We start from the raw sequence: 57,671 nt of genomic DNA on the forward strand, positions 1-57,671 counted from the left end.
ATTCCAACAACTTTTGGTAAGTGGATATAGGAAAATTGAGATTATATACAAGAAGGTTATTTCGTTGTTAAACGTTAATATATATAGGACTGACCATTATTATCCTAAAATATTCGGGTAATGTCAGGGGTTTAAGGGGACAGTACAGAGTCCTTCCCCTTTCTATCTTTCCCTTATTATTTTTCGTATTTTTTCACAATTATATCGGTTAGTTTTCTTTTTGGCACATAGTGGACTGAGTTTTCATCGCGCCAGTACTGTATGCCAGCGCCATCTGCTAACTCAGTGACTATTATTTGCTCTTTTGGTTTTCCTATGGGTATTACCATTAGAATTTCCAGTGTGTCCGGGATTTCAAGGATTTTCCGTAGCTCTTCCTTCTTTATGGAAATGACAATACAGCCGCCCAGTCCTTTTTCTCTGAGAGCCAGAAGGATGGTCTGTGCCGCTATGCCGTGGTCACAGATTATATTTTTACTGATACTTGTATCTCCAAGCATAACAATGTATGCGGCAGGGCGCTCACCAATTGCAGGCCCCGGCCAGTCCTTTAAGTACCCGGCCCAGGCAAGTGTGCTGAAAATGAGCTCGTTTGTCTCTGTATTGTTTGACATTATGTATTTAAGCGGCTGAAGGTTTGCTGCCGACGCGGTATATCTTGATATATCAACAGCCCACGAAAGCGTCTCCATAGTAACCGGAACATCCTGATAAAATCTCCTTACTGAACGGTTTCCCTTAACCAGTTCCTCTATCACTCTAAACCTCCTTTGTAATTACAACTTAGCATTTTTTAAAGCGTTTTTACACGTACAGCCATGAAGCTCGTCAATCTCTGACACAACCTGAAACAACAGATTGTTCAGTTTTTGAGAAACCTTTCTGACAGCATCAATCACCTCAGAGGTTGTGAGTTTTTCTTTGCTGATTCCTGCTGCATTATTTGTAACGGTGGCAATGGTGGCATAACAGAGTTCAAGCTCTCTTGCCAAAATTGCCTCCGGCATCTGAGTCATTCCAACCATGTCTGAGCCAAGCTGCCCGTAGAGTTTAATCTCAGCTCTGGTTTCAAAACGGGGGCCCTCGGTGCAGACATAGGTTCCTCTTGGCAGAACCGGAATATTACATTCTGCGGCACTTTTTAAAATAAACTCTCTAAGCGCCGGACAGTAGGGCTCGGTAAAATCCACGTGATACACGGCATCCGAGTCAAAAAACGTGGTAGGACGATTTTTAGTCATATCTATAATTTGGTCTGGGAGCACAAGATCACCGGGCGTCAGCAGTGAGCTTATAGAGCCCACAGAGCCTGTGGCTATTATGGTTTTAACCCCAAGCTTTCTCATTCCCCAGATGTTTGCCCGGTAGTTAATCATATGCGGAGGAATGTTGTGTGAGGAGTTATGTCTGGGTAAGAAAACTACGTCTTTGCCGCCTATTTTTACTATCTTAAAATTATCCGAGGGCTTGCCAAAAGGCGTCTCAAGTGGAAGATCTTTGACCTTTTGAAGTCCTTTCATTTCGTAGATGCCGCTTCCCCCTATAATCCCTATGTTTGCCATCTTATAAGCCTCCTATTATTTCTAATAAGCTTTGTTTATAGTATAATGTATCAGTACCATATATATAGCAGTGTATAATATAGTCTAAAAGACAGAAAAAAAGCCAAAGGAGGCTTATATTAATGTTAAAAGAAGAGCTTTGCCATGATCTGATAAGGGCGGCATTAAGCCGTGGAGGGGATTACTGCGATGTTTTTTTTGAATCTAAAACCCCCCTTTCTATCTCCCTTGAGGATGGCAATATAGAGAGATTTCTTACAGGCAACGATACCGGAGCAGGGATAAGAGTGATAAGCCGTGACAGGAGTTGCTATGCTTACACAAACGAATTGACCTCCGGCGCTCTTTTAGAGGCAGCAAAGGGGTTAAGTCTTGCAGTGAAAGGGAGAGAGCCACAGGATATTACAATTAAGCTTATGCACTCAAAACCGGCTATAGATTTTAAAATACTAAAACCTCCCGCTTCAGTCAAAGCTGAGGAAAAAACGGACTTAGTAAAACGAGCCGATAGTGCGGCAAGAGCACAGGGAGATAAAATCAGGCAGGTCTCGGTTAGCTACAACGACTACATTCAGCGTGTGATGATAGTTAACTCAGAGGGGATTTTGTGTGAGGATGAGCGTGTGCAGAGTTTTTTTACGGTAACAGTGGTAGCTTCTGATGGTGGTGTAATACAGAGCGCTTATGAGTCAGCGGGAGGATTCACCGGTTTTGAGCTTTTTGATTCCATTGATGTTGAAGATGTTGCAGTAAAGGCCGCAAAACGGGCGCTCTCTATGCTTAAAGCCAGCCGGATACAAGGCGGGCGGATGCCTGTGGTAATATCCTCAGAGGCCGGAGGGACTATGATTCACGAGGCGGTAGGGCACGGGCTTGAGGCAGACTTAACCGGCCAGGGACTTTCTGTCTATGCCGGTAAACTCGGCCAACGTGTTGCTTCAGACGCTATCACTGTGATTGATGACGGAACAATACCTTATAAACGCGGCTCCTTCCGGTTTGATGATGAGGGAACACACTCAGGCAGAAATGTGCTGGTAGAAAACGGCATTTTGGTCAAGTACATGAACGACCGACTTTGGGCGATGAAAGACGGCGTAGCTCCAACTGGAAACGGGAGGCGGGAATCCTACAAGTACAGACCAATTCCGAGAATGACAAACACCTATCTTGCCGCTGGAACGGATAAGGCTGAGGTTGCCGTCAAGGGAATCAAAGAGGGGCTGTTTGTTAAGAAAATGGGAGGCGGTCAGGTTAATACAGTAAACGGTGATTTTGTGTTTGACGTTCAGGAGGGATACTTAATTAAAGACGGATGTGTTGAAGAGCTTGTAAGAGGGGCAACTCTTTGTGGAAACGGCCCGGAGGTGCTGAAGTCAATTGATTTTATATCATCGGATTTAGAGTTTGCCATTGGCACGTGCGGAAAGGATGGTCAGGGAGTGCCAGTTACAGATGCCCTGCCGACGATACGAATACCGGAGATTGTGGTCGGAGGCGCCTCACGGTGATTGATAATACCAGGAGGAATTAACCACAGATGAACACAGATAAGCACGGATGAAGAAAAAATAACCATTTAAAATACACAAATTGCAGATGTTTGGTTACAAAAGTAATAATAAATTTTTACAATAAGTAATTTTCACTTGACAATTGTTTTTATCTGTGGTAGTCTGTCGGCAAGAGCGTGGGAGGGGGCAATATAAGTAATGTTAGATACAAATAGTTCTCTGAAAAAGAGTACAATTAATAAGCGCAACATCTATCTATCTATCTATCTATCTATCGCACGAAAAAGCCAAAAGTAACACCACCCATAATAACATCACAACTTCCTTACAAAATACTTATGCCTTATATCTGTTTAAATCTCGCTATAAACCCAAGCGAAATATCCTATTTTTGTTTGGGTTTCTGGGGTTTCTGTAATATAGAGTTCAAGGGTAGCGTGTCTGCCAATGATTTTTAGGGGGGGAATATGGGGTCTGTTTTTAAATCAAATAAGTTTTTAAAAGGGTTATTAATAGTTCTTATAATTATGTTCTCTATATCATTATTTACCATTGTTGGTTTAGCGTTAGCAGATAATTACAACTGGACAGCACGAACAAGCTCTGGCAGCAGAAATTGGTCAGCAATAACTTCATCACCTGATGGGACAAAACTTGCCGCTGTTGTTGGTGATGGTGGATATATTTACACATCAACAGATTCAGGCTCTACATGGACTGAACGAACTGGTGCTGGTGGCAGAAATTGGATATCAATCGCATCTTCATCAGATGGTACAAAACTTGCTGCTGCCGTTTATGTTGGTGGATATATTTACACATCAACAGATTCAGGTGCCACATGGACCGCGCGAACAAATGCAGGTAGCCATTATTGGAGACAAATAGCATCTTCATCAGATGGTTCAAAACTTGCAGCTGCAAATGAAGATTATGCTGCACTTAGTTCTTCTAGTGGTTATATCTATACATCAACTGATTCAGGCGCCACATGGACAGCTCAAACGAGTTCAGGTAGCAGGTATTGGACTGGGATAGCATCTTCATCAGATGGAACAAAACTCGCTGCTATAGTAGAAGCTGGTGGGTATATTTATACATCAACAGATTCAGGCGCTACATGGACTGAGCGCTCTGGTACTTACATCAACAGTTGGAGCTATATATCATCATCACCAGATGGGTCTAAACTTGCAGCAGCAGCTTCTCAAGGCTATATTTATACATCAACAGATTCAGGTGCCACATGGACAACTCAAACGAGCTCTGGTAATAGATATTGGCAATCAGTAGCGTTATCATCAGATGGTTCCAAACTCGTAGCTTATGCTGCTACAACCGGCGTTACACCAAGTATGTACACATCAACAAATTCCGGAACCTCATGGACTTATGAAAATAGTATTGGCGGCATATATTGTTATTCTCTCGCAATCTCAACAGATGGCTCTAAGGTTGCTTGTGCAGGTCATGATGGATCTACTTCAGAATATATCTACACCGGAGTATTATCATCAAGCGGTAGCTCCTCAACAACCACAACCGCTGTATCTTCATCAAGCACAACTACAACCGCCGTATCATCATCCTCATCAACCACTACCACAGGCATCGGTTCATCAACCACTACAACGGGAATTGGTTCAACTACCACGACATCATCAAGAGTTGGTTCAACCACAACGACTACGGGAGTAGTTACATCTACAACAGCAACGACCACAGCAATACCAACGGATTTTTCAAAAACTATAACTTATTTTTTGCCGTATCTTCACACAAACACAAATAATGTGGTATATTGTGTGGTATCTAACAATAGCACATCAAAGGATGCTCTTGGAGTCTTAACTGTGCTTTCAAATAGTGGTACTAATAAGCCGTCTCAAACAAATGAACCCACCGGATTCCCGATTACAGCCAAACAAACATCAATGATTATTTTTAGCGGCGCTAGTGTTACATCCGGTACAACTACTGTGGATATAACCACAAATACCGACAACACAGGCAATAATTCATCGCTAATATATTATTCTGCAAAAATTGGTTATGGAACCTATGATGCTGATGCAACGTGTGATACGATAGGAATGACTTGTTTCCAGGGCACTACAAGTCCTAAACGGAATATAAGGGGATTTTTTTGCTATGACGGAACTGCATACTTGCCACACTGAGACAGCAATAATTTATAGTGTTCTTAAATGAATAAATTAAGGAGTGAAAAATGGGAGATAACAAAATTAGTATAATAAAGTCTATTGTGTTTCTATTAATTTTTGGGATTATTCTGCTGTTATCAAAACACATAGAATTAAATGCAGAGACAAATCCAAGAGATTTTATAAATACTACAACGACAACAGCGTTTGGCATAAGCCCAGGAGATAGTACGACAACAACAGCAATCGCGCTATCAACAACGACGACAACAACAGCAATCGCACTGTCAACAACGACGACAACAGCAATCGCACTATCAACAACAACAGCAACAACGACCACATCGATACCAACAGATTTTTCAAAAACTATAACTTATTTCCTGCCGTATCTTCACACAAACACAAATAATGTGGTATATTGCGAGGTATCCAACAATAGCACATCAAATGGTGCACTTGGAGTTCTAACCGTACTCTCAAATAGTGGTACGAATAAGCCGTCTCAAACAAATGAACCTACCGGCTTTCCGATTACAGCCAAACAAACAGCAATGATTACATTTAGCGGAGCCAGTGTTACGTTGGGAGGAACCACCGTGGATATAACCACGAACACAGACAATACAGGTGCTAATTCATCGCAAGTATATTATTCTGCAAAAATTGCGTTTGGCACTTATGATTCCACTGCAACTTGTGACACGATAGGAATGACGTGTTTTCAGGGGACTACAAGTCCTAAACGTAACTTAATCGGTTATCTTTGTTTTGATACTATTTATTATGCTCATTAGTGGTTCACATATAAAATGAAAAAAGGAGAAAAGAATGGAAAATAAGTATTCAATGAAAATAGTAGCTTTAGTAGTGTTGATGATGTTTGGGTTTTGCGGGAATTTATGGGCAACAGCATACTATTACCTACCATATTTCCATACTAATGCTGGCAATGTTATCTACTGTGTTGCGTCAAATACTACAAACGGTACTGTAACTCCAACGATTACTGTAACAGCAGCTTCTAACGCATCCCCTACATCAAATACTTATACGCTATCTGATATTGCGGCCAAAACAAGTCAAATGATAACATTCTCAGGAACATCTGTTTTAGAAGGAACATCTGTTACAAGTATTTTAGGTGCATTCAGTGGAAGTGTTACAGACACTATCAGCTATGGAGGAACATTAGCGTTTATTGGATCAGGGGATTGCAGCACCATAATAATGTCATGTTTTCAGGGTAATACAACCCCTAAGCGTAACGTTACCGGTTACAACTGTTATGACGGGACAAATCACTTTGCATATTGATTAGTTTTCAAAAACCCCACTGCTCTGTAGTGGGGTGTGTTTTTCATCTGTGTATTAGAATATCCCGGTGTAATTCCAAATGTAATTCCAAATAGAGACCGTTGCAAAAATATTATAACACCAAAGTTGAGTTCAAAAATATAACAAAATGTTATAGAAAAAGGATGAGATTGCCACACCCCCTGCGGGGGTTCGCAATGACGGCGTGGGCTGTGCGTGGGCGTACCTATCCGTCATTACGAGGAGCGATAGCGACGTGGTAATCTCATCATTATTATATTTTAGGCTGCTACTCGGTATTAATTGGGAAATACTTTTCCCCCATTTTGGGAATTTTGCAACGGTCTCAAATTGACAAAAACCGGAAATTATTGTTAGCATTTTCTTGTACAAAAGTCAATTGATTTTATATCAGGGGATTTAGGGTTTGCCATCGGCACGTGAGGAAAAGACGGTCAGGGAGTGCCTGTTACAGATGCTCTGCCGACAATACGAATACCGGAGATTGTGGTCGGCGGCGCCTCGTAATAACTTTAGTGGAACTATGGCTAAAGCAGCTACCGGAGTGTTTAAACTTTTTATAACATAGTATTGTTAAGAAGTGAACGGCAGGTTGTCTCCAATATATCGAGTTTGGTTTGCACAATGTCCCAAATAATTGGAAGACTAACGCCAAAATATTCATGAATGAGAATGTTACGAATACCTACGATTTTTCGCCATTGTATTTCAGGTGCAGCTTGAAGATATAATTCTGGCAATTGTGCTGCCGCCTCACCTATAATTTCAAGGTTTCGGACTACTGCATCCTGAGTTTTTCTATCTTTAATGAAACTATCATAATCCATTCCTCTAAGATACTTCCGGATACGCTCAATAGCTCCCAGAATATCCTCTAAATATAAACTACCGTCCCTAAACATAAACAGTTTCCCGTTCGATAACCGCTTTAATTCGCTGCTTAACGGTATCAGCCATCACCAAATCCACGGGGTGGCCAAATAATTCCTCGAGGCGGAACTTCAGATCCATGTAATTGTCAAAAGTCGGACTCTCAAATTCCACAATTACATCCACGTCACTGTCAGACCGTTGCTCTCCTCTGACGCTGGAACCGAAAACACCAATCCGTCTTACCGTGTAACGCTCTGATAACTCTACACGTATTGCTGATATTGCAGTTAATATTTCGTTGAGTTTTGTCATAACTATGCCTTAAAAACTTATTTGTCCTAAATTACAACCACAAATCAGGGTATTGAACATAAAGTCAGGGTTTGTTCTTTCTACGATAGCTTTAATATTGCCTTCTTAAAATATAGATTAATATTCGCTTTTTGTCAAGTTACAATGCGTCACATGGTAATCAGTATAAATTGACAAATATCGGGGAAAATTGTTAGCATTCTCTTGCACAAACGGAACCATTTTTAACTTATTGCTGCTTAGTGCATAAAATATCGTTTCTGAGGAGTTTGAAAACTAAAATGGAACATTTACTCTTCATTACAAAAATAAAATCATATTTTACTAAAGCACTCTTTGCTGCATTTGTAATGGTTTTGATGCACACCCCGCTCTTATATGCCGACTCAGACACAATAGCTCCCGGCTCTGTGCTTACAGTGGAGTCTTCTGTGGAGACGGCCATTAAACACCATCCTGAACTTCTCACTTACTATTACGCAATAAAAGCAAAAGAGGCACAGGCAGGACAGGCGCGTGCCGGGTTTTTTCCACGCCTTGATTTCACATATTCATACACAAGAACTCAGTTGCTACACGATTTCCCTGCCGTATCGCAAAAGGTTTATAATAACTCAGATTTTTACACTGCCCTGGGAGTTACTCAAACCATCTACGATTTTGGAAAAATCAACACAAACCTTGAAATCTCTAACCTTAAACTTGAAGCCTCCAATTTCGATTACATCTCAAAGCTTAACTCTATAACCTATGATGTTAAAAAAGCATACTTTGACGTGCTTAAGGCGCTAAAATCTTATGATGTTGATAATGAAACCGTTACTCAGTTCACTCAGCACCTTGAGCAGGCTAAAGACTTCTACAAGGCCGGCACTAAGTCCAGATATGACGTGACTAAGGCTGAGGTGGATTTAAGTAATGCAAAACTCACACTCTTAAAAGGTGAAAATGCACTTAAACAGGCCTGGGTATCTCTTAATAACGCTATGGGTATCTATTCAGCATCAGAATATAAACTTACCGACGCTCTTTATGTGCCGTTTGATATAACACTTGAAGAGGCCATGGAGCGTGCCATGAAAAATCGTCCTGATTTGAAATCACTTATATCTCTGAGAGATGCGGCGAAAAAATCCATCAAATACGCTAAGACTGACTATTATCCTACAGTGTCCGGTTCTGCCTCCTACATGTTTGACGGCAGCAATTATCCTGTAGATAACGGCTGGAGTGCCGGAATTATACTCAGCTGGAACATTTTTAAGGGGCTTGAAACAAAGCAGAAGGTGGCTGAGGCTGCGGCTGATTTGGATTCGGCTGACTCTAAAATTAATGCTCTTAAGCTTGATATTCAAAGCGCAATCCAAAAAGCATACCTTGACCTTAAGCTTGCTAAAGAGAGTATCGCCAATGCAAAAATACAGTTACAGCAGGCTTTGGAAAACCTTGAAATTGTTAAACTCAGGTATGAATCTGGTCTCAGCGGCCCTGTTGAGTTAACCGATGCCATTGTGACAAGCCAAAACGCAAACCTCACCTACATAAATGCCCAGTACGATTACAAAATTGCTGTTGCGGCTATAGAAAAAACCATGGGTAGATAGTAATTTCAGAAGGTTAAAGAACGCTATGATTAGGGCAAGAACAGAGCAGTGGGTAAAAGCCGAAGCGGAGAGTATATTCCATGAGTTAGGCATGTCTGTTACAGAGGCTATCAATCTATTTTATCTCAGGTATTGTTAACATTTTACATATCTTACTTGCAAGAGCATTTGGAATTTCTATGTGCCTTGGGATAGCCTCAACAGCTCCTGTCAATGGATTCATCCACGAACCTCCCTCCCGCTTTAGATAACAACCATACATACGCAGGTGCCTCAGTAGAGCGCTTCGTTTCATGAAACAGTAATTACCTCATACAACGCATCTCCAGGAATGCCACGGAGTGCATCCTCCCTCCTGTCTTGCAGTATTAATGAGATAGCATCAGCAAGGTTTTGTTTGCATTGCTCTATAGTCTTTCCCTGTCCGTTAGCGCCGGGAACCTCAGGACAATAACCAATATACCACTTACCGTCTTTTTCTATAATTGCTGAAAATTCGTTACGCATAATTCAACCCCTTTTGCTTTGTTAAATTATTTTTGGTTTATATTATTATACCAAAGAAGGAGCTACAAATCCTCATACTGTCTGACCAATTAATGTTAATATAGCCACACTTATTATGAATGAAGATAAGCACAGGTTTTCAGCGCTGTATGTGAAGGAGTTCAGGCATTATTTCTTAGCTCAGGCTGTATCGCTTTCAGGAACGTGGATACATCAGACTGCTGCCGGATGGCTTATGTACTCTCTGACGAAGTCCGCGTTTTATCTGGGTCTGCTTGGTGTGTCACTTTCCCTGCCGATTCTTTTGTTTACACTGGTAGGGGGAGTGTTAGCCGATAGATTTAAAAAAAGAGAGCTTCTTATCTTGACTCAGACTCTGTCCATAATACCAGCTGCAATTCTTGCCCTGTTATTAGCCTTTAATATGATAAAAGTATGGGAAATCATAGCAATGTCGTTTCTCCTTGGCACTATTAACTCCATAGATACTCCGGTAAGACAGTCATTTCTGATAGAGATAGCAGGGAAAAACAATATTTTAAACGCTGTTGCACTGACCTCTACGATTTTTCATGCAGCACGGGCTGTGGGCCCTGTAATTGCCGGATTTGCTATAAACCACTTTGGGTTTTCTGTCTGTTTTGTATTAAATGCCGTTTCCTTTCTGCCTGTTGTGTATGTCCTCATACGGATGAAAATCACGTGTGACAACGAAAAATCCGCACCACAGAGTATGTTTAAGGAGTTTTCAGATGGTCTGACGTACGTTATAAAATCCCACCGCATTGCTTTTATTATGGTAACAATAACGGTTTTTAGCCTTTTTTGCATACCATATAATCATTTTCTACCGCTTTTCATAGACGAAGTGTTTCATTCAAATGTTGTAGGGCTTGGGCTTCTGATGTCGGCAACAGGGGTAGGTTCATTGTGTGCCGGATTTATTATTGCTTACAGTGGTGATATCAAAAACAAAAGGAAGTTCATGTCTGTAACGGGACTTCTGTTTCCGCTTTCTCTGTTTACATTTTGTTTTGTAAAAAACTTTACAGTTGCGATGTTGCTTTTAGCGTTTACAGGTTTTAATTTAGTATCATTTTTGGCAACAGCTAACAGCTACATTCAGCTTAAGATACCAGACTCAGTCAGGGGCAGGGTTATGAGTGTTTACACGTTAATGTTTCTTGGAATGGCTCCCCTTGGTGCGGCTCTGATTGGCTCTTTGGCACAACTATGGAGTATAGAAAGAACCATCGCCGTCACAACAAGTGTAAGCTTGTCCGGCTTTTTAATATTTAGAAGGAAATGGGCTAATTAATTAAACACCGCACTGCCGCCTTGATATTCGGCAGTGCTGGTTCAATTGTATGTTTTAAGCCAGTTTAGCGACCTTTAAGGCCATCCGCGAAATTTTGCGTGATGACGTATTTCTGTGAATAATCCCCTTAGAAGCGGCCTTAAAAAAAGCGCTCTCAGCCTCAATTAATTGCTTCTGAGCCTCTTCTTTTTTATTTGCGGCAATGGATTCCTGCACTTTTCTTGCAAGGGTACGCAGTCTGCTTACTGTCATTTTGTTAATAAGCTGACGCTTCAATGCCTGTCGCGCCCTCTTTTTTACCGACTTGCTTTTCTTAGGTCTTGATCTTGCTGCCATTGATTCACTTACTCCTTTTTATTTACTCCTGTTATAGTATATACATATTTTTTCATGCTATACCGCGTCACACGACCGATTCGAGAGGTAGTTCCACGTGTTAGCGTCTATTTCGTCTATATATTCCGACAGGAGAAAGCGTGCGCCGCAATCCAAGCAGCGTAATTCCACCGATCGTCACCTCACTATGAGGTCTAATGGTTTGCCGCAATCACGGCATTTCATCATTCCTCTTTGTCTTTCCACTGTCAACCACCTCTTTTTATCAGACTATCACTATAGCTATATTATATATCATCACAATATATATTTAAAATGCAAGAGGATTTTTTTTATTTCAGGTATTTGACTATTTTTTTTTGTTTTATTATAATTACTCTTATATCGAGTTGCAGTCAGAAGCATAGCGAGGCGGCAAGGAGAAAGTGACGCAGGCGTACTTTTTAGTACGTTGAGGAGCTTTTGACGAAGCCAACAAAGCTAGGCGATAGAATGCGACTTGGTATTAGTATAGGATTTCAGCATCCCGGAACACGGTGCAAGTCCGTGGCAGTCCCTCTGCTGTAAATGGTGATGAGGGTTGCAGATTTTAGCCACTGCTATGGGGGTTAACCATAGTGGGAAGGCGGCAGCCTACAGGTTAGTAGCCATAAGCCAGAAGACCTGCTGAAATTTTAAAGGAATTATCTATTAGGAATCTGATGGTAAAGGGTTCCGGAGGACTTTGGTGTCCTTCGGAACCCTTTTTTTTATTGTTAATCTTAAATCAGGAGGCAGTACAATGACACAAATTGAAAAGGCACAAAAAGGTGAAATCACAGAGGAGGTTAAGGCGGTTGCAGTATGTGAGAGCCTTGACGCTGCGCTTATAAGCGCAAGGGTAGCCTCGGGTAAAATAACAATCCCTTCTAATCCAAAAAGAAAATCGAAAACTATTGGTATCGGCAAAGGGTTACACACAAAGGTTAACGCCTCAATAGGTACTTCAACCGACATTGTTAACCCTGAGATGGAAATAGAAAAAGCAAAGATTGCAGAAAAATACGGTGCCGACACAATAATGGACTTAAGTGTGGGCGGAAATCTGGCTGAAATCAGAAAGTCTGTGATGGATGCCGTAACGCTGCCCTTAGGAACCGTCCCTCTTTATGAGGCATTTGCTGTGGCTGCTGAAAAATACGGCTCAATCACAGGAATGCCTGAGGAACTGCTATGGGAGGTCATAGAAAGACAGTGCGAGGAGGGGGTGGCCTTTATGGCAATCCATTGCGGGATAAACAGACTTACCTTAGAGGTACTGAAAAAGCAGCACTACCGGTATGGAGGATTGGTTTCAAAGGGTGGGGCATGTATGGTGGCATGGATGCAGTACAACAACAAGGAAAATCCCTTATACGAAAAATTTGACCGTGTTGTTAGTATTTTGAAAAAGTATGACGTAGTTTTAAGTCTTGGTAATGGATTTCGTGCAGGGGCAATTCATGATGCTACGGACAGGGTTCAGATACAGGAGTTAATTATCAACTGTGAGTTTGCAGAGCTTGGAAGGGAGATGGGTTGCCAGACAATGGTAGAGGGCCCTGGACACATTCCAATTAACGAGATAGAGGCAAACATCATTTTGGCTAAAAAACTAAGCGGAGAGGCTCCGTTTTATATGCTGGGGCCAATTACCACAGACATAGCGCCCGGTTATGACCACATAACATCCGCAGTAGGGGCAGCTCTGTCATCGTCATATGGTGTGGATTTCCTCTGTTATGTAACACCTGCCGAACACATAGCTTTGCCTTTTCCGGAGGACGTGAGAGAGGGTGTAATAGCAGCAAAGATAGCGGCTCACATCGGTGATATGGTAAAGCTCAGGGATACTGAAAGAGATAAAAAAATCAGCAAGGCAAGAAGGAATATGGACTGGCAGAGTCAGTTTTCTCTGGCAATTGATACACAGAGGGCTATTGAGATAAGAAATAAAAGGGGGGATGCGAGCGATCACTCCTGCACAATGTGCGGAAAGTTCTGTGCTAACGATATGCTGCAGGGCATGTTTGAAGAACACACCAGAGGGACAGACAAACACTAATTCTAATTCAATTGTCTAACTTTGTTAGCTTCGTTACAAGCTCCTCAACGTACAAACAGTACGTCTGCGTCGCTTGCTCCTTGCCGCCTCGTTATACTTCTGAATTAGAATCAGTATTAGGTATAAAACAGAGTAGAGGGGGTGCGTATTGACAAAAACACAGTCTTATGTTTAGGATAGATTAGTGTGACCATGAGGGAGATCGTAATGATAAAAAGAGTTAAGAGAGCTGCGGTTTTCATCGTTATGTCTGTCAGTATGTTATTGTTGCCGGAGCTATGCAGAGGCGAGAGCAATGTGTACTATTACCTGCCATATTTGTCAACAAACAGCAGTGTTGTAACATATTGTGTAGTGTCAAACACATCCACTTATGATGTGACAACGATGACGTTTGCTGTGATGGCATCCCAGTTTGTTGAAGCTTCACAAACTGCACAAACATTTTCATCATCGCTGAATTTAGGTAGGGCTAAGACATCTCTTTTTACTTTTAATCAGCAGACAGTATCGGTAGATGGTACTACCGGCCTTGACATTTCATCATACTCGCAAACAAACAGCATATACGGCGGCACTTTGAAATTTCTCTCCACATCCTCTGGCAGCATAAATTGCAAAAACATACTGATGTCATGTTTTCAGGGCACCACTACACCAAAGCGCAATCTTTTAGGATATCTTTGTGAAGACGACAGTACATCGGGGCCAGGCAGCAACTTTAACCTCATAGGTTACTAAAAGCATACTTATGCGCTATACACAAAAAAAGCGGAGAGCTTTACTTATAAGAGTATTATTAAGCTTGCTAATTATAGGTTGTTCGGTAGCATTAGTAGCTGAACTGGTTGTAAGTTCGCCTGTTTACACTGTAACGATTAATAAAACCGGTACTGGTACCGGCACAATAACCTGTGACAATGGCACTATAACCTGGTCCGGAAATACAGGAACAGTATCATTCGATAATATCACAACGGAGGTTCATTTTACACCTACAGCGGCAACTGGTGCGGTGTTTGGTAGCTGGAGCGGCTGCGACTCTGTCTCAAACAACATTTGCGCACTTACTCCTACAGACAACAAATCAATAACAGCCACATTTAATGGTGTTAATGTTTATACTCTGACGGTTAGAATAGCTGGTTTCGGAAGGGGTACGATAAGGGACAGTTCAGGTGCTATATATTTAAGTAATGACAACATCACTACAAGCGACAACGTCACTACAAGCGACAACGTCACTACAAGCGATAACTCCTCTTTTGTATCGTATAATTTCAATATGAATAGAATTGTTTACCTTACTGCAACCCCCAAAACTAATAATTACATGCTGTCATTGTGGAGCGGCTGTGACCGTGTTTACGACAACGGTACGTGTGCAATTACTATGTCAACGAGCAGGACTGTAACTGGCAGATTTTCCGGGGCATATAACGTCACCTACAACATCCCCTATGTAGTTCCAGATACAAATGGTGTTATTTATTGTGTTGTTTCAAATTTTTCGCTGGATAATGCTACAACGGACGGACTTGCAGTAATGAGCTTTCAAGGAGGTGTGGCGTCTCAGAATTACTATTATTTTCCATCAAATCTCTCGATTAAAAGAAAAAGAACCACATTTCTTATGTTTTATTCCAACAATGCAGTTATTGGCGACAACTTAACAATATATGATAACTCCACCCATGTTGATTATTCATCAGAGGTCAGCGGTAATTATCTATATGGTGTTAAATTAAAATTCACATCAACAGGTGGAATAGGAATATCCGGCATAAATTGCAAAAATATTCTTATGGCATGTTTCCAGGGTGACACGACCCCTAAGAGAAATCTTGCCGGATATACCTGTGAGGATAACAGTGCAGCAGGTCCTGGTAGAAACTCTATTATTGTAGGCTATTAGCTTTATTGAGCTATACGGTGCGTAATTAAATATTTAGTAAAATAACCCTATATCACATATTAAAGGAGCGGTAAATGGAGATAAAAGTGAGTTTTGGAGAGGGAAAAATAGTGAAGGCTGAGTTCGGCGGTTTTTTGGTGCAGACAGACCAGTCGGTTAAAAATGGAGGAGCTGGGACTGCTCCCGAGCCTTTTATGTATTTTTTGTCATCAATAGGAACCTGTGCTGGGATATATGTGCTCGGTTTTTGCCAAAAAAACAACATCCCTACAGAAAACATTTCGCTTGTGCAGAGAAACGAATTTGCTCCTGATGAAGGCGGTAAGATGAGACTCTCCAGGGTATCAATAGACATCCAGGTTCCTCCGGATTTCCCTGAAAAGTATTATGATGCAATCATCAGGGTGGCAGATCTCTGTGCTGTAAAAAAGACCATCATGTCGCCGCCTGAGTTTGACATCAAAACGGTTGTATCACCATAAATATTTGACATTTAGTTCAGATAAAGCGTAAAGTATAAATCAGGGCGATTAGCTCAGTGGTGGAGCGCTGCCTTCACACGGCAGAGGTCGCAGGTTCGAGCCCCGCATCGCCCACCATAATAATACGTTAGCTTTTTGGAGTTAGATTGGTCAACGCAGATGAGGCTGAGTGACCGGACAGCGCACACACATAGTATCACAGGTTAATTTTTTGTTGGCAGGGTCTTTTATTAATGCTCTGCTTTTTAAGTAGTAGTCGTTGTTCCAGATTGTTTTAAACCCATCCCTGAAGACGTTTCCAAAATCGTTTGAGAGTAGCCGTGTGTCTTTACAGCATGGGAGCACTCCGCCGTCATAGTTTATATAGACAGAGCGGTATGGCCATGAGCAGCCTGGATTATCCTGATTGCTTAACTCAAGACGCTTACGGGGAAAAATATCCGATATGAAATCCTCCTCGGCGCTTACCGGAAAGAAGGGTTTTATAAAACGCACGTTGTCTATGCCAAGCTCTGAAGCCTTTTTTTGTGCCAAATGGATTTCACTCTGATTAAACTTAGTAACACAAAACTGCCAGTCAATAAAGGGGGTTTTAAGGCCGTGCGCTTTACGTTCTTTTAAAATACCGGTTACGTTTTTAAAGGCAAGTTCCATGTTGCCCTTACCCATGAACTTTGAGTAGCTTTCCTGAGTAACACCGTGGCAGGAAAATATCAGTACCTCTAACCCTGATTCCACAATCCGGCGTGGCAACGTGCCTTCATCTATGTTAAGGTTTGAAGAGACTCCAACACCGATGTTTTTCTTAGTAGCGTAAGCTATCATATCGAGGGTCTCAGGAAAAAGAAACGGTTCGCCAAAACCGTAAAGGTTTATCTTAAAAAGATATGAACCGATATCGTCTATGAGTTTTTGAAAATTATCAAAAGACATTTTGCCAAAGGCACGTTCGCCGTCAACCGGTTGCCTCCTTCCTTCATAACAGTAGGCACACTTAAAATTACATATATTTGTGGTTTCAAGTTTTAAAATATAGGGCAGCGAATTGAGTCTGATTTTTTTGGTTTTGAGGTTATACTCAGTCTTTATAAAGTTAAACAGTTTTTTTATTGTCAAATGCTTCATAAACGCATATATATGCCTTTTAAGTATTTTAAACCGTGACTCCCCGTTCAATCCGTGGGTCGCAAGCCCTAAGTTCATTTAGTTTTCCTCCAAAAGCAATTTTTGTATTAATATATCATACACTACGGCTGCATTTCATTATATCAAATTATGGACAATATTGCTTATACTGGCAAAATATGTGCGCTTACAGATAATTTATAATCCTGCAATCCTAAAAAATTTATCATAAGTCTGCAATATCAGAGTTCAGTACAATAAAGCCCTTGAATAAATTATGAGTTTTCATCTATAATAGATGCTGTGGCTTTATTTTTGCCCAAACGTAAAGAACATGGGAAAATATAAATGGATCATATAGGGCTTGATGTAGGCTCAGTGAGCGTAAAGGCAGTCGTCCTGGATGAAAGCGGTAATCTAAAAGACCATGTGTATGAAAGACACAGAGGGCATCCTCTCCCTTTAACCCTTAAAATTCTAAAGGCGTATGAGGGGATGTCTTTGACGATGTCTATAACCGGTTCGGCAGGGAAAATGGTAGCTGAGGCATTGGGCATTAACCATATAAATGAACTTGCCGCCCAGTCTTATACAGCGCTAAAGTTCCACCCTGAGGTTAAAACCATAATTGAAATGGGTGGAGAGGACTCTAAACTCATTCTGCTTGGTGAAAGCTCTATACAGGATTTTTCGATGAATTCGGTTTGTGCAGCCGGCACAGGGTCGTTTTTAGACCAACAGGCTGAAAGGATGCGTCTTAGCATTGAGCAATTTAGCGACTTAGCAGTTAAGTGTGAAAAACCGCCCCGTATTGCCGGACGATGCAGTGTCTTTGCCAAATCTGATATGATACACCTGCAGCAGATAGCCACTCCGGTTGAAGATATTGTCTCTGGGCTGTGTTTTGCTGTTGCCAGAAATTTTAAGGGTGCCATTGTTAAGGGCAGACAGATATTTCCTGAAATCGCCTTTACCGGCGGTGTTGCCCTAAATAAGGGGATGGTCAGAGCATTTAAAGAGGTTTTTGCACTAAACAATCTGATTGTGCCGGAACACTGCGCTTTGACAGGAGCCATAGGCGCTGCTCTTAAAGACATTGACAGTGGGACTATTCAACACTATGATTTAAGCAGACTTGAACACTATATAAAAACCGTTAAATACTCCGATAAGGGTAAAAAGCCTCTCATTGCCGAAGGCGATGATTTTAAAAAAAGGCACATTAAAGGCGGAAACGGAAATGCAGCATCAGTAAACTTATCTGATCAGCCTCACGGCGCCTCATGTTTATCCCTGAAAAACCAACGGATTAAAGCCTACATGGGTGTTGACATTGGCTCCATTAGTACAAACGTTGCGGTTATTGACGCAACTGGAAAACTCCTTGCAAGGCAGTACCTGATGACTGCCAGCCGCCCCATAGAGGCCGTGATGCAGGGGCTCAGAGAGGTTGGAAAGTCCATCGGAGGATTTGTTGAAATCGCAGGCGTAGGAACAACTGGCTCGGGCAGGTATATGATTGCTGATTTTATCGGTGCTGATATTGTAAAAAACGAAATCACAGCTCAGGCCACCGCAGCCATTGCCATTGATAACAAAGTGGACACGATTTTTGAAATTGGCGGTCAGGACTCTAAATACATCTCTATTGAAGATGGTGTCATAGTGGACTTTGAGATGAACAAAGCGTGTGCCGCAGGCACTGGTTCATTTTTAGAAGAGCAGGCGGAAAAACTCAGTATATCCATAAAAGAGGATTTTGCAACTGAGTGCTTTGACTCCTCAAAGCCCTGTAGTTTAGGAGAGAGATGCACCGTGTTTATGGAAAACTCCCTAATGGCAAATATTCATAAAGGAGCCGAAAGAAAAGACTTACTAGCTGGCCTTTCATACTCAATCGTGGAAAACTACATAAACCGGGTGGTTGCCGGAAAGAAAATTGGCGGTAATATTTTCTTTCAGGGCGGCACTGCACACAATAAAGCGGTGGTGGCGGCTTTTGAAAAGTTTACTGGCCAGCAAGTTACCGTACCGCCTAATCATGACGTCACAGGCGCTATTGGTATGGCGCTGATTGCGCGTGACAAAATGTCTGAGACCGCAACATCGGCGTTTAAGGGATTTTCCATTGTGGACAGCACCTATTCGGTAAATTCTTTTGAATGTAAGAGCTGTGCAAATATGTGTGAAATAAATAAGGTTACAATTGACGGAGATAAGGGTAATCTCTTCTATGGCGGAAGATGTGAAAAATATGACATTAAACGTAAGCAGCATAACAACATTGAAGACCTGTTCCTATTTAGAGAACAGCTTTTGTGGAATGGGCTTGAAGACAGTTATAAGGATGCTGAGGCTAAGGGTGCGCTTAAAAACACGATTGGAATACCGTACATATTTTTAATGCACGATTATTTACCCTTTTGGAAAGTGGTACTGACTGAGCTTGGGTTTAACATTATCGTATCCCCTAAGACAAACCGTCAGGTTGTAAATCTGGGCGCAGAGGTGGTGTTATCCGAGTCCTGTTTTCCTGTAAAAACTGCACACGGCCACGTTAAGTGGCTGCTCAATAAGGGAATTAAAAATATCTTTCTGCCTTCTTATGTAAACACTGGCGGCAACAGTGAGGAGTTTTCCAAAGGCTCTCCATGCCCATACACTCAGACAATTCCTTACATGGCTCTGGCCACATTTAGCGGCATAAACGTCATAAGCCCTATAATTAACTTCTCACGCAATGATAGTTTCCTTGAAAAAGAAATTGCAGAAGCTTTTGGGGTATCCGTTGCTTCGGTCAAAAGGGTATTGCCAAAGGCTAAGGCACTGCAGAATGAGTTTCACGCCAGTATTCGTAAAAAAGGCCAGGAGGCACTCTCTCTTGTTAATGACAATGCCATAGTAATAATTGGCAGACCGTATAATGCATTTGATAGCGGCGTAAATCTTCAGATACCGCAAAAACTGGCAACTCTTGATGTAAAATCAATACCTATGGATATGCTGCCGCTATCTGAGACTGAAATCAAAGCCGACTGGCCGGATATGTACTGGAGAAGCGGACAGAGAATTTTAAAGGCTGCACGATTTATAAAAAACCATCCGAACTTATATCCGGTATTTATCGGGAATTTTAACTGTGGCCCGGATTCTTTTATTCTAAAATACTTTAAAGAGGAACTCGGAGACAAACCGTTCTTACACCTTGAGATAGATGAACACAGCGCCGATGCCGGAGCTATTACAAGATGTGAGGCTTTTTTAGACAGCATTGCTAACAGACAAAATAAGTCAACACCGAATCCAGTTGAAACAACGACTCAGCCAGTAAAGCAGAGAAAATTTGAGAAAATCTATATTCCCCGCATGTCAGACCATGCGTTTGCGCTTGCAGCAGCGTTTGAGCACTCAGGCATTGCCTCTGAGGTGCTTCCGGAAAGCGATGAGGAATCCATTGAATTGGGCAGGCGTTATGTCTCCGGAAAGGAGTGTTATCCCTGCGTGGTAACAACCGGAGATATGCTAAGAGCGGTGTTTTCCGAGGGGTTTGACGCTGATAAGTCAACTTTCTTTATGCCCGCAGGAACCGGCCCCTGCAGATTTGGCCAATACACGGTGTTTCAGCGGCTTTTGCTGGATCAGGTGGGGCTTAAGAACGTTCAGATATTTTCGCCCGTACAGGATGCGAGTTTTTATTCAGACCTTGGGATAGCGGGGCAGGACTTTGTTATGCGCTCATGGAATGGGATAGTGGCTATTGAGCTTTTAACCAAATCACTGCATGAGACACGTCCTTATGAGCTCGTTAAAGGCCAAACCGCCGAGATTTACAACCGCTACTTAATGGAAACGTATAATGCACTGCGAGGGAAAGACCTTAAGCTTGATCCAATACTAAAACGCGCAAGGAGCGAATTTCAAGCGGTTCCCAGAGCAAAAGAGGAAAGGCCACTGATAGGAGTAATTGGCGAGATATTTGTGCGCTCAAATAAGTTTTCAAATGAAAACCTTATAGAGAAAATTGAGGCACTGGGCGGAGAGGCGTGGCTTGCGCCAGTTGAAGAGTGGATTTATTATGTAAATTATTTTGGATTTAAACATGCGCTTGTACAAAAAGACTACAAGGCGCTTATGGATATAGCTATTAAGCGGGTTTATAAAAAGGCGATAGAGTACAAGTATGCCAGGCACTTCAGAGGATTCCTTAAAACCCTGCATGAGCCTGACACTGGAGCAATTATGAGAAAAGCAGCCCCATACGTGCATGAATCCTTTGAGGGTGAGACAATTCTCAGCATGGGAAAAGCTGTGGATTTAATACAGCACGGAGTGGCAGGGATTGTAAACACAATGCCTTTTGGCTGTATGCCCGGCACTATAGTGACAGCCCTTATGCGTGCCTTAAGCCGTGATTATGGTATTGCCAGTATAAGTATTCCTTATGACGGCACTGAATCCACGACAACGGAACTTCAGCTTGAGACCTTTATGGAACAGGCTTTGGGACGATATGGTAACGGTAATAATAAAATAAAAAAGCGTGAAAACAAACTGCAAGGAGGTAATTGAGTGGGTAATGTAAAGAAATGGCGTAAGAAGAAAATGTCAAAACACAAGCATAAGAAACTTCGCAGAAAGATGAAATTCCAACGTAGAAGAAAATAGGCCTATTTTTTGATAAAGAGAGTTTAATCAATACAGGGTTTCATTCAAAGACAAAATTAAATTACACCAAAAAGAGGAGATTGCGACGCTATGCTCGCAATGACGGTGAAAGTTGTTGCCTTATGATGGACAGCGGCAACAAATACAATTCTTTTCTCCGTCATTACGAGGAGCGTTAGTGACCAGAGGAATCACCTTGAGAGGAAAGTAACCTCTAGGGAGACGGAGCATTTTTGTGGACGTAAATAACAGATTGATTTTTTGTTTAGCCTTTCCTTAGAATAGTGTCATGTTAGACTATAACAATGTAATATTTAAAACTGTATTTGATTACGGGTTAAATATATTTAGTGCTATAGCCATTCTTGTAGTTGGTAACATGGCTGCAAAAATATTAAAAAGAGTTATCTCGACAATCCTTACTAAAAGTGGTCAAGAGAAAACAGTTATTTCATTTATTAGTAGTCTCATTCATGTTCTAATAATGACTTTTGCTATAATTGCCACACTTGCCAAATTTGGAATTCAAACTGCGTCTTTTATTGCAGTGATAGGCTCTGCTGGTATTGCCGTTGGCTTAGCTCTCCAAGGCTCATTAGCCAATTTCGCCTCTGGTTTTCTTATCCTATTATTCAGACCCTTTAAATCTGGTGATTTTATTGAGGCTGCTGGTGTCACAGGGCGTGTTGAAGATGTGCTTCTATTAACTACAATTCTGATTTCAACTGAAAATATCAAAATCATAATCCCTAATGGAAAACTCTACTCCGATATTATAAAAGTGTACCCTAAATCATAGTCTGTGTTGGTTTATCTGGTTAATGATATTTTATGTTATTTGGATTTGAATACTATTATGAAAAACGTGTTTTGATTAGCTTAGAAATACTTTGCCGGGATTTAAAATATTTTCAGGGTCAAATAATTTCTTAATCCCTTTCATCAGTTCAATATTAACGGCATCCAGCTCCATATCCAGATACTTAGCCTTTGTAAGGCCAATCCCGTGCTCGCCGGAAATAGTCCCACCCATGTCAAGTGTTGCCTTAAATATCTCTCTTACTATTTTTTCCGATTTTGCGACACTTTCCTTGTTATTTTTGTCCACCATTACATTGACGTGAATGTTGCCATCTCCGGCATGGCCAAAACAGGCGATAGGGATACCGAATTTTTCGGAAATCCGCTGTACGGCAACCAAAATATCAGCCACCCTCGTTATGGGAACGACAATATCTTCATTAATTTTGGTCGGGCTGATTTTATAAAGAGCAGGTGACACAGCTCGCCTTGCCTCCCAAAGCATATCCCGTGAGGCGGCATCCTCTGCAATTTTTATTTTACCCTCAAAGGAGTTACAAATGTTAGAGACTTTCTCAGCATCCTGCACTATCGCCCTGCGGTTACCATCAAGCTCAACCAAAAGCATAGCCTCGACGTTTTCCGGAAACCCTACGTTTTTATACTTATTTACGGCCATAAGGGTCATCCTGTCCATAATTTCCATGGTTCTGGGCAGAAGTGCCGATGCTATTATCTTTGATACCGTCTTGCCTGCCAATTCAATACTGTTAAAAGCGCACAGGATTGTGACTATGGCCTCAGGGGCAGGCAGTATTTTAAGACGTATCTTGGTTATCATGGCAAGTGTCCCCTCAGAGCCCACAAGGAGGCGCGTAAGATCATATCCGACCACTCCCTTTGAGGTCTCCACCCCCGTGCTTATCAACCTCCCATCGGGCAGCACAGCCTCTATCTGCATCACGTAGTCTCTTGTTACGCCATATTTCAGCGCTCGCGGCCCTCCGGCATTCTCTGCAACATTACCCCCTATCGTGCATATATTTAAACTGGCAGGGTCAGGGGGATAAAAAAAACCGCTGTCCTCAAGCTCGCTCTGCAGATGGCCGTTTATCACACCGGGTTCAACAATAGCCGTCAAATTACCGGCATCTATTTCCAGTATGCGGTTCATTTTCTCAAAACTCAGCACAATAGAATCCTCACCGGGCACCGACCCACCTGTCATACCGCTTCCTGCTCCCCGGGGAATTATCTTTAATCCGTTTTCACGGGCAAATTTCACTGTCTTAATTACATCAAGGGTGTTGATAGGCCATACCACGGTTGCAGGACAATTATCCAGTCCGGAGGCATCATACCCATAACAGATAAGGTCCTCTTTGTCTGTGGTATATGTCCCCTCTAATAGTAATTTACTGAGACTTCTCATAATTGTTTTTCTGTTTCCACGGCTTTGGTAAGATTACAACTGCAAAGAGGGCATGTCAACTTAGGGCATCTCGCCGTAGCTGTGGAGTCCCGAAAGAAATATGTTAACTCCAAGATACGTAAACACGACAGTTACGAAAGCTACAACTGCCACAACTGCCACCTTTGTACCGCGCCATCCCTTGATAAAACGGGCATGAAGATAAAATGCGTATGAAAGCCATGTTATCAAAGACCATGTCTCTTTAGGGTCCCAGCTCCAATAAACCCCCCAAGCCTGATCTGCCCACACGGCTCCAAAAATTAACCCGCCCAGCGTAAAAATTGGAAATCCAAGAGCTATCAAATTGTAGTTTAACTGATCCAAAAGCTCAGCAGATACCCCAAAGTAAGTAAACGTCCGCTTTAACACCCCGCCGTAACGCCACACAATACCTGTAAAAACTGCCGCAGCAAGATAACTTAACAGTCTTATTGATGAAGATTTATTTCTAAAGGTCGAACCTAAGAGAGCATCTTTAGCGTCGGCTACAGGGGTATGAAGTATATGGTAATTCAGATAATCTGCCAGCATAGCAACCAGTACTGATACAAATATGCCTGCTGTTATTGTCCAAAACCAATAAGCCGAACCCTTACGGTCATCTGTCTTAAGTATCAGGTACATCATGGCAGCACCAAAAGACAAACCAAAAGCAGAGTATGATATAAAAGCCATCGTAACGTGAGCTAATAGCCAGTTGCTCTGCAGAGCCGGTACAAGCGGCTCAATTGTGGTCTTCATTGCAGTTAAATCAATGAATCCAAGGGTTAAACCAGCTATTGGCGTTATGAAAGCGCCAAATGACCGAGTTTTATACTTAAACTCAATTATCAAATACCCTAAGATCAAACACCAAACAAAAAACTCAAGCGATTCGTACAGATTTGTGAGCGGCGCTCTGCCTATGCCCATTTGATAGGACTCAAACCATCTAAGTAATATTGCCGCTGTCTGGGAGGCAAAAGAAACTGAGGTTACAACCGTAGCCGCCTTGCCTGCCGATGCACTGCGAAAGACAAAGTACCCTATATATACCATCATGGCTACAAAATAGCCAATTTCGGCTGCTCCGAAAAACTGTGAGCTTCCCATCAGATACCTCCCTTTATAGAAAACCTTTCTCTCATCATCTTTGTGCTGTGAGCATTTCAAATGCTCTATATATGACGCCTTCAAAAGACAGACGATTTTTATTCGTTGTAGCGGCTACCATAACAGTGGTCTGATTCTTAGTACCTTTCAATAATACCCATATCTTTCTGTGGCTCAGGAAAAAAGCCCCATAAAGGCCAAGCAGCATTGTAAGGCAGCCAAGATAGACTATCCACACGCCGGGGTCATTTCTTACCTGCAAACCCGTATATTGATAGCCCCAGTAATCCACCAGCTCTATCTTGTTTCCATCTGGCATGTCCCACGTTTTAGGATAACGCTTAACCACCCAGCCCTCATACAAGTCCTTACCGTCTTTCTTGAATTCCAAATACACAGCCGGATTATTCATCATCTCTGAATAGGTAAACGGTTCTTTAGTTTCCTTGTTAAAGGCGATGGCAGGAGAGAAAGACTTAGCTTTACCCTCAATGTTTGTGCCTGGAATCTTAAAGGAATCCCCTACGTGCATTGACATAGTTTCGGTTTTACCACCGGATGGGGTCACACGCAATATAATAAGAGCGTTTTTATCCGTTACAGGTCCGTAGCTTGCCTGATAAATAGCATAACCCTTATACTTAAGCGGTCTGTTTACCTCTATAGACTGGCTTAAAATTTCCTTACCGTTTTCATGAATCGAAAGCCAGCTCTTATATTCTTTAGGCATATCAGTATCGTTGTAGAAATCCACGTTAAAATCATCACATCTGACTGTAAAGCCAAGGGGCTGCGTTTTGCCATCCCGTGTGTATGCGACATCTGATGACTCACCCTCAGGCAGAGACAGATAGCCGTTAAAGCCAAATTTCACGCCAATAACTGCCCCCAACAATATCAGCACGATGCTAAGGTGAACTATATACACGGCATACCGGCTAATGCCCCATTTCTGGCCATAGAACTGAAGGCCGTCGGCGCTTTTATGTTCTTCGGACTTAAACCCAAGAGATTTTAATAGTTTTAAAATATCTTCGGCTCTGTCTTTAATATTGCCTTGCAGGTGGTATTCCTTGTGAATTGTGAATTTTTTAAAGGAGGGCTCCTCCATTGGCAAAAGCTTCTCTTTAACGAGATGCGATATTTTAGGCAGTCTGTCTATTGAACATATTATAAGGTTAGCGCAAAAAAGAACCAAAAGGCCGGTAAACCACCCAGAATGGTACATGTCCATAAGGCCCATGGCATCAGAGGCGCTATAAATTGACGGAGCAAGCTTGGCTCCAAAGATTTTGACAAACAGTTTAACATTTTTTGCGGGTTCGGTCTGCTGCTCAATTACCGTGCCTGCTATGGAGGTAATTGCAATCGTTAAGATGAGTACAGCGGCAAGTTTAACCGAAGTGAAAATTTTCCAAACTTTCTCAACAATATTGTTGTTCTTTTTATCCGGCTTTTCCATTTAAAGGGCATTCCCACAGTGCTTTAGTATAATCACAATTTGCCACCGATAAACTGCCCCACAACGGATGCAGCCAGCGAAAGCGGAATATACCGTATATCCATATGCAAAACATAGCGCATCAGAATAACAAATGGTATTGGAATATGTATGTACATAAACCACTTAGGAGACTTCTTTCTCTCCTTAGATCTGCGGTATCCAAAAGGCAAATTTATTATAAAGGCAAAAACCATTAAAATCACCACCATTATCACACCATCAGGCATATAGTAAATTTAACAAAAAAGACATAAATTTGTAAACTATGAAAAATATTATTTTCTACTAAAATGCGTTGGTGTGTCTTGACAAATTTTTTCCTTCTATGTTTAACTTTTTTATCACAACAGTTTTTTCGATTTCTTGGGATTTATTAAAGGGAGGGCGGTAATGAGTAAGCGCAGTAATAACAAAACATCGGTGTGTACCATCTTAAATTGTGCGGCAGTCTTATTGGTTTTTTTATTTGCATCCGGACTAAACAATCCAGCCACATCTACTGCCGCTGAGCCGCCCTCTGAGCCAATCCTCCGTATTAATACCGAAATGCACACTGCGGCGATTATAAGGATTGGTGTTGATGCCGAAAGCAAATATCTCGTAACCGGCTCAGAAGACAAAACTGTAAAAGTGTGGGATATTTCCTCCGGCAGGCTTCTACAAACCCTCAGGGTACCTATCGGTGATGGTGATGAAGGAAAGGTTGCCATATCTCCTGATGGTAGAACAATTGTCTGTGGCGGATGGACTGGTGCCGAGTGGGATAATAAAACAGCTTCCATCTACATATTTGACCGACAGACCGGAAAACTAATAAAGCGAATTGCAGAGCTGCCTAATGTTATACATCATCTTGCATATTCTAAGGATGGGAGGTTTCTTGTTGCTACATTAGATGGTAAAACGGCATACGTGTTTATGAAACAAATAATTATTCTCCTGTTGCCTCAGACAGTGATTACGGCGATATAAGTCCCTGTGCTGATTTCGACAGAGACGGCAGGCTTGTTACATCATCCTATGATGGTTATATAAGGCTTTATGATGAAAACTTTAATTTAATCAAAAAGGAAAAGCCACAGGGAGGCACGCAACCTTTTTCAGTTAGTTTTTCACTTGACAGTTCAAAGATAGCCGTTGGGTTTGCTGATACAAAGAAGGTGGATATACTTTCCGGAGGTGACCTTTCTTATCAATTCTCTTCGGATACTTCAGGCGCTATTGATGCATTAGCAAATGCCTATTTTTCTCTTGATGGTAAATACCTCTATGCTGGTGGAATGGTTTATCGCATTAGGAAATGGTCAAACGGAGGCAAAGGCACATACAAAGACATATTAACTGGTTCAGTCAATACTATAGAGCAAATAGTACCACTTAAAAACGGCGGTATTGTTTTTGGCTCAACTGACCCAGCCTTTGGTGTGTTTGATAAAAATGATAAAAGACGCGTTTTTAAGCAAACGGATAAAGCTGATTACAGAGGAGACAATGAGAATTTTCAAGTATCCAGAGATGCTAAAACCATCAAGTTCTGGTACGAAAATAAAAGTAAATCTCCTAAAGTCTTTTCGCTAACAGAAAGAGAATTATCAGATGTTTCCAATTCAAAAGAAAACCTTTTTAAACCGATTTTAGAATCTGATAAATTAAATATTACAAACTGGTTTAATGAAGATTACCCGAAACTAAATGGAACAGCTTTACAACTTCAGCAATACGAAATGTCGAGAAGCCTTGCGATATTACCGAATAACAGCGGTTTCCTACTCGGCACAGAATTGCGATTAAGATTATTTGACAGTACCGGAAATGAAAAATGGAAAGTAGCAGCACCCGGTGTAGTATGGGATGTAAACGTATCACAAAATGGGAAAATAGCGGTAGCGGCTTATGATGACGGAACGATTAGGTGGTACAGGGTAAGCGACGGGAAGGAACTCTTGGCGTTTTTCCCGCATAAAGACAAAAAGAGATGGGTACTGTGGACGCCAAAGGGATATTATGATGCCTCAGTCGGAGGCGATGACCTAGTCGGCTGGCATGTAAACAGAGGCAAAGACAAAGAAGCTGATTTCTTTCCGGTATCAAAATTCCGTGACACATATTTCAGACCGAATATAGTCTCAAAAGTTCTCGATACGCTTGATGAGGATGAAGCAATAAAACAGGCAAATGCTCAATCTGACAGAAAAACCCCAACCGCGGCAGTTACCGAAACACTGCCGCCGGTTGTTAAAATCAACTCACCAATTGATGGAGCAAATGTTAATGATTCAGAAGTGACATTAGAATACGAAATCCGTACACCTGCGGATGCTCCGGTTACATCGGTAATGGTGCTTGTAAACGGAGTTAAACAAGCAGTCGAAAAGAATGTTAACAAAGTAAATAAAACTTACAAAATATCAGCCTTAATTCCAGAAAAAGACAATGAAATTAGTGTAATTGCCGTAAACAAATATGAGTCCAGCGTTCCTGCCACAGTAGCACTTGGTTGGAAAGAAAAAGTTAAAAAAGATGAGGAATTTTTGAAGAAACCGAAGCTTTATGTACTTGCTATCGGGATAAGCAATTATAAAGATGAAGACAATAAACTAATGTATTCATCAAAAGATGCAAAAGACTTTGCTGGAGTAATGGAAAAGCAGAAAGGCTTGCTCTATCGGGATGTTGAAGTAAAGGTTATAACAGATGAAATAGCAACGAGAATGAACGTATTGGATGGGTTTGATTGGATTCTAAATAATGTGACAAACAAAGACATAGCGATGGTGCTGCTTTCCGGACATGGGTATAACGATCCAGATGGAGCATATTACTACATACCTGTTGATGTGGATTTAAAAAGAATTAAAAGCACAGCGGTGATATTTACTGAAATAAAAAACACTGTGAACGCACTTGCCGGTAAAAAACTGTTTTTATAGACACATGTCATGCAGGGAACGTGATGGGAAAACGTAAAGGATTAGACGACTTAAGCGAAATAATAAAAGAATTAGTACGTGCAGAAAATGGTGCAATCGTCTTTACATCCTCCACGGGCAGGCAGGATTCCTGAGAGGACTCAGGTAACAGCGCATTTACAAAAGCAGTTATTGAGGGCATAGAAGGCAGGGCTGCATACAAAAATGGCAGTAGTAAGATAACCGTCAACATGCTTGAGTTATATATATCAGAACGGGTTAAGGAACTAACGAAAGGTAAACAAACACCGACAACGGCAAAACCAAACACCGTGCCCGATTTCCCAATAGCGGTTGTGAAGTAGGCTACAGTCTTATGTAATATCCTATCCGCTGATTTGTAGTCGGCTTATTGAGTTTTTTTTGATTTTATGGTAACGTAAGACTATGTCAACAGCTATAGACACTTTAAAAATATACGAACGGCTTAGAAAGGCCAATCTTGGCGATGAAGCTGCCAAAGAGATTGCTGAGGTTTTTAAAGAAACCTCTGAGGGGTTCAGGCATCGCTACAATAAAAGCAGAGATAAAAGAGGAATTGTCTAAGGAACTGGCTAATAAAGCAGATTTGCACGCTGTAAAGGCAGGATTAACAGCGGATTTGATGTTAATAAAATCAGAATTAACAGCAAAAATAGAAAATCTTGAAGAAAAAATGAAAGTAAATATAGAAAAATCTAAGTCCGAAACATTGAAATGGATGTTCCTCTTCTGGGCAGGGCAATTAGTAGCCATGTTCACCTTATTTAAATTTTTTCTTAAGTAACACATCTCTTTAACTACTACATTTACCCCACGAACTCCATATTGATATTTTCCCATAAATAGAGTTACAATTAGGTTTGTCGGGGGGAGACAAACTTGAAACGCTTTCCCTGAAAACTTAGTTATCGTGACAGGAGGTACGGAAGCAGTGACAAAGGAAGTTTTAGAGTTTAAAACAGAGGTAAACCAGCTACTGGATCTGATGATCCATTCGCTGTACTCACACAAAGAGGTTTTTCTGCGTGAGCTTATCTCTAATGCCTCAGACGCTATAGATAAGGCCCGCTACGAGTCGTTGACAAACAGTGAAATCCAAAAAGACGGTGGAGAGTGGAAAATTAAATTATCTATAGACAAAGCAGCCGGTACGCTTACGATAAGCGACAACGGCATAGGCATGAATAAGGATGAGGGCATACGGGAGCTTGGCACAATAGCCCACTCCGGAACTATGGAGTTTTTAACTAAACTCAAAGAGAAATCCCCCGATGACTCCACAGAGCTTATAGGGCAGTTTGGCGTTGGGTTTTACTCCTCCTTTATGGTGGCAGATAAGGTTGTGCTGATTTCAAAAAAGGCCGGCACTAACGACTGCATACGGTGGGAATCCGCAGCAGACGGCACTTTTACGATTGAGGACGCTGAGAAGGCAACACGCGGAACTGACGTTATCCTCTATATTAAGGATGAAGAGAAAGAGAAATATCTCACCGAGTACGAATTAAGACGTATCGTTACAAAGTACTCCGACTACATAGACTACCCTGTTGTAATGGACGTGGAGCGGCAAAAGGAAAGTGAAATTGATAAGGGTAAGAAATATACCGTTACTGAGGAGGAGAAACTTAATTCCCAAAAAGCTATCTGGCTCAGGGATAAGTCCGAGATAACAGAGTCAGATTACAACGAGTTTTATAAACACGTTTCTCACGACTTTACTGACCCCACAAGGGTTATCCACTATAAGGCTGAGGGTACTACGGAATTTACTGCGCTTTTGTTTATCCCGTCACGGATGCCGTTTGATATTTTCTATAAGGACTTTAAGTACGGCCCAACCCTTTACGTCAGACGGGTTCAGATTATGGAACACTGCGAGGAGCTGATCCCGCAATATCTGCGCTTTGTAAAAGGTGTGGTGGATTCCTCTGACTTACCGCTGAATGTTTCCAGAGAAATTCTGCAAAACAACCGCCAAATTGAAGTTATCAATAAAAATCTGACAAAGAAGGTGATAGACACCCTCTCGGATATGAAACAAAACGAATTTGACAAATACCTTGAATTTTATAAACAATTCGGACGAATCCTGAAAGAGGGTATTCACTTTAGTTACGAAAAACGGGAGACTGTGGCAGACCTGCTTCTTTTTAGCTCTACAGCTACAGAGAGCGGTAAATACACTACTCTTAAAGATTATGTAAAAAACATGAAAGAAGACCAGAAGGATATCTACTACATGACGGCAACCGATTTTGAGGATGCTGTCCACTCACCCTATCTGGAGACTTTTAAAGAGAAAGGCTATGAGGTGCTGATTCTTCTTGATGAAATTGATGACATGATTTTTACAGGGTTTCAGTACTCAGATAAAGATTTTAAATCGGCGCTGCGAGGCGATATCACCTTGGATAAGGCTAAAGAGGAGGAAAAGAAAGAGAGCGAAAAGAAGTACAAAAAACTATTGGATTTAATCAACACGCGGCTAAAGGCTGATGTTAAAGAGGCGAGGTTTTCAGGCAGGCTGAAGGATTCCCCGTGCTGCCTTGTTGGTGATGAGGGTGCTATGGATGCTAACATGGAACGCCTTTTACGCTCCATTGGCAAAGAAATTCCACCTACTAAGAAAATCTTTGAGCTTAATCCGACTCATCCCCTTATTGAGGCAATGAATGAGCTTTTTGAAAAAGATCAAACAAGTGAAAAACTCATGAAGTACATTGATATGCTCTACAATCAGGCATTGGTTTTAGAAGGGAGCAGACCTAAGGATTCACAGTTGTTCACCTCGATGGTATCGGAGCTGATGGTTAAGGACATGAAAAGCGTATGATTATAATTGTATCACACAGAGCCTTTTTTAAGGCTTAAAAATAAAAAACTAACGGAGAAGAGAAAAGTGTTAAAAAAATTGCTAATTTTTCTCGGTGTATTTCTTGCGCTTGCGGTATATTGCAGTGCGGAAACAACTGAGGAGGCGTTTAAAAAGGTATTTCCAAATGTTAAATACGACACAATAAAGGAGTCCCCTGTTAAGGGACTTTACGAGATTTTGGTGGGGTCAGAGATTATTTATTTTGATCCGGCAACCGGTATTTTGATCTTAGGTGAGATGCGGATGAATAACGGCAAGAACCTGACATCGGAAAGTTTAATGGCAGTTATGAAAGAACGTGTCAAAAATATTCCATATGAAAAGGGTATGAAAATTGGTAACGGTAAAAATATCGTTGTTGAATTTACTGACCCGGATTGCCCGTATTGCAGACGCGCCGCTGCCTTTCTTAAGACCAAAAAAGATATTACCCGTTATGTTTTCCTGTATCCTTTGGTTCAACTGCATCCTGATTCCGAAAAGAAGGCCAGGTTTATTCTCTGCGCCAAGGACAAAGTTAAGGCCTTTTATGACGTTCTGGATGGGAAATATGATGATAAGGAAATCACTGTATGTAATGATGACAAAGTAGAGGCGACGTTAAAGGAATACCGCAATGTAGGTGATAAGATTGGTGTATCCGGCTCGGGCACACCATTTCTGATTGTAAACGGTGAACCGGTTCAAGGCGCCAACCTTCCGCTTATCAATAAATATCTTGGCGAACCAGAGGAACAAGTACCTGGACACAATCATTCAAAACTAGATACCGAAAAAACCCCTGATAAGCATGAGGATGAAAAAGCCCCTGCAAAACAGGATAGTGAAAAATAAAACATTCCCTTCCGATCCCCCTCCCACTTTCTTTAGCAGGGAGGGGCGATTGAAGCGGTAATAAACTCCCTTGTTAGTTTAGCTGGATGAGAAATGAGAAAAATCAAACAGGAGGACTTCAGTAGTAATGACAATTTCAGAGGCAACTGCCAAAATAAAACCATTAGACGATAAATACATAAAATTATCACAGGAACGGCTCGATAGTTTAACCAAACCGAGGGGCAGTCTGGGGAAACTCGAGGATTTTGCCAAACGGCTCTGTGCCATATATCAGACGGATATGCCTGAGATGCCAAAGAAGGGCGTCTTTGTATTTGCCGGAGATCATGGAGTGGTTGAGGAGGGAGTGTCAGCGTATCCCTCAGAGGTGACTCCTCAGATGGTGTTTAACTTTTTAAGGGGAGGGGCCGGGATAAATGTTTTAGCCAGACACGCCGGTGCTGATGTTTTTGTAATAGATATGGGGGTCAACTACGTTTTTAAGGACTGTCCGGGACTGATAAATAAAAAGGTGGTCTCAGGCACCAGGAATATGTGTAAGGGGCCTGCAATGAGCACAGATGAGGCAGTGAGGACAATTGAGGCAGGAATATCATTGGCTGAGGAGTATGCAAAAAAAGGCTATCGTTTATTTGGCACAGGCGATATGGGAATAGGAAACACCACACCGTCATCTGCTATAACAGCCGTACTTACCGGACTGTCACCTCAGGCAGTAACAAGCCGCGGAACGGGAATAGATGACGCAGCGCTTGCTAAGAAAATCAAGGCTATAGAGACGGCACTTACCGTAAATAAACCTGATAAGCACGATGCTCTCGATGTGCTTTCAAAAGTGGGCGGAGCAGAAATAGGCGGCATTGCAGGACTGTGTATAGGGGCGGCATCCCTTGGGATACCAGTGGTAGTGGATGGGTTTATATCAACTGCCGGAGCGGCAATAGCGTGTGTGTTAGATACGCGAGTGTCTGCATATCTTATAGGCAGCCACATGTCTCAGGAGGGTGGACACAAACCTCTTTTAAATTTCATGGGAGTTGAGCCGCTTTTTGATTTTAATATGAGACTTGGCGAGGGAACCGGAGCGGCGCTGGCTATGACGGTTTTGGACGCATCGCTTAAGATTTACAAAGAGATGGCAACTTTTGCCGAGGCCATGGTTTCTGACACTGACAAGGATATTCATAAAACTTAACAATATGTATCACGAGATGGACACAGATAATTCCAATAACCATAATCTGTGTTCATCCATGGTTTATTCGTTTTTTGTTAATCTACTTTTTTGACGGCAAATTGAGACCATTGCAAAAATAATATAATTGTTTATTGATTTAACTCCGATAGATGGCTTAATTACTTTTACGGATGTAGAGAAAATGACTGGATCCCGCAACAAGTGCGGGATGACAAAGGAGGGAAGGGTTCTTTTTCTGTCATTCCTGCGAAGGCAGGAATCCAGTCTTTTATTAGCTGAGTTAACTATATAGACATTTTTGAGAATTTTGCAACGGTCTCAAATTGGTATTACTCAAATTCTCACCTTTTTTTTAATAGCTCTCATCTAAAATATGTTACAATATTTCAATGGTGGGTTTAACTCGTTTAATTTAGGCGTTAAGGGGTATAAACTAAATGGGTTTAGTAATGTGCACTTAAGTACAATTATCATGGAGGACTCTATGAAACGAAATATTTTCAACACATTAAGTGCTCTGATTGTGGCACTTTTATGTGCGCTGTGTTTTAACTTTGCGGTAAGTGCGGCTGATAAGGCTGCTGCTAAAGATCCTCTCAGGGGTATTCCATTTTCTGATCCCAAAAAGATTTTCAAGATGTCTGATGAGTGGATGAAAGCTCCCATAAAGTATGAATCATGGGCTAAAGGCGCTGACATTGCCGTAGCGCTTGATCAGCAGATATACCCGGCCCTTCTGCCGCTTATTCGGGAGTACGAAAAACAAAACGGTCTGAAAATTGCCGTTGAGGAGGGAACTTGTGGAATAGCGGCAGGGGCGGTATCGAAAAAAACTGTTGATATCTCCGGTATGTGCTGTCCTCCCGGTGAGGTTGACCGGCTGCCGGGTTTGAAATACTTAAATCTCGGCATTGGCTCTCTTGCAATTTTGGTTAACAAAGACAACCCCGTCGAAAACATCTCAACCGCTGACCTACGAAACATCTTTAGAGGTAAAGTGGATAAGTGGTCGCAGTTGAAAACCGACAAAAAAGCGCAGGATATTGAAATAAAGCCCATCATAAGGCTTCACTGTAAAAACCGCCCTGGCCACTGGTGTCTGCTTCTGGGTTCTGAGGATCTGTTCAGCCCGAGGGCAATGGATGTAGGTTCTATTGCGGATATGCTTACACAAGTCGCCTCGGTTAAGGGTGCTGTCGGGTATGAAACCCTTTGGATGGTTGAACACAACAATAAAAATTCGGTACTTAAGGCGCTTTCTATAGACGGCTACTCCCCATACGACAACTCGGCATTAATCAGCGGCAAATACAACATTTACCGCACATTTAACATAACAGTGTGGAATGCTCCCAACCTGATTAATGAAAAAGCGGCAAAACTTGTCGACTACATCATAAAAAATCTTGAAAGAATTGACAAGAGTTATTACATAGTGCCAGCAACAGAGTTAAGAAAAGCAGGCTGGAAATTTGACGGCAATGAGCTTGTCGGAGAGCCTTTCTGAAAAGATTGAAATGCCTATCAAGTTAATTCCTATAAAGGGCTTTCTGTCATCTAAGGAAGTAATAAAAAGGACTGGATTCCCGCTCGTAGGCGGGAATGACAGAGGAGGGGATAGTCTTTTTCTGTTATTCTCTTTTCTGTCATTTCTTTTCTGTCATTCCTGCGAAGGCAGGAATCCAGTCTTTTATCAACATGGTTAACTAAAAGGCACTATTAATGAACCTAAACCGTATATCTCTGACCGTTAAGATGACTGTTATTACGGTGTTTGTCAGCCTTGCTGTAAGCGCCGTAGGCAGCCATCTCCTTGATAAAAATCTGCAGAAGCTCCTACATGCTCAACTTACCGACAGGCTTTCACGCCGGGCAGTTGATAACAGACGTGTTTTTGACAAGTACTATCTTGGCTACCATCAGTTTGTCAAATTATTTACAGCCCTGCCAGGTTTTACAAATTATGTTTCCAAAGTAAAACGGGATAACTCTACAAAACCTGTAATCACAAAAGAAGCCCCGCCATGGATTCCCCCGCCATCTGTGTTGAGGGTGTTCCCTAAGTTTGACTACGCGTTGCTCTTTGACCCGCAGGGAAATCTTAGGGAATTGTTTCAAAACTCTGCAAAATCGCCAACCCCCGGTCTCCTAAAACCATCACACTCTATTTTGCAGATGACTTATAACCAAACGTTTCAGACATCTATAGACGATAAGCTTTTCATACTGGCTTCTGAGGTGGTCAAAGACAGCAGCGGAAATACTATAGCAACGCTTATGGTAGCCCATCATATAGATTCTAAACTTCTTGATGAAATTTTCGGCAACGTGGGACAAAGCACAGTAGCTCTTGTTGCTGGAAAGAATTTAAAAGTCCTGGCAAGTAATAAGCCCGATTTATTGCGGCAAGGAGACAGTCTTGAGGATTTGAAAGATAATTATACTTTTATAGGAAAATCTTTTTTAGACTATGGTGATGCTGAAAATACGATAATGTTTGCTTCTTTAATATCTAACGAGGATATTGATAAGTTAAGCACTGATATCAGGCACAAGAGTAAGATGATAAGTATGACGGCGGCTTTTTTCATGATATGCTCATTCTTACTCATAATGATACATATAGTGAAGAGAATAATTCGTCTAAATAGAGGAATTACAGAATTTTCACAGCAGATCGGTTTAAATCTGGGACAATTTGCTGGTATTTCTGATCAACTCACATCCCTTGAGTTTAGGTTCAGGAGACTTTTTGAGGAAATTATATTCTCAAGAAATGCACTACTTGAAGCATCTCAAGAGTTGCAAAACAGTGAAAAAAGTATAAGAGCTATAATGGAAAATATGCCCGATGGCATGATAGCTATTGATAACAACAAGACAATAACCATGTTTAACCGCTCAGCCGAACAAATCTTTGGTTATAATGTCTCCGAGGTCATAGGCCTTAGTTTTATGAAGCTTTTGTCGGATGAGTTTGAAGGCATACATGACTCAATCAGCTCATTTGAACATAGGACAGAAACATTTGAGATGTCTGGCAAACGTAAGGATGGCAATGTATTTCCTATTGATATTAACACTAACATTGTTGACTTTTTGGGTAAACCAATGACCATAGTCATGGTAAGGGATATAACAAGACGCAAGCTATATGAGGATGAAATTAAACGCACTAAAGAAGAGCTTGAACTAAAAGTGCAAGAGAGAACTTACGAGTTAATACAGACTAACAGCAAACTTACTATGGAGATACTTGAAAGAAAGCGTTCTGAGGAACAAAACAGAGCAATTCTGAGTACATCGCTAGATGGATTTGTGATGTGCGATATGGAGGGCAGATTTATAAATGTAAATGATGCTTTTTGTAAGATGATTGGTTACGAGAGAGAAGAGTTACTGCAAATGAAAGTAGCAGACATTGAAGCATCAAAAACGCCAGAGGCCATAATAAGTGAAATTGAAAGAATAAAGGTTATTGGTGGTGTTCGTTTTGAGAGTAAACAAAGACGCAAAGACGGTAACATTATTAATGTTGAAGTCAGCATAAATATTATAAGTGAGGAGAATATTCTTTTTGCGTTTATAAGGGACATAACGCAGCGTGTACTTTTAGAGGAACGGAACAACGCGATTTTCAGTACATCTCTGGATGGTTTTGTAATGACTGATTTATACGGCAGTTTTATTTTTGTAAATGATGCATATTGTAAAATGACGGGCTACACCAGAGAAGAGTTGTTGAAAATGTTTGTATCAGATATAGAAATATTAAACACACAGAATGACACAAGGCAAGACATCTCAAATATAATAAAAATGGGCGGAGGCCGCTTAGACGGCAAACTAAGAGCTAAGGATGGAACGATTATTTATGTCGAGGCCAGTATAAATATTTTAAATGTGGAGAAAATTCTCTTTGCCTTTATAAGGGACATAACGCAGCGTGTATATTTAGAGGAGGAAAACAGAAGACACTACGACATCCAGCGAGTAACGAGTGCCATATTATCAATATCAATGGAGCCGATTCCTTTTGAGCATCAGCTTGAGCAAGTCATTGATCTCATACTCAATATAGAATGGCTTGCTCTTGAATCAAAGGGTTGTATATTTTTAGCGGATGAGGGCGCAGTAGAGGTGCTTGAAATGAAAGCTAACAGGGGGCTTTCTCATGAAATCATGACTCTTTGCAAGTGGGTACCGTTTGGCACCTGTATATGTGGACGGGCGGCTGTGGCAAAAGAGATTATTTTTACCGACTGCATTGATGACCAGCACGACATAACATATGAAGGCGTTGGTCCCCATGGGCACTACTGCGTGCCGATACTTTCCAGTGACAGAAGTGTAATGGGGATTATTAACTTGTATGTCAAAGAAGGACATAAGCAGGAAAAGACCGAGATGGAGTTTCTGGGAGCAGTTTCAAACACCCTTGCCGGAATTATAGAGAGGATGAGAACTCAGAAAAATCTTGAATTAAGTCAGACTCTGTTTCAAAGCTTTATGAGCAAAAGCCCTATGATGGCCTTCATAAAGGATGAAAACGGAAGGTACGTTTTTGTTAACGATAAATTCAACAGGGTAACTCACCACAAGGAAAACGAGGTAATAGGCAAAAGCGATTTTGACATCTTTCCGGCAGATACGGCAACAGCCATGAGAGCGCACGATTCAATGGCAATAGCTGTCGAAAAGACAGTTGATACCATGGAAAATATTCCTGAGCCTGACGGTATTCATCAGTGGCTTATTATTAAGTTCCCGTATAAAGACATCACAGGAAGAAGGCTACTGGCCGGTATGGGGATAGACACAACGGAGCATAAGAGAGTGGAGGAAACTCTCAAAAAATCTGAAGAGAAATACTTAAATATAATAAACAGCACATCAGAGGGGTTTATAGAGATAAACAAGTCAATGCAGGTTGTTAGGGTAAACGACTCAACCTGTGCGATGGTAAAAGCAACTTTTAATGAGATTAGGGACAAAGGGATATTGTATTTCATAGATAAAGAATATAGAGAGGAATATGTTGAGCTTATCAGGGATCTGATGGGTGGCTCAGGAGTAGCCTCAGATTTAACTCTGAGGGCAACTGACGGTGCCTTGATACATACGAGAATTAACGCAACGCCAGTAAAGGATGCAACAGGAGCGGTTACAGGAGCTTTTGCACTAATTTCTGATATTACGGAAATAATCGATATGAAAGACTCTGTTACCCGCTATGCAGCCGAGCTACAGCGAAGCAACCAGGATCTTCAGGATTTTGCCAACGTTGCCTCTCATGATTTACAGGAACCGCTTCGGAAAATAGTTGCCTTTGGCGAAAGACTACGTGAAGTGTCGGCTGACACGTTAACCACCGATGCCCTTGACTATCTGAACCGAATGGATTCTGCGGCAGAGAGAATGCAGCAATTGATAGATGATCTGTTAAATTTCTCACGTATAACCACACGGGCAAAACCTTTTACCCGCACCGAAATAAGCAAAATAGTAGAGGATATCAAAACCGACCTTGAAGTGCGGCTTATGAAAAGTAAAGGGAAAATCGAGGCTGCTTCGCTTTGTGTGGTAGATGCCGACCGTTTCCAGTTGCAGCAGCTGCTTACGAATCTTATAGCCAATGGGTTAAAATTTCACAGAGATGGAGTGCCTCCGGTTGTAAGGGTAAGCAGTGTCAGCAGCGCTGATGGTCTTTGCCGTATAAGAGTAGAGGACAACGGAGTTGGGTTTGATATGAAGTATGTGGATAAGATATTTAAGCCGTTTCAGAGGCTTCATAGCAAGAGTCAATACGAGGGGACTGGGATGGGGCTTGCTATATGTGAAAAAATAGTGCAGCGGCACGGCGGCACAATATCTGTGGACAGCGCTCTTGGCAAGGGGACGGTGTTTACCATAACTTTGCCCATTGTTCATGAAAAGGTGGATGAAAGAGAAAGTGAAGAGCAGAAATAAAGGGGAGCTTTCCATTCAATGGGTTGTAAATCTCGACACTGTGATACCAATAAAGGACATATTTACGGCATAGTCAAGTAAGGGAACTTTTTTAACTTTGTAGTTTTCATTTTCTTTGTTTTTAAGTCCGCTTGCGTGGATAAGGTAAACGTCGCCATTTTCCACCTTAATAACGCCCTCGTGGCCGACTATTTCACCGACTACACGTTTTTCAACCTTTTTTATCAGAAACACTATGTCACCGCTTTTAAGCTTTGAAAGCACATCCTTTATGTTTTCCTTTGGGACAATTGAGACGCTCTCTACTCCTCTGTCTCCTTTTATCTTAGTTGTACTGCCTATCTCTTGTGTTATGTCAGTGCCCCACTTTCCGCTTGACACCATATCCTCGGCATACTGAAATCTGTCGTCATAGTTAGTGACAAGCCCGTCAGAGCCAAGTTTTCCTTTAGTTTTAAACCGCAGATTGAGAGCAATTTTAAGAGACTCCTCAGGAGTGCCGCCAAAGGCTAACTCAACAGACCTGAACACATGATACATACAGTCAACGCTTTTATCATAAACGATAACCTTGTTTCTCACATAAGCTCCCAGAGGGTCAGTGTCATATGGGGTGCCGACAAAATTTTCAGCCCACAGCGCAATCCTTTCGCCAATCGGAAGAGTTTTCGTCTGTTGTTGCAATTGTGAGATTTCCTTCTCAGAAGGAAAACATTGGCCATTGCCAGTTAAAATCAATAATGCCGTTATAACGGTCAGTATGTAAATTAATTGCACTTTAGAGTTTTTCACCTGTTCCTCCGGACAATGTTTTTTCATTAAAGATATTTTAACACGCATCTTTGTTATTTTGGCAACAAAGTTAGAGAACTTCTTAAAAAAGAAGGATAGTTGAAACCGTAAATCAGTAAATAAGGAAAATAGTATTTACAGATTATTTACCTATGTTAAAAATCTAAGCTAACGATTGCTTGGCTGCATTCGTTGAAAAAGCTATCAAAACAATAGACAAAAGAATTGTTTTTGTCTATTGTTATTAGATACTATGCAGAAACAGACTAATACTTGATTTTGCATGTAGAAACATAGTACAGTTTCATCATGATGATTTAATTTTGTCTATGAATTAAAATGTAGTGTCTGCGGCCGTAGGCCACTTAACTTGTGGTAAGGAGGGATTTTATGGCTCAATATATGGTGGAAAGAGGAAAGTTTCATCCTCTTGGAATGGAATTGTCAAAAGACGGAGCTAATTTTTCGTTATATTCACGTTACGCCAAAGGCGTCCAGTTGTTGCTCTTTAACAACCATGACGACCCGGACCCGGTTCAGATTATCACGTTTGATCCGCAAAAAAATAAGACTTTTTTTTTCTGGCATGTCTTCATCCGAGGCCTAAACCCTGGCATGCACTATGCCTTAAGGGTTGACGGAGACTTCAATCTTCAGGCGGGCCTCCGTTTTAACCCTAAAAAGGTGGTGCTTGACCCCTATGCACTCGGTAACACCTGTAATCTTTGGAACCGCGCCAATGCGTGTGGCAGTGACGATAATCTGAAGACGTCCATGCGCAGCGTAATCATAGATATTAACGATTACGATTGGGAGGGCGATAAACCCCTGAACCACGACATGGCCGACACTATTATCTACGAGATTCACGTAGGCGGTTTCACCAGGTCCCCATCGTCCGGAGTAAAGAACCCCGGCAAGTTTGCCGGAATTGTAGAGAAGATTCCGTATTTAAAAGAACTTGGTGTTACGGCGGTTGAGCTTTTACCTGTCATGCAGTTTGATGATTCGGAGGGGCTCCGGACGCTTCCGGACGGCACCAGGCTTAGCAATTACTGGGGATACAGCACCGTTAATTTTTTTGCGCCCCATCCCGCATACTGCATCTCTCCAGAGGACGGCCTGCACATAAAAGAGTTTCGCGACATGGTGAAGGCCCTCCATAAAGCGGACATAGAAGTCATCATGGACGTTGTCTTCAACCACACGGACGAGGGCGATCAAAACGGGCCGACTTTTAGCTTCAAGGGTATAGACAACGGCGTTTATTACTATCTGTCGCCTCAAGACAAGCAATACTATATGAACTATTCGGGTTGCGGCAACACCGTCAACTGTAATCAACCGATTGTGACGAAGTTTATCGTTGAGTGCCTCGAGCATTGGGTGAAGGATATGCACGTGGACGGATTTCGCTTTGACGAGGGCACAATTTTGTCGCGCGGAACCGACGGGGCAAGAATGTCGGATCCCCCGGTACTTTGGGAGATACAGCTTTCCGAGGTAATGGCCGACACAAAGATTATAGCGGAGGCATGGGACGCTGGCGGACTCTATGAAGTCGGTGACTTTCCGGGCTACAGATGCGCGGCGTGGAACGGCAGGTACCGTGACGATATCCGTAGTTTCGTAAAGGGGGACGCAGGTATCGTGGGCAACGTGGCCTCCAGGGTGGCCGGAAGCTCAGATCTTTTTCAGTATGCCGGCCGTCTGCCGATAAACGGTATTAGTTTTGTTGTCTGCCATGACGGTTTCACTCTGAACGATCTCGTATCTTACAACGAAAAGCATAATTGGAAAAACGGAGAGAACAATAAAGACGGCATAGACAATAATCTTAGCTGGAACTGCGGAGTCGAAGGGCAGACAAACGATGCAAACGTGGAAAATTTGCGGCAGCGGCAGATAAGAAACTTTACGGCCATTCAATTCTTATCGCAGGGCGTGCCGATGATACTTGCCGGGGACGAGGTGCGCAGGACTCAAAACGGTAACAACAACGCCTATTGCCAGGACAATGCTCTAAACTGGTTCGACTGGAATTTAACGAAAAACAACGGTGATCTCCTGAGGTTTTTCAGGCTTATGATAGCTTTTAGAAGAAAACATGCCGCATTACACCGCTCGGATTTTTTTAATGGCTCGGTTAACGAGCGTGGGGTTGCCGATATATCATGGCACGGGTGCAGTTTAAACTCTCCGAACTGGAATGACCCGATGGCACGGGCGTTGGCGTTTACACTTGGAGGGTTTGGCGGCGACGACGACTTACACGTGATGATGAATATGTACTGGGAACCGTTGAGTTTCGAGATTCCAATCGTGCGTGGAAGGCAGTGGTACAGGGTTATCGACACATCTAAACCATCTCCCAATGATATCGTCGACGAGGGTAAAGAGGTGAAGCTCTCTGATAATAGCTATTTGGTAGAGGGAAGAGGCGTTGTAGTGCTTATGTCCAAAATTATAGTATAGGGGGGAATTACATTCAAGGGAAAACCGCCATAGAAGCCCGCCAGAGTGTTTTTTCCCGTCGAACATCCCGCATACTCGTTACAACACCAGCGGTGTAACCCCAGACAAAATGAGTCCTTTTGTCTGGGGTTACATGTATGATAGCCTGTAAACCCCTGTCATTTCTAATGGCGGGTAAGGGCAACATTTGACGAAATGATAACAATAACTTCTATAACTGTATCTCGTTTAACCGGTACAAAAACTCTTCCGGTTTTAAAATCTCCACTCCCTGAAAAACTTTTAAATCCAAAAGATGATGGTCTCCTGAAATAATAAAATCGGCTCTGCCCTCTAAAGCACATTCCAGATATTTATTATCGGTAGGGTCGTTGGGTATGGCTTCTATCTTTAAACCACCTTCGATGACTTCAGCTATGGCAAATAGATTGTTTAAATCCTGTTCAACTTCATGTAAGGCTTTTTTATGGCGGTTTTGAATTTTCGGATACATGGCTACTTTTTTGACTTCAGAAATGATTTTAGTTGAAGTGATTAACTGAAGTTCGTCGGTTCTCAGTAAGTCAAAAATTTGTGCGGGTTTACCGTGAGAATTTAAAATGGCACTAATGAATATATTAGCATCCAGAACGATTTTTAGCATGTTTTCAATTAGTTTTTCAAATTACTGTGTTAACTTTGTTTATCTCTTCACGCTCTTGTTTTTTAACAGCTTCTACGGCTTCCGCTATTTCGTGCTCCAATATTTCAGGGTCAACATCCTTTGTAGTTTCTCGAATCTCATCAACCCATTTAAAAAACTTATCCCTCGCCCGTTCCTTTTCCTGTTTCATCCATTCGTATTTTTTTAGTGGTACAATGGCTACAAGCGGTTTTCCGGCACGCTCAATAATGTAGTCATCTTCTTTTAATGATACCTCATTCATAATCTGCCCGAACTGGCGGCGGGCTTCTATCGCCGATATTGTTTTAAGCATGGTCATTGCTCCTTTAGTTAGGATTGCTATAATTAGTATAGTATATGCAATAGCTATAGTCAAATGACTGTATTTGACACCGGCATAAGGTTTCAGATAATGCTTTTTATCGAATAATTTATTCTGAAGTATTATGTGATGCAAAAAAATAATACTTGACAAAATTAGTAAGGTATTATAAAATTAATTCATAATGTTGAGATTATCAACAAAATGCCAGTACGGCGTAAGGGCTATGTATGAGATAGCGCGTGGATATCCTGACTCCCCATTGTCCATACGGGTGATATCGGAGCGGCAGGACGTATCAGTGCCGTTTTTAGAGCAGATACTGGGAAGGCTGCGCAAGGATGGCCTTATAAAGAGTGTAAAGGGTCCGGGCGGTGGTTATTTATTAACAAAAAACCCTGAGGATATTACTATTGCAGAGATATTAACTACTTTAGAGGGCCCGTTTGCCATTACACTTTGTGCATCGGTGCATCCTGAAGACTCAGCTAGCTCAAAAGGCTGTATGAAAGCCGACCACTGTGTAATACAACACTTGTGGAGAGCGTTAGGGAGACAGATAGAGGAATTTTTACAGACCATAACACTGATGGATCTACTCAAGGGTAAACAGTTTGAGGATTTAATTTTTTCCTGTGATGCCGGTGCAGCCGGTTCGGTGTGTCCGAGGGATGTGCTACGGGCAGGCAGTAGCAAAGCTGTGGAGAGCGCTCTGACATGAGTTTAAAATTTGTTGAAAATGTTAAGGCTGACGTGACAAGCGACATAGTGTATATGATGTGTCCTATGCACTTATTGAAATTAGACGAGCAAATAAAGGAGTTGGAAGACAGACAGGTGTTGGAGCTTCTAACAGACTATGATGGAGCTCTTGAGGATGTTCCGGCATGGTGCCAGAAGACTGGAAACGAGTTTTTGGGCATAGATGAGGAGGATGATTATTACAAAATTTACATCAGAAAAGCCAGCGGCAAACCAGCGCCGGCGCTAAAAGAGGTGAATACATGAAAAGACTATATTTTGACCATGTGGCTACAAACCCGCTGCTGCCTGAGGTGTTTGAGGTAATGGAGCCATACTTTAAGGGTGAGTTTGGAAATCCCCTTAGCATGTATGATCTGGGTTTTACGGCAAAACAGGGGATAGAAAAAGCAAGGGAGCAGGTAGGTGCGTTAATAAACGCTAAGGCAGCGGAGATAATTTTCACGTCATCTGGAGCTGAGGCAAATAATTTCGCAGTAAAAGGACTTGCCATGTCAAGGCAAAACGATGGTAACCACGTAATAATATCTAAAGCCGAACACCACTCGGTGCTTAACACTGCCAGGTCACTGGAAAAACAGGGTTTTGTTGTAACATACCTGTCTTTGGATAAACACGGGCTTGTTGACCCTGCAGCTGTAAAGGCGGCAATCAACAAAGACACAGTACTGATTTCAATCACACATGCCAATTCCGAGGTGGGTACGATAGAGCCAATACAGGAGATAGCTGAAATTGCCCATGAGCATAAAATTACTTTTCACGCCGATGGTGTTGCCACAGTGGGCAACATGGAGGTGGATGTAAAGGCACTGGGAGTGGATGCTCTAAGTATGGCAGCGCACCAGTTTTATGGCCCTAAGGGAGCAGGGGCGCTTTATCTGAGGGCAGGGCAGAGGATTTTACCCCTTATCTATGGCGGAATACAGGAAAACGGCAGGCGGGCGGGAACTGAAAATGTGCCAGCAATAGTTGGTATGGGTAAGGCGGCAGAGCTTGCTAAGGAAAAACTGCCGGAGCGGATGGCACACGTTAAAAAGTTAAGAGACAGGTGTATTGAGGGTCTATCTAAGGTGGAAAAGGTGCACTTAACGGGGCATCCTACGCTGAGACTTCCCGGGCATGCCAGTTTCGTTGTGGAGTTTATAGAGGGAGAAGGGATGTTGCTTATGCTCCTTTCTAAGTCAATATATGCAGCAAGCGGTTCAGCTTGTACATCAAAGGCACTTAAGGCCTCTCCCACGCTTGCCTCAATGGGCATACCGATAAGCCTCACGCACGGCTCGATTGTGTTTTCCTTTGGTATAGGCAACGAGATGGAGGATGTGGAGAGTTTACTTGTGGAGTTTCCAGCCATAGTGGGTAAGTTAAGGGCAATGTCTCCTTTTGCTAAGGAGGGCTGGCGCCCGGAGGATATGAAAACAGAGGAAAGTTAATGTAACTTAAACATAAAAAACGGGAGGTTTAACATGTATAGCCAAAAATTAATGGATCACTTTACAAACCCAAGAAACGTGGGGGAGATGCCCGATGCCGATGGGGTTGGGATGGAGGGAAATCCTACCTGCGGCGATACAATGAAACTTTTCATTAAAGTGGAAAATGAAAAAATAGTTGATATAAAATTTCAGACATTTGGCTGTGGAGCGGCAATAGCGGTCTCCAGTATGATAACAGAGATGGCAAAGGGCAAGACGCTGGATGAGGCGCTCCTGATAACGAAACAGGATGTGGCAGATGCTTTAGACGGGCTGCCGCCACAGAAAATGCACTGCTCAAATCTTGGCGCCGATGCTTTAAGAAAAGCCATCGAGGACTATCGCCAGCGTGGTAATTGAAAGCCTTTGAAGGTAAAGTGGACTGTAACAGGAATTAAACCCTGAGTGGTTGCTATTTTACTTTTAAAATGTTACAATACGTGCCGGTTCAGCTGTGTGTTGTCATCAGGCTGAAGTGAGTTAAATGGAGAGGTGGCCGAGCGGTCGAAGGCAGCCGCCTGCTAAGCGGTTGTGGGGGTAATACTCCACCCAGGGTTCGAATCCCTGCCTCTCCGGTTCTTTTATCTTTTAAAATCAATAGGTTAGCTTCGCTTGTTTTACATAATAAGTGTTCCCGAACTGTCCTCAGGTATTTTCAATCTATATTTTTAATTGTAGTATCGTTCAAGTCTATTAGTTTTTTACTTGAGGCAACTCGTGGTTGCGTGTTGCAATTCTAATGTTTTTATGGTAACGTAGGAGTATGAACACATTAACCTTTGATACGTTAAAAGTATTTGAGACACTTAAATCGTCCGGCTTTTCAGAGGAACAAGCAAAAGGCTTGTCTGATACGCTCAAGGTTGCACAGGAAACAGGGATCGAACGGTTTGCCACTAAAGAGGATGTATTTAAACTTGAAGTCAAAATAGAATCTGTAAAAGCAGAATTAAAAATAGATATAGAAAAATCAAAGTCCGAAACATTGAAGTGGATGTTCCTATTCTGGGCAGGGCAGTTAGTAGCCATGTTCACCTTATTTAAATTCTTTTTTAAGTAAACTACCTTACAAGACAATTTTATAAATCAATAAAGATTTAGCTTTCCTGTCTATAACTACTTGTAATGTATAGATGAATTAACAAATGTAAATAAAAAGGCCAGAGGAGTACTCTATATTAAAACCTCACTCCGGTTTTAAAACGTATGTCCCACGTGCAGAAGAAAGAGGATTCCTATTGCCATAACACAAAGTGACAGAATCAAATCAAGAACAGGCGACAGGATAAACCTCTCGGCACAAATCTGCTTTTCGATTTTCTTATACCGGATAAAACAAAATAAACTTAACACCACTCCCACTGCTATCAACAATTTGCCGATTGACGTAGAATAGTTTTTTATCTCTTGTATTGCTCCTGTCTTAATACCGGTTATATTCATAATATCTATTGATTTCAGTAAAAACAGGCCAAACTTCTCTATCACAAAGCCAAATGCCATGATGGACAGAGACGTTCGTATCCACGATAAAAACGTTCTCTCGTTTGAAAGATGCTGAAGGATATGGTCGAACTCGTTATTGTCTGGTTTGCACTCTGCCATAGTGTTATGAGTCTCCTTATAAAGATTTATAAAGATTATAAATTAAGACAGTACTGATAACCAGGCCTGCCGCGGTAAGAAAACACGTTAAATAGTTCGTAAGCGTGTATCGCCCTTGCTGTATCATTTTATTAACATTTCTATACCGTATGCCGGCTAAAAATATAACGGAGGTTCCCAGCACAAGTAAAATACTGCCTGCTGCTGATGAGGTAATAAGTATTCCGGAGAAAAATATAGACTTTCGTTGAGTTAAGGAGGAAAACGCATTCAGGCTTTCGACAAAAATAACAAATTTCTCACTGATTATCCCAAATACGACTATGGATATTCCTGTTTTAACCCACGACAGGAAATTTCTGTCCATCACCTGCCGTGCTCTTTCTATGAGTTTCTCCTGCTCTGTCAAACCTAATAATTATACCAAATTTTAAACCAAATATGCTAAAATCAAAGGAGTTCTATGGCACCGGAGTTCAAAGATAAGGTGTTGGGGCTTCTTGAGTTAAAGAGCCGTATCAACGCACTTAAAACCGATGGGAAAAAAATAGTGTTTACAAACGGTTGCTTTGACATCATTCACGTGGGACACACACGGTATTTAACTATGGCAAAGTCGCTTGGGGACATTCTCATAGTAGCCGTAAATTCCGATGATTCTGTTAGCAGACTAAAGCCGGGACGGCCTATAGTCAGTGAATATGAGCGTGCCGAGGTACTTGCCTCTCTCAGTATGGTTGACTATGTGGTGATTTTTAATGAGGATACCCCTTATGAGACAATTTGTGAGCTTTGTCCAGATGTGCTGGTTAAGGGCGGGGACTGGAAAAAACAAGATATTGTTGGTGCTGATATTGTGCCGGAGGTTCATAGTTTGCCTTTTGTTGATGGCAGATCCACTACGGAGATTATAAATAAAATACTAAGGATCTGTTCCTAAAGGGTTTATGCAACTTTGTCAGTAAAAGACCTGATTGAAAAAAGACTTGCCCCCTGCCTCACAACGCCAATGCCGCAGAGGATATACAATCTTAAGGGCTCTTTGCTGCCACTGCTGCTAGCTCATACAGATGAGCCTTTTATCGCAGTTACCGAAACTGAGGAGGAGGCTATTTCGGTGTTTGATGGGGTTGGGTATTTCTCAAAGCTTATGGGAAAACAACCCGCCATATACTTTCCGGAATCTCTTGATGCTGCCTCCAGCGGCAAACAGATTGAAATCCTGCTTAACGCAAAAAATGACTCATCATTTATCCTCACTCTGGCCTCATTTACTGCTCAGGTTGCCGATAAAACCGCAATCACCACACAGTCTATTGAGCTAAAAACCGGAGAGGAGTTTCCCCGTGAATATCTGAACGAAACCCTCACAGCGATGGGTTACAAAAGATCGGCGATGGTGGTTGATGAGGGTGAGTTTAGCGTAAGAAACTATATATTCGACATATACCCGCCGGGTAGAAAAAACCCCATACGTGTTGAGTTTTTTGGTGATGAGATAGACTCTGTCAGAGCCTTTGATGCCGACACCCAAAAGACAATAGAAAAGTTAGATAGTGAATCCATCCTGCCGCTAACTCAAAGCGGTGGCACTTGTTATCTGTTTGAATCGTTTGAGACAAAACGGTTGTTTTTCATAAATGATGCAAAGACAAAGGGGAAAGAGTTTATCGCTGACTTTAAAAATGCCCCACCTTGTACGATTCTCTCCGGCATTGCGGTTGACACTGAGGGAACAGATGCCAAAGCGCTAGCACTTAATGGGCTTGGGCTGCTATCGGAAGAACGAAAGAACATATCAGAGCTGCCTGCTGCAATAGCTGCAATCTCTGAAACCACACAAGTAATGCTGGTCTCCAAAACTGTTGCACAGTCGGAGCGCATTCGGGAGCTCTTTGCTGAAGTCTCTATGGATATACCCCTTGTCCCGGAACAAAAAGCATTTTCCGATTACGACGGAAATGTGTTTGTGGTAACGGGAGCGCTTAATGGAGGATTTTATCTGGATGGGCTTTTGGTGTTAACGGAGCTTGAGTTGTTTGGCGAGGTTAGAAGGCCTAAAAAATACAGGGGGTCAACAAAGGGTGAAATCCTAAGAACCGCAGATGATTTAAAGCCCGGTGACTACATAGTCCACAGTGAGCATGGAATAGGCCTGTTTGAGGGCCTGAGGCGAGAAACTGCCGAGGACTTTAACTATGACATGCTTGCCATCCAGTATGCTGACGGCGCAAGGCTCTACGTACCCGTCTATGGCATAGAGATGGTTAAAAAGTACCGCGCTTCAGAGGGCGTTGTCCCGCGGCTTGATAAACTTGGCGGTAAAACATGGGCTGCCGTAAAGCGCAAAGTCCGAAAAAACATAGAAGAGCTTGCCCAAAAACTCATTGCTCATTATGCTCAACGGGAAATCACACCGGCTTTTGCCGTAAGTGCGGACTCCCACCTGCACCAGGAGTTTGACACCTTTTTCCCCTACGAACCGACTGTGGACCAACTGAGCGCAACGGAGGAAATCAAGCGCAGTATGGAATCTGATAAACCTATGGACAGACTGCTTTGCGGCGACGTCGGGTACGGCAAGACCGAGGTAGCTATGCGCGCTGCTTTCAAGGCCGTCTTTGACAGCAAACAGGTGATGGTTCTGGTTCCTACGACAATCCTCTGTGAGCAACACTATATTACTTTTAAGGAGAGATTTGCCCCGTTTCCGGTCAGCGTTGACTATGTAAGCAGATTCAAGACTAAGGCAGAGATAGAGGGCGCACTGCTTCGGGCATCAAAGGGTGAGGTGGATATAATTATAGGCACTCAGGCGCTGCTTTCTAAAAAAGTAGATGTCCCAAACCTTGCGCTTTTGATTATAGATGAAGAGCACCGCTTTGGTGTGGCGCAGAAGGAAAAAATAAAGGAGCTAAAAAGAGGCGTTCATTGCCTTACACTTAGTGCTACCCCCATACCACGAACACTTCAGATGTCTCTTTCCGGCATATGGACAATGAGCACGATAGAGACTCCGCCTGAGGAAAGGCAAGCCGTGCGTACGTTTGTGATAAGTTTTGACAAAAACATAATAAAAGAGGCCATAGGCCGTGAACTTCACAGACACGGACAGGTGTTTTTTGTTCATAACCGGATAGGCGACATTGATAAGTATGCTGCAATGATAAAGACGTTGTTTCCGGATAACACTGTGGCAGTGGCACACGGGCAGATGCATGAGCGTGAACTTGAAGATAAGATGCTTAAGTTTATGAAGCATGATATAGACGTGCTGGTTTCAACTTCAATAATAGGCTCAGGAATTGATGTGCCATCGGCTAACACGATAATAGTAAACCGGGCAGATATGATGGGGCTAGCTGACCTGTACCAGTTAAGGGGACGCGTGGGGAGATCTAACGTAAGAGCGTATGCCTATCTAATCACTCCGGGTGAGGACTCGATGACAGGGGATGCTAAGAAGCGCTTGACGGCAATTCAGGAGTTAAGTTATCTTGGGGCGGGCCTGAGGCTTGCCATGAGGGATATGGAAATCCGCGGAGCCGGCAATCTGCTAGGCCCGCAGCAATCCGGCCACATATACGCACTTGGGTTTGACACCTACATGGAACTGCTTGAAGAGGAGGTGTCAAAGCAGCGGGGAACTTTTATAGAGCGAGAGTTTGAACCGACCGTGGATTTACGCATTCAGGCGCTGATACCGGAGGACTACATCGAGGATGTCGGGCTTAGGCTTAATTTTTACCGCAGAGTTGCCGCCGTTAAAGATGAGGATGCGTTGATTGCCCTGAAAGACGAGATGAGAGACAGGTTTGGTGCTGTTCCGGATGTGGTTGAAAATCTCCTGGGTGTAGTAAGAGTAAAGCAACTCTGCAAAGCGCTTAAGCTTGAATTAGTTAAGCGTTACGGTCAAAAAATAGTGGTAACCGCCTCAGAGGATGCTGGTTTTGTCGCTGAGGATTTGCTAACACTTAAGAAAGCAACGAGAAATAATATAAAACTCCTTCAGAGCGGATTTGAATTTTCCCCTGCTGATTTCAAAAAAGACGTTATAATTACAGAATTGACTGAGTTATTCAAAGCGCTTATAGAAATAAATAGAAAGGGAGAGACGAGCTCCGCCCGCAAAACAGATTAAGAAAAACAATACTTATTTAAAAGAATGTCTCAGCATACTCTTTTAGCCAGAGTTCAAAAAGAGGCACACGCATTTTTAACTTATCGCCGTCTTTTGCGATAAATCCGTGCTCAAGAAGCCGGGCTATGCTTACTTTGTCTGAGGGTGGGTTGCCTTTAATGATTTTAAGAACCGTTTCTTTATCGGAGTCCGTGCAGAATTGGCTCCAAAACACGCTCATCGCATGTGTTGAACGATCTATGCTTTTGGCTAATGCCTCATCGAGGTTTGCAAAGGTCATATTGCCGTTTAATGCCCTGTTAGCAATATCCACCATTTCGCTGCATATTGCCTGCAAAAGGGCAGGGTGCCCTTGTGTTATTTCATACATGTGATTGGCAAGTTCAGGCGGATATTTAAGGTTAAAGTCCTCAACCGGTTTGGTTATCAGTTTTATGGCCTCGTCATATTTGAGGTAGTCAACCTTGAGGGTTACTGTCTGTACAAAATATTCGTTCCAGTTGGGGTCTCTTAATTCGCTAAATAACCGTGTGCCTGCAAAGAGAAAAACCACATAGTTTTGACTTTGGGAAAAACTTCTCATTGCCCCAAGTAATTGAGCGCCTTGTTCCGGGTCTTTTGATATTAATTTATGTATATCTTCATATTCGTCAAAGGCAATCACCAGTTTATAATCTTTTTCTTTAGAGACGTGTTCAAGAAACTCTTTTAACTCACTACATGCCTTAAGCCATTGTTCCGGGGCTTTGTAATTATCCGGCGGCAAAGAAAGTTCTTTATTGATAGCACCTCTCAACTCAGAAAACCATCCGCTTACCGTATGTTCTATTAGTCCCTGCATATCAAACTTCACGATTTTAAATCTTGCACCAAGGCGTTCTGGTAGGAAGTTTAAGAGGCTCGTTTTACCAACCCTGCGCTGTCCTCTGATTAGAAACATGGGCATTGCGACTGCCGTCATAACTTTTGTTATAAATTCATCCTTAACATCATCACGTTCCATAAAAACCCGTGAATCACTTTTAGGGTTAAGTGCATCTCCTGACCTATAAACATTCGCCGTAATTGGCATAGCTGACTGAAGTTTTAATTTAAGACTCTCAAGTTCACCAATTGCAACATCTAACCATTTCTCTATAGCTGGCAGATAATACTTATTCCAAAGAGGCGATTCCCTTAAGGTTAAATCACGCAATTCCTTAAGTAAACGCATAAAATCCTCAAAAGACTTTTTCCTTATTCCAATATTATTTTCTTTTTGACTTGCTACAAGTTGGGCTTTTATTGCCTCGATTTTTGCAGTCCAATTTTGTGAAGGTAGAAATTTTTCTTGCTTAACTGCTATTTGAGGGATTATAAGCGCATCAGCCTTTAGTACATTTTTGTCCCATTGTCCTGCTGTTGCAGAATGTGAAATGTGCATAGCAAAAGAACGCTGTAAGGGGCGATATTCCAAAAGAAAATCAACAAACTCAAAAGCTGAATCAGGGTCTTCGTATGCTGATTCTGCAAGCCTTGATTTTAAAAACGGAATTGGCAGCCATATTATGCTATCGTTAATATATGGGTTTTGTTTAAGATTTACGCTCTGGAAAATGCTCAATAAATAAATGGGATACATGTAAATTCTAAAATACGATAAAAAGAAAAATAAACTAGCCTGTAAGCCTCCTTCCAAAGTACCTCCCAAACCTAACATTAAAAAAGCGACGAATAGACAACCACCCAAGCCACCCACTAAACCTATTTTAAAACCAGAAATTGACCCATCTATCAGATTCAAAATCATAAATAACACAATGCCACTTCCTATACCTAAGACTACACCTGTAGTCAAGGCACCTGTTAAAACTGGTACTAAACCACCTGAATAAGATATTAGAAAACCAATGATTAAATCAATAATCAAGCTAATAATCAAACCAGCACCTAAACTAACAACGAAAGTACCTGCTAAACCAAAAAACAAACCACTTAACAAACTATACGGTAAAACACGAAATCCATGTTTAAAAAATGAAAAAAACTTTTCAGTATAATTGTTAGCTTTATCCCATTTGAGAATTAAACTATCTGGAAATAATTCTTGATAATTATGAGGTAAATCTAAAATAATTGCTATAAAGATATAGAATGTAAACAAAATAATAGATAGTAGTATGATCAACAAATAGGTATTGAAAAACCATTTAACAGCATTTTTCCTATCGAGAGTTTTTGAAAATCTATCTAAAAGAAGCGGCTCAAAAAAAAGCCATTTCAAAAGCTCAAAACTGTTTTTTGGGACAGAGGGTTTATAAAAGGGAGAGGTTGTTTCCATTTATTAAGAATTGTCCATGTTAATTAGAGAATCTTCATTTAAACCAATTGCAAATTTGAGTAACTTCCTAAATAGTTTTCCATTTCTATCTAATTTAAACGTAGCCGCAATTGCATTTGCACGTTTTATCCATTTTAATAATGAATTAGCCACGGGTTTTTTCAAATTATTAAAATTTTTAGTAGTTCTGTCCAAACATTCATTAAAATTATCTTTTGTGACATTGTTTAGTTTTAAATCATCTTTTAACAGATTGAAAAAGCTATATGGTTTTTTATTATCAAAAATATAGCTTACAAGTTCTCCTTTAACATGGTTATCAATTTCGGGGTTATCCCGTTTTAATTCGTTTTCAATATGTGAATATGATAGCTCTGGTATAGGTGTAGGTTGGACATCAATATTAGAAGTGTGAGGCTCTCGTTTATTAATTAAAATACAGTGAATAAGGGGCATTGTCGAGCTTGTAAAGAACAAATTACAGTTGATATTGTGGTCATTCTTTATAGCATTTATATAGCCTAAGAATATGAGGTCATATTTTACGTCTGTTTTAAGGTTATTAAATATGGCGTCAAAATTATCGAGAAAAATAAAAATTCTGCCGTTATTAAGATTTGCCTCTTGAATAATTTCTAATATGCGTTTCTGGCGCTTTCCGTTCTTTACAGGTAGCTTGAGCTGATTACATAAATCAATAATAGACCCGTCATAGTTTTCTTTGTAGGGTTTCATGTTTATATGAGCGATTTTTGTATTACTTCTTGAAAGGGCAACTCCATTAACAGTGATGCCATTTTCTATAACTTTTATTAAATCCTCAATTAGGCGTGCTTTACCTGTTCCCTCATTTCCATGTACGTTAAAAGCTGCGCCAGTACTGATTTTTGTTAAAACCAACTCTGTAAATTCAGGTCTCAGACAATCTTTAAACTCATCCATCTCACTCTCCTCATTCCCCTTGCTGATACGTTCCTGTTGCTATGACGCCACATAATAGTACATTGAAAACATAATTGTCAAATGGTGTAGGCGTTTAATCAAAATGGAGAAGATGTCCGGTTTCGGCAATTGTGCGAAAGTGGTTTCGAAAAAGGGGGCTACTTAAGTTTTAGGTTTCATTCCACTGGTCTGCGCCTTAACGTTAGGCGTATCTATGACCAGTATGTAAACCTACGGTGATGGAATGAAAACAAAGCATTAAAACTAGAACTTCAAGCAACCCTCTGTGGAATGCTCACATTATCGTAAACCGCGAAATCACAATGTGTCTGTCCGCTTTATGAAACATACTGAAATTCGTCCGAAAATACCTTATGCGGCAGTTTGATGTCTTTTTCAGAAATAATTCCCCGCTTCATTTCCATAACTGAGGGGTTTTTAGACTCAAACTTGTCAATTAGATACTTTGCCGCATGGTCAGGGTTAATAATATCACCGCAGGTAAATATATCTACCGCAGCATAATTATATTCAGGCCATGTGTGAATAGAAAGATGTGACTCCGCAATTATAACCATTCCACTAATACCAAAGGGGTTAAACTCATGAAATGAAACGTCAACTATCGTTGCTTTAGCTGCTCTTGCGGCACCGACCAACGCATCGGTAACTTCTTTGAGGTCAATAATCCTGGTGGGATTGCACTCCCTTAATTCAATTAATAGATGTTTACCTAAAGCATGCAATTGCCTACCCTCCTGTTAACCTTAATTATAGATATACTATCCATTTGAACGTGTATAATAGCTTAATAAGATTATTTTGTCAACAACTATTTTGATGTCCTCAGATTTTTTTTATGTCTTGGGTGTTATTCCCCGCCGCTTGCGGCGGGGTGCGGTATTTACACTTTATAGTAATAGACTTTAAGAGTTTGGCGCCCAAAATCAATGGCCTCATCTTCTGAATCAAAAAACACGTCTATCATCTTACCTTTGATTTTGCTGCCCGTGTCCTCGGCTATGCGCCAGCCTACTCCTTCTATGTAAACCAGCGAACCGATAGGAATAATTGTGGGATCAACTGCCACTGTTCTATACCTGTGAGGTGTTGTGCCGCTTTTTGTCAGATGATTGCGGCTCCACTTGCCCGTACTCCTAAGAGATACATCATAGGCGGTTACTTCAAACTCTCCCTTCTCTAAATCCGTAAGAAACTCTGACTCTAAAACATTTACCTTTCTCGATAGCTGCTCATTTTTTTCCTTTAAATGTGACACCGTGTCAAAGTAGTGCATACCAACCAAAAATAGCACTATCGCCATTATCCCTGCAGACAACGAAAAACAAGTCAGTCTTATTTGCATAACTTTTTACCTCCTTTTTGTAACTACACACACAATTTCGCGTATAATCACATAACTTAAAGCGCACTTTCATTGTTTTAGTGATTTTGAAATCTTTGCTTATTGCAGTTACTAATATAATTGCAATATTCATGCCAGTTTGTTAATAATCCGATAGATAATCTGTAAATCTATATTTTGCTAATATTTCTACGTTAAACGCTTAAGAAAAAGCAGTCAAATTAGAGGCTTTTTTGCAACAGTTGTGTAACCCGTGTAAAATAAGGATAAGCCAGCTTTATGAAAGGCTGTAACAAGCAA

At 41.6% G+C, this 57,671-nt stretch carries 52 protein-coding genes, 2 tRNA genes and 1 riboswitch; of the genes, 33 read left to right on the forward strand and 21 right to left on the reverse strand.

Going from position 1 to position 57,671, the window contains the following annotated elements:
• Positions 1-176 precede the first annotated feature (176 nt).
• Complete coding sequence (locus HQK88_08610) at positions 177-692, reverse strand: nitroreductase family protein (protein MBF0616863.1); 516 nt, start codon at positions 690-692, stop codon at positions 177-179.
• 84 nt (positions 693-776) lie between these two features.
• A complete protein-coding gene (mtnP, locus tag HQK88_08615) occupies positions 777-1,562 on the reverse strand; it encodes an S-methyl-5'-thioadenosine phosphorylase (GenBank protein MBF0616864.1) in 786 nt (261 codons plus the stop codon).
• Positions 1,563-1,684: 122 nt separating this feature from the next.
• On the opposite strand from mtnP, the gene HQK88_08620 reads away from it, so the two are divergent.
• From HQK88_08620 to HQK88_08635, 4 genes are all read left to right on the forward strand, one after another.
• Complete coding sequence (locus HQK88_08620) at positions 1,685-3,073, forward strand: TldD/PmbA family protein (GenBank protein ID MBF0616865.1); 1,389 nt, start codon at positions 1,685-1,687, stop codon at positions 3,071-3,073.
• Positions 3,074-3,543: 470 nt separating this feature from the next.
• Complete coding sequence (locus tag HQK88_08625; protein ID MBF0616866.1) at positions 3,544-5,256, forward strand: hypothetical protein; 1,713 nt, start codon at positions 3,544-3,546, stop codon at positions 5,254-5,256.
• A gap of 50 nt (positions 5,257-5,306) precedes the next feature.
• Positions 5,307-6,038 (forward strand): hypothetical protein, encoded by a 732-nt coding sequence (locus HQK88_08630; GenBank protein MBF0616867.1) that lies wholly within the window; start codon positions 5,307-5,309, stop codon positions 6,036-6,038.
• Between the two features lie 34 nt (positions 6,039-6,072).
• Positions 6,073-6,558: a hypothetical protein gene (locus HQK88_08635; protein MBF0616868.1), complete on the forward strand. Its 486-nt coding sequence runs from the start codon at positions 6,073-6,075 to the stop codon at positions 6,556-6,558.
• Between the two features lie 578 nt (positions 6,559-7,136).
• On the opposite strand, the gene HQK88_08640 is transcribed toward HQK88_08635, so the two are convergent.
• Positions 7,137-7,481, reverse strand: coding sequence for a DUF86 domain-containing protein (locus HQK88_08640; protein MBF0616869.1), 345 nt, complete (start codon positions 7,479-7,481; stop codon positions 7,137-7,139).
• The gene (locus tag HQK88_08645) at positions 7,474-7,764 is read right to left on the reverse strand and encodes a nucleotidyltransferase family protein (protein MBF0616870.1); all 291 of its coding nucleotides are present in this window, start codon (positions 7,762-7,764) and stop codon (positions 7,474-7,476) included. Before HQK88_08645 ends, HQK88_08640 begins: the two co-directional genes overlap by 8 nt.
• A gap of 281 nt (positions 7,765-8,045) precedes the next feature.
• Between HQK88_08645 and HQK88_08650 the strand changes: the two genes are divergently transcribed.
• Together HQK88_08650 and HQK88_08655 are read left to right on the forward strand one after the other, a co-directional pair.
• Positions 8,046-9,368, forward strand: coding sequence for a TolC family protein (locus HQK88_08650; GenBank protein ID MBF0616871.1), 1,323 nt, complete (start codon positions 8,046-8,048; stop codon positions 9,366-9,368).
• A gap of 25 nt (positions 9,369-9,393) precedes the next feature.
• Positions 9,394-9,507: a type II toxin-antitoxin system RelB/DinJ family antitoxin gene (locus HQK88_08655; protein ID MBF0616872.1), complete on the forward strand. Its 114-nt coding sequence runs from the start codon at positions 9,394-9,396 to the stop codon at positions 9,505-9,507.
• Here the strand turns inward: HQK88_08655 and HQK88_08660 are convergent.
• Positions 9,484-9,663: an addiction module toxin, HicA family gene (locus HQK88_08660; protein MBF0616873.1), complete on the reverse strand. Its 180-nt coding sequence runs from the start codon at positions 9,661-9,663 to the stop codon at positions 9,484-9,486. The two genes, HQK88_08655 and HQK88_08660, sit on opposite strands and share 24 nt — an antisense overlap.
• A complete protein-coding gene (locus HQK88_08665) occupies positions 9,660-9,875 on the reverse strand; it encodes a type II toxin-antitoxin system HicB family antitoxin (GenBank protein MBF0616874.1) in 216 nt (71 codons plus the stop codon). The genes HQK88_08660 and HQK88_08665 overlap by 4 nt, the downstream gene beginning before the upstream one ends.
• A gap of 115 nt (positions 9,876-9,990) precedes the next feature.
• On the opposite strand from HQK88_08665, the gene HQK88_08670 reads away from it, so the two are divergent.
• Positions 9,991-11,193, forward strand: coding sequence for an MFS transporter (locus HQK88_08670; GenBank protein ID MBF0616875.1), 1,203 nt, complete (start codon positions 9,991-9,993; stop codon positions 11,191-11,193).
• A 54-nt stretch (positions 11,194-11,247) separates the two neighbouring features.
• Here HQK88_08670 and rpsT read toward each other — a convergent pair whose 3' ends face one another.
• The gene (gene rpsT, locus HQK88_08675) at positions 11,248-11,529 is read right to left on the reverse strand and encodes a 30S ribosomal protein S20 (GenBank protein MBF0616876.1); all 282 of its coding nucleotides are present in this window, start codon (positions 11,527-11,529) and stop codon (positions 11,248-11,250) included.
• A 489-nt stretch (positions 11,530-12,018) separates the two neighbouring features.
• Positions 12,019-12,215: riboswitch (cobalamin riboswitch) on the forward strand.
• A 95-nt stretch (positions 12,216-12,310) separates the two neighbouring features.
• On the opposite strand from rpsT, the gene thiC reads away from it, so the two are divergent.
• The 5 genes from thiC to HQK88_08700 all read left to right on the forward strand — a co-directional run bounded on the left by thiC (position 12,311) and on the right by HQK88_08700 (position 16,126).
• On the forward strand, positions 12,311-13,612 hold the full coding sequence (thiC, locus tag HQK88_08680) for a phosphomethylpyrimidine synthase ThiC (protein ID MBF0616877.1): 1,302 nt from the start codon (positions 12,311-12,313) through the stop codon (positions 13,610-13,612).
• A gap of 207 nt (positions 13,613-13,819) precedes the next feature.
• Positions 13,820-14,353 carry a hypothetical protein gene (locus HQK88_08685; protein MBF0616878.1) on the forward strand — a complete coding sequence of 178 codons (534 nt, stop codon included), beginning with the start codon at positions 13,820-13,822 and terminating at the stop codon, positions 14,351-14,353.
• A 64-nt stretch (positions 14,354-14,417) separates the two neighbouring features.
• The gene (locus HQK88_08690) at positions 14,418-15,527 is read left to right on the forward strand and encodes a hypothetical protein (protein ID MBF0616879.1); all 1,110 of its coding nucleotides are present in this window, start codon (positions 14,418-14,420) and stop codon (positions 15,525-15,527) included.
• 74 nt (positions 15,528-15,601) lie between these two features.
• Entirely contained in the window at positions 15,602-16,009 is a 408-nt protein-coding gene (locus HQK88_08695; protein MBF0616880.1) for an OsmC family protein, read from the forward strand.
• A 42-nt stretch (positions 16,010-16,051) separates the two neighbouring features.
• Positions 16,052-16,126 (forward strand) — tRNA-Val (locus tag HQK88_08700).
• Between the two features lie 33 nt (positions 16,127-16,159).
• Here the strand turns inward: HQK88_08700 and HQK88_08705 are convergent.
• The gene (locus HQK88_08705; protein MBF0616881.1) at positions 16,160-17,212 is read right to left on the reverse strand and encodes an SPASM domain-containing protein; all 1,053 of its coding nucleotides are present in this window, start codon (positions 17,210-17,212) and stop codon (positions 16,160-16,162) included.
• A gap of 270 nt (positions 17,213-17,482) precedes the next feature.
• Here HQK88_08705 and HQK88_08710 point away from each other — a divergent pair, with 270 nt between their 5' ends.
• The 3 genes from HQK88_08710 (at position 17,483) to HQK88_08720 (ending at position 22,598) form a co-directional block, all read left to right on the forward strand.
• The gene (locus HQK88_08710) at positions 17,483-21,703 is read left to right on the forward strand and encodes a CoA protein activase (GenBank protein MBF0616882.1); all 4,221 of its coding nucleotides are present in this window, start codon (positions 17,483-17,485) and stop codon (positions 21,701-21,703) included.
• Positions 21,704-21,799: an AURKAIP1/COX24 domain-containing protein gene (locus HQK88_08715; GenBank protein ID MBF0616883.1), complete on the forward strand. Its 96-nt coding sequence runs from the start codon at positions 21,704-21,706 to the stop codon at positions 21,797-21,799.
• A gap of 289 nt (positions 21,800-22,088) precedes the next feature.
• Complete coding sequence (locus tag HQK88_08720) at positions 22,089-22,598, forward strand: mechanosensitive ion channel (GenBank protein ID MBF0616884.1); 510 nt, start codon at positions 22,089-22,091, stop codon at positions 22,596-22,598.
• A gap of 75 nt (positions 22,599-22,673) precedes the next feature.
• Here the strand turns inward: HQK88_08720 and HQK88_08725 are convergent, their stop codons facing one another.
• From HQK88_08725 to HQK88_08740, 4 genes are read right to left on the reverse strand one after another with little or no spacing between them, the layout of a single operon-like run.
• Positions 22,674-24,032, reverse strand: coding sequence for an FAD-binding protein (locus HQK88_08725; GenBank protein MBF0616885.1), 1,359 nt, complete (start codon positions 24,030-24,032; stop codon positions 22,674-22,676).
• A gap of 60 nt (positions 24,033-24,092) precedes the next feature.
• A complete protein-coding gene (gene ccsB, locus HQK88_08730; GenBank protein ID MBF0616886.1) occupies positions 24,093-25,166 on the reverse strand; it encodes a c-type cytochrome biogenesis protein CcsB in 1,074 nt (357 codons plus the stop codon).
• Between the two features lie 34 nt (positions 25,167-25,200).
• Positions 25,201-26,628 (reverse strand): cytochrome c biogenesis protein ResB, encoded by a 1,428-nt coding sequence (locus tag HQK88_08735; protein MBF0616887.1) that lies wholly within the window; start codon positions 26,626-26,628, stop codon positions 25,201-25,203.
• A gap of 32 nt (positions 26,629-26,660) precedes the next feature.
• Complete coding sequence (locus HQK88_08740) at positions 26,661-26,879, reverse strand: hypothetical protein (protein MBF0616888.1); 219 nt, start codon at positions 26,877-26,879, stop codon at positions 26,661-26,663.
• Between the two features lie 181 nt (positions 26,880-27,060).
• Here HQK88_08740 and HQK88_08745 point away from each other — a divergent pair, with 181 nt between their 5' ends.
• From HQK88_08745 to HQK88_08785, 9 genes are all read left to right on the forward strand, one after another.
• The gene (locus tag HQK88_08745; GenBank protein MBF0616889.1) at positions 27,061-27,642 is read left to right on the forward strand and encodes a hypothetical protein; all 582 of its coding nucleotides are present in this window, start codon (positions 27,061-27,063) and stop codon (positions 27,640-27,642) included.
• A gap of 188 nt (positions 27,643-27,830) precedes the next feature.
• Complete coding sequence (locus HQK88_08750) at positions 27,831-29,600, forward strand: caspase family protein (GenBank protein MBF0616890.1); 1,770 nt, start codon at positions 27,831-27,833, stop codon at positions 29,598-29,600.
• 426 nt (positions 29,601-30,026) lie between these two features.
• A complete protein-coding gene (locus tag HQK88_08755; protein ID MBF0616891.1) occupies positions 30,027-30,185 on the forward strand; it encodes a hypothetical protein in 159 nt (52 codons plus the stop codon).
• Complete coding sequence (locus HQK88_08760) at positions 30,178-30,405, forward strand: hypothetical protein (GenBank protein MBF0616892.1); 228 nt, start codon at positions 30,178-30,180, stop codon at positions 30,403-30,405. The genes HQK88_08755 and HQK88_08760 overlap by 8 nt, the downstream gene beginning before the upstream one ends.
• A 147-nt stretch (positions 30,406-30,552) precedes the next feature.
• Positions 30,553-32,457, forward strand: a complete 1,905-nt coding sequence (gene htpG, locus HQK88_08765; protein ID MBF0616893.1) for a molecular chaperone HtpG — start codon at positions 30,553-30,555, stop codon at positions 32,455-32,457.
• Positions 32,458-32,523: 66 nt separating this feature from the next.
• Positions 32,524-33,333 carry a DsbC family protein gene (locus HQK88_08770; GenBank protein MBF0616894.1) on the forward strand — a complete coding sequence of 270 codons (810 nt, stop codon included), beginning with the start codon at positions 32,524-32,526 and terminating at the stop codon, positions 33,331-33,333.
• 127 nt (positions 33,334-33,460) lie between these two features.
• Positions 33,461-34,531 carry a nicotinate-nucleotide--dimethylbenzimidazole phosphoribosyltransferase gene (gene cobT, locus HQK88_08775; GenBank protein ID MBF0616895.1) on the forward strand — a complete coding sequence of 357 codons (1,071 nt, stop codon included), beginning with the start codon at positions 33,461-33,463 and terminating at the stop codon, positions 34,529-34,531.
• A gap of 487 nt (positions 34,532-35,018) precedes the next feature.
• Entirely contained in the window at positions 35,019-36,041 is a 1,023-nt protein-coding gene (locus tag HQK88_08780; GenBank protein ID MBF0616896.1) for a substrate-binding domain-containing protein, read from the forward strand.
• Positions 36,042-36,256: 215 nt separating this feature from the next.
• Positions 36,257-40,504 (forward strand): PAS domain S-box protein, encoded by a 4,248-nt coding sequence (locus HQK88_08785; protein ID MBF0616897.1) that lies wholly within the window; start codon positions 36,257-36,259, stop codon positions 40,502-40,504.
• A 15-nt stretch (positions 40,505-40,519) separates the two neighbouring features.
• Here the strand turns inward: HQK88_08785 and HQK88_08790 are convergent, their stop codons facing one another.
• A complete protein-coding gene (locus HQK88_08790; GenBank protein MBF0616898.1) occupies positions 40,520-41,296 on the reverse strand; it encodes a DUF1460 domain-containing protein in 777 nt (258 codons plus the stop codon).
• Between the two features lie 390 nt (positions 41,297-41,686).
• Here HQK88_08790 and glgX point away from each other — a divergent pair, with 390 nt between their 5' ends.
• Positions 41,687-43,771 (forward strand): glycogen debranching protein GlgX, encoded by a 2,085-nt coding sequence (glgX, locus tag HQK88_08795; protein ID MBF0616899.1) that lies wholly within the window; start codon positions 41,687-41,689, stop codon positions 43,769-43,771.
• 211 nt (positions 43,772-43,982) lie between these two features.
• Here glgX and HQK88_08800 read toward each other — a convergent pair whose 3' ends face one another.
• Both HQK88_08800 and HQK88_08805 read right to left on the reverse strand, forming a co-directional pair.
• On the reverse strand, positions 43,983-44,414 hold the full coding sequence (locus HQK88_08800; protein ID MBF0616900.1) for a putative toxin-antitoxin system toxin component, PIN family: 432 nt from the start codon (positions 44,412-44,414) through the stop codon (positions 43,983-43,985).
• 16 nt (positions 44,415-44,430) lie between these two features.
• Positions 44,431-44,748 carry a type II toxin-antitoxin system Phd/YefM family antitoxin gene (locus HQK88_08805; GenBank protein ID MBF0616901.1) on the reverse strand — a complete coding sequence of 106 codons (318 nt, stop codon included), beginning with the start codon at positions 44,746-44,748 and terminating at the stop codon, positions 44,431-44,433.
• A gap of 193 nt (positions 44,749-44,941) precedes the next feature.
• On the opposite strand from HQK88_08805, the gene HQK88_08810 reads away from it, so the two are divergent.
• The 6 genes from HQK88_08810 (at position 44,942) to HQK88_08835 (ending at position 48,057) form a co-directional block, all read left to right on the forward strand.
• Positions 44,942-45,478: an RrF2 family transcriptional regulator gene (locus HQK88_08810; GenBank protein ID MBF0616902.1), complete on the forward strand. Its 537-nt coding sequence runs from the start codon at positions 44,942-44,944 to the stop codon at positions 45,476-45,478.
• Positions 45,479-45,531: 53 nt separating this feature from the next.
• A complete protein-coding gene (locus HQK88_08815) occupies positions 45,532-45,765 on the forward strand; it encodes a sulfurtransferase TusA family protein (GenBank protein ID MBF0616903.1) in 234 nt (77 codons plus the stop codon).
• Entirely contained in the window at positions 45,762-46,955 is a 1,194-nt protein-coding gene (locus tag HQK88_08820) for a cysteine desulfurase (GenBank protein MBF0616904.1), read from the forward strand. Before HQK88_08815 ends, HQK88_08820 begins: the two co-directional genes overlap by 4 nt.
• A gap of 33 nt (positions 46,956-46,988) precedes the next feature.
• A complete protein-coding gene (gene nifU, locus HQK88_08825) occupies positions 46,989-47,357 on the forward strand; it encodes a Fe-S cluster assembly scaffold protein NifU (protein ID MBF0616905.1) in 369 nt (122 codons plus the stop codon).
• Between the two features lie 126 nt (positions 47,358-47,483).
• A tRNA-Ser gene (locus HQK88_08830) sits at positions 47,484-47,572 on the forward strand.
• A 188-nt stretch (positions 47,573-47,760) separates the two neighbouring features.
• Positions 47,761-48,057, forward strand: a complete 297-nt coding sequence (locus HQK88_08835) for a hypothetical protein (protein MBF0616906.1) — start codon at positions 47,761-47,763, stop codon at positions 48,055-48,057.
• 137 nt (positions 48,058-48,194) lie between these two features.
• Here the strand turns inward: HQK88_08835 and HQK88_08840 are convergent, their stop codons facing one another.
• Together HQK88_08840 and HQK88_08845 are read right to left on the reverse strand one after the other, a co-directional pair.
• Positions 48,195-48,602: a DUF202 domain-containing protein gene (locus HQK88_08840; protein ID MBF0616907.1), complete on the reverse strand. Its 408-nt coding sequence runs from the start codon at positions 48,600-48,602 to the stop codon at positions 48,195-48,197.
• Positions 48,603-48,618: 16 nt separating this feature from the next.
• The gene (locus tag HQK88_08845) at positions 48,619-49,011 is read right to left on the reverse strand and encodes a DUF202 domain-containing protein (GenBank protein MBF0616908.1); all 393 of its coding nucleotides are present in this window, start codon (positions 49,009-49,011) and stop codon (positions 48,619-48,621) included.
• A gap of 54 nt (positions 49,012-49,065) precedes the next feature.
• On the opposite strand from HQK88_08845, the gene rfaE2 reads away from it, so the two are divergent.
• Both rfaE2 and mfd read left to right on the forward strand, forming a co-directional pair.
• Positions 49,066-49,542: a D-glycero-beta-D-manno-heptose 1-phosphate adenylyltransferase gene (gene rfaE2 / locus HQK88_08850; protein MBF0616909.1), complete on the forward strand. Its 477-nt coding sequence runs from the start codon at positions 49,066-49,068 to the stop codon at positions 49,540-49,542.
• A gap of 15 nt (positions 49,543-49,557) precedes the next feature.
• Positions 49,558-52,743, forward strand: a complete 3,186-nt coding sequence (mfd, locus tag HQK88_08855) for a transcription-repair coupling factor (GenBank protein ID MBF0616910.1) — start codon at positions 49,558-49,560, stop codon at positions 52,741-52,743.
• Between the two features lie 16 nt (positions 52,744-52,759).
• Here the strand turns inward: mfd and HQK88_08860 are convergent, their stop codons facing one another.
• The 4 genes from HQK88_08860 to HQK88_08875 form a co-directional block, all read right to left on the reverse strand.
• Positions 52,760-55,006 carry an ATP-binding protein gene (locus HQK88_08860; protein MBF0616911.1) on the reverse strand — a complete coding sequence of 749 codons (2,247 nt, stop codon included), beginning with the start codon at positions 55,004-55,006 and terminating at the stop codon, positions 52,760-52,762.
• Positions 55,007-55,066: 60 nt separating this feature from the next.
• Entirely contained in the window at positions 55,067-56,005 is a 939-nt protein-coding gene (locus HQK88_08865; protein ID MBF0616912.1) for a hypothetical protein, read from the reverse strand.
• Positions 56,006-56,343: 338 nt separating this feature from the next.
• Complete coding sequence (speD, locus tag HQK88_08870; protein ID MBF0616913.1) at positions 56,344-56,751, reverse strand: adenosylmethionine decarboxylase; 408 nt, start codon at positions 56,749-56,751, stop codon at positions 56,344-56,346.
• Between the two features lie 158 nt (positions 56,752-56,909).
• On the reverse strand, positions 56,910-57,371 hold the full coding sequence (locus HQK88_08875) for a 3D domain-containing protein (GenBank protein MBF0616914.1): 462 nt from the start codon (positions 57,369-57,371) through the stop codon (positions 56,910-56,912).
• Positions 57,372-57,671: the final 300 nt, after the last annotated feature.

The sequence above is a fragment of the Nitrospirota bacterium genome (genome assembly GCA_015233895.1).
Lineage (GTDB): Bacteria > Nitrospirota > Thermodesulfovibrionia > Thermodesulfovibrionales > Magnetobacteriaceae > Magnetomonas.

Excerpts from the sequence above, each read along its gene's own strand:
- HQK88_08655 (MBF0616872.1), top strand. The coding sequence starts at position 9,394 with ATGATTAGGGCAAGAACAGAGCAGTGGGTAAAAGCCGAAGCGGAGAGT.
- ccsB (MBF0616886.1), bottom strand. The coding sequence starts at position 25,166 with ATGGGAAGCTCACAGTTTTTCGGAGCAGCCGAAATTGGCTATTTTGTA.
- HQK88_08745 (MBF0616889.1), top strand. The coding sequence starts at position 27,061 with ATGAGTAAGCGCAGTAATAACAAAACATCGGTGTGTACCATCTTAAAT.
- glgX (MBF0616899.1), top strand. The coding sequence starts at position 41,687 with ATGGCTCAATATATGGTGGAAAGAGGAAAGTTTCATCCTCTTGGAATG.
- HQK88_08630 (MBF0616867.1), top strand. The coding sequence starts at position 5,307 with ATGGGAGATAACAAAATTAGTATAATAAAGTCTATTGTGTTTCTATTA.
- HQK88_08660 (MBF0616873.1), bottom strand. The coding sequence starts at position 9,663 with ATGAAACGAAGCGCTCTACTGAGGCACCTGCGTATGTATGGTTGTTAT.
- HQK88_08865 (MBF0616912.1), bottom strand. The coding sequence starts at position 56,005 with ATGGATGAGTTTAAAGATTGTCTGAGACCTGAATTTACAGAGTTGGTT.
- HQK88_08650 (MBF0616871.1), top strand. The coding sequence starts at position 8,046 with ATGGAACATTTACTCTTCATTACAAAAATAAAATCATATTTTACTAAA.
- rfaE2 (MBF0616909.1), top strand. The coding sequence starts at position 49,066 with ATGGCACCGGAGTTCAAAGATAAGGTGTTGGGGCTTCTTGAGTTAAAG.
- HQK88_08610 (MBF0616863.1), bottom strand. The coding sequence starts at position 692 with ATGGAGACGCTTTCGTGGGCTGTTGATATATCAAGATATACCGCGTCG.
- HQK88_08740 (MBF0616888.1), bottom strand. The coding sequence starts at position 26,879 with ATGGTGGTGATTTTAATGGTTTTTGCCTTTATAATAAATTTGCCTTTT.
- HQK88_08755 (MBF0616891.1), top strand. The coding sequence starts at position 30,027 with ATGTCAACAGCTATAGACACTTTAAAAATATACGAACGGCTTAGAAAG.
- nifU (MBF0616905.1), top strand. The coding sequence starts at position 46,989 with ATGTATAGCCAAAAATTAATGGATCACTTTACAAACCCAAGAAACGTG.
- HQK88_08645 (MBF0616870.1), bottom strand. The coding sequence starts at position 7,764 with ATGACAAAACTCAACGAAATATTAACTGCAATATCAGCAATACGTGTA.
- HQK88_08785 (MBF0616897.1), top strand. The coding sequence starts at position 36,257 with ATGAACCTAAACCGTATATCTCTGACCGTTAAGATGACTGTTATTACG.
- HQK88_08875 (MBF0616914.1), bottom strand. The coding sequence starts at position 57,371 with ATGCAAATAAGACTGACTTGTTTTTCGTTGTCTGCAGGGATAATGGCG.
- HQK88_08780 (MBF0616896.1), top strand. The coding sequence starts at position 35,019 with ATGAAACGAAATATTTTCAACACATTAAGTGCTCTGATTGTGGCACTT.
- HQK88_08800 (MBF0616900.1), bottom strand. The coding sequence starts at position 44,414 with ATGCTAAAAATCGTTCTGGATGCTAATATATTCATTAGTGCCATTTTA.
- HQK88_08640 (MBF0616869.1), bottom strand. The coding sequence starts at position 7,481 with ATGTTTAGGGACGGTAGTTTATATTTAGAGGATATTCTGGGAGCTATT.
- HQK88_08665 (MBF0616874.1), bottom strand. The coding sequence starts at position 9,875 with ATGCGTAACGAATTTTCAGCAATTATAGAAAAAGACGGTAAGTGGTAT.
- mtnP (MBF0616864.1), bottom strand. The coding sequence starts at position 1,562 with ATGGCAAACATAGGGATTATAGGGGGAAGCGGCATCTACGAAATGAAA.
- HQK88_08710 (MBF0616882.1), top strand. The coding sequence starts at position 17,483 with ATGGATCATATAGGGCTTGATGTAGGCTCAGTGAGCGTAAAGGCAGTC.
- HQK88_08810 (MBF0616902.1), top strand. The coding sequence starts at position 44,942 with ATGTTGAGATTATCAACAAAATGCCAGTACGGCGTAAGGGCTATGTAT.
- HQK88_08820 (MBF0616904.1), top strand. The coding sequence starts at position 45,762 with ATGAAAAGACTATATTTTGACCATGTGGCTACAAACCCGCTGCTGCCT.
- HQK88_08720 (MBF0616884.1), top strand. The coding sequence starts at position 22,089 with ATGTTAGACTATAACAATGTAATATTTAAAACTGTATTTGATTACGGG.
- thiC (MBF0616877.1), top strand. The coding sequence starts at position 12,311 with ATGACACAAATTGAAAAGGCACAAAAAGGTGAAATCACAGAGGAGGTT.
- HQK88_08735 (MBF0616887.1), bottom strand. The coding sequence starts at position 26,628 with ATGGAAAAGCCGGATAAAAAGAACAACAATATTGTTGAGAAAGTTTGG.
- HQK88_08620 (MBF0616865.1), top strand. The coding sequence starts at position 1,685 with ATGTTAAAAGAAGAGCTTTGCCATGATCTGATAAGGGCGGCATTAAGC.
- HQK88_08705 (MBF0616881.1), bottom strand. The coding sequence starts at position 17,212 with ATGAACTTAGGGCTTGCGACCCACGGATTGAACGGGGAGTCACGGTTT.
- HQK88_08835 (MBF0616906.1), top strand. The coding sequence starts at position 47,761 with ATGAACACATTAACCTTTGATACGTTAAAAGTATTTGAGACACTTAAA.
- HQK88_08670 (MBF0616875.1), top strand. The coding sequence starts at position 9,991 with ATGAATGAAGATAAGCACAGGTTTTCAGCGCTGTATGTGAAGGAGTTC.
- cobT (MBF0616895.1), top strand. The coding sequence starts at position 33,461 with ATGACAATTTCAGAGGCAACTGCCAAAATAAAACCATTAGACGATAAA.
- HQK88_08625 (MBF0616866.1), top strand. The coding sequence starts at position 3,544 with ATGGGGTCTGTTTTTAAATCAAATAAGTTTTTAAAAGGGTTATTAATA.
- HQK88_08805 (MBF0616901.1), bottom strand. The coding sequence starts at position 44,748 with ATGCTTAAAACAATATCGGCGATAGAAGCCCGCCGCCAGTTCGGGCAG.
- HQK88_08840 (MBF0616907.1), bottom strand. The coding sequence starts at position 48,602 with ATGGCAGAGTGCAAACCAGACAATAACGAGTTCGACCATATCCTTCAG.
- HQK88_08635 (MBF0616868.1), top strand. The coding sequence starts at position 6,073 with ATGGAAAATAAGTATTCAATGAAAATAGTAGCTTTAGTAGTGTTGATG.
- rpsT (MBF0616876.1), bottom strand. The coding sequence starts at position 11,529 with ATGGCAGCAAGATCAAGACCTAAGAAAAGCAAGTCGGTAAAAAAGAGG.
- HQK88_08725 (MBF0616885.1), bottom strand. The coding sequence starts at position 24,032 with ATGAGAAGTCTCAGTAAATTACTATTAGAGGGGACATATACCACAGAC.
- HQK88_08685 (MBF0616878.1), top strand. The coding sequence starts at position 13,820 with ATGATAAAAAGAGTTAAGAGAGCTGCGGTTTTCATCGTTATGTCTGTC.
- HQK88_08815 (MBF0616903.1), top strand. The coding sequence starts at position 45,532 with ATGATGTGTCCTATGCACTTATTGAAATTAGACGAGCAAATAAAGGAG.
- HQK88_08695 (MBF0616880.1), top strand. The coding sequence starts at position 15,602 with ATGGAGATAAAAGTGAGTTTTGGAGAGGGAAAAATAGTGAAGGCTGAG.